The organism is Candidatus Marithrix sp. Canyon 246, assembly GCF_001723685.1.
Lineage (GTDB): Bacteria > Pseudomonadota > Gammaproteobacteria > Beggiatoales > Beggiatoaceae > Marithrix.
In genome coordinates this window covers 114391-172061 of record NZ_MCBX01000038.1, presented here as the reverse complement: position 1 = coordinate 172061, position 57671 = coordinate 114391, and the positions used below count along the sequence as shown (strand labels likewise).

52 protein-coding genes and 1 tRNA gene (2 of these 53 only partly in view) are annotated in these 57671 nt (G+C 32.9%); 29 read left to right on the top strand and 24 right to left on the bottom strand.

Features of this window, described 5'->3' with window-relative positions:
* The 6 genes from hflK to BHU68_RS13470 form a co-directional block, all read left to right on the top strand.
* A protein-coding gene (gene hflK, locus BHU68_RS13495) for an FtsH protease activity modulator HflK (protein ID WP_069472561.1) crosses the window boundary here: on the top strand, positions 1-881 show its 3' portion. The gene continues 226 nt to the left of window position 1, outside the view; 881 of the gene's 1107 nt are visible here — the last part of the coding sequence; its start codon lies beyond the left edge, outside the window; the stop codon is at positions 879-881.
* On the top strand, positions 881-1753 hold the full coding sequence (gene hflC / locus BHU68_RS13490; protein ID WP_069472560.1) for a protease modulator HflC: 873 nt from the start codon (positions 881-883) through the stop codon (positions 1751-1753). The genes hflK and hflC overlap by 1 nt, the downstream gene beginning before the upstream one ends.
* A 32-nt stretch (positions 1754-1785) precedes the next feature.
* Positions 1786-1971, top strand: a complete 186-nt coding sequence (locus BHU68_RS13485) for a DUF2065 domain-containing protein (protein WP_069472559.1) — start codon at positions 1786-1788, stop codon at positions 1969-1971.
* Positions 1972-1980: 9 nt separating this feature from the next.
* Positions 1981-3273: an adenylosuccinate synthase gene (locus BHU68_RS13480; protein ID WP_069472558.1), complete on the top strand. Its 1293-nt coding sequence runs from the start codon at positions 1981-1983 to the stop codon at positions 3271-3273.
* 64 nt (positions 3274-3337) lie between these two features.
* On the top strand, positions 3338-3637 hold the full coding sequence (locus BHU68_RS13475; protein ID WP_069472557.1) for a nucleotidyltransferase domain-containing protein: 300 nt from the start codon (positions 3338-3340) through the stop codon (positions 3635-3637).
* Positions 3634-4116 carry a hypothetical protein gene (locus BHU68_RS13470; RefSeq protein WP_216092598.1) on the top strand — a complete coding sequence of 161 codons (483 nt, stop codon included), beginning with the start codon at positions 3634-3636 and terminating at the stop codon, positions 4114-4116. Before BHU68_RS13475 ends, BHU68_RS13470 begins: the two co-directional genes overlap by 4 nt.
* Here BHU68_RS13470 and BHU68_RS17400 read toward each other — a convergent pair.
* From BHU68_RS17400 to BHU68_RS13455, 4 genes are read right to left on the bottom strand one after another with little or no spacing between them, the layout of a single operon-like run.
* Positions 4101-4253: a DUF5989 family protein gene (locus BHU68_RS17400; RefSeq protein WP_171899491.1), complete on the bottom strand. Its 153-nt coding sequence runs from the start codon at positions 4251-4253 to the stop codon at positions 4101-4103. The two genes, BHU68_RS13470 and BHU68_RS17400, sit on opposite strands and share 16 nt — an antisense overlap.
* Positions 4253-4654: an SxtJ family membrane protein gene (locus tag BHU68_RS13465; protein ID WP_069472588.1), complete on the bottom strand. Its 402-nt coding sequence runs from the start codon at positions 4652-4654 to the stop codon at positions 4253-4255. Before BHU68_RS13465 ends, BHU68_RS17400 begins: the two co-directional genes overlap by 1 nt.
* Positions 4655-4659: 5 nt before the next feature.
* Positions 4660-6498, bottom strand: coding sequence for a carbamoyltransferase family protein (locus BHU68_RS13460; protein WP_069472556.1), 1839 nt, complete (start codon positions 6496-6498; stop codon positions 4660-4662).
* A gap of 57 nt (positions 6499-6555) precedes the next feature.
* Positions 6556-6876 carry a hypothetical protein gene (locus BHU68_RS13455; protein ID WP_069472555.1) on the bottom strand — a complete coding sequence of 107 codons (321 nt, stop codon included), beginning with the start codon at positions 6874-6876 and terminating at the stop codon, positions 6556-6558.
* A gap of 51 nt (positions 6877-6927) precedes the next feature.
* Between BHU68_RS13455 and dnaN the strand changes: the two genes are divergently transcribed.
* Positions 6928-8043, top strand: coding sequence for a DNA polymerase III subunit beta (dnaN, locus tag BHU68_RS13450; RefSeq protein ID WP_069472554.1), 1116 nt, complete (start codon positions 6928-6930; stop codon positions 8041-8043).
* Positions 8044-8355: 312 nt separating this feature from the next.
* Here the strand turns inward: dnaN and BHU68_RS13445 are convergent, their stop codons facing one another.
* The 5 genes from BHU68_RS13445 to BHU68_RS13425 all read right to left on the bottom strand — a co-directional run bounded on the left by BHU68_RS13445 (position 8356) and on the right by BHU68_RS13425 (position 17589).
* A complete protein-coding gene (locus BHU68_RS13445) occupies positions 8356-9915 on the bottom strand; it encodes an ATP-binding protein (protein WP_069472553.1) in 1560 nt (519 codons plus the stop codon).
* 53 nt (positions 9916-9968) lie between these two features.
* Positions 9969-13229 (bottom strand): lamin tail domain-containing protein, encoded by a 3261-nt coding sequence (locus BHU68_RS13440; RefSeq protein ID WP_083235032.1) that lies wholly within the window; start codon positions 13227-13229, stop codon positions 9969-9971.
* 7 nt (positions 13230-13236) lie between these two features.
* Positions 13237-13899, bottom strand: a complete 663-nt coding sequence (locus tag BHU68_RS13435; RefSeq protein WP_069472551.1) for a hypothetical protein — start codon at positions 13897-13899, stop codon at positions 13237-13239.
* A gap of 424 nt (positions 13900-14323) precedes the next feature.
* Entirely contained in the window at positions 14324-16276 is a 1953-nt protein-coding gene (locus BHU68_RS13430; protein ID WP_069472550.1) for a two-partner secretion domain-containing protein, read from the bottom strand.
* Between the two features lie 143 nt (positions 16277-16419).
* A complete protein-coding gene (locus tag BHU68_RS13425; protein ID WP_069472549.1) occupies positions 16420-17589 on the bottom strand; it encodes a hypothetical protein in 1170 nt (389 codons plus the stop codon).
* Between the two features lie 130 nt (positions 17590-17719).
* Here BHU68_RS13425 and BHU68_RS13420 point away from each other — a divergent pair, with 130 nt between their 5' ends.
* Together BHU68_RS13420 and hisC are read left to right on the top strand one after the other, a co-directional pair.
* Complete coding sequence (locus BHU68_RS13420; protein WP_069472548.1) at positions 17720-19039, top strand: ATP-binding protein; 1320 nt, start codon at positions 17720-17722, stop codon at positions 19037-19039.
* The gene (hisC, locus tag BHU68_RS13415; RefSeq protein ID WP_069472547.1) at positions 19027-20079 is read left to right on the top strand and encodes a histidinol-phosphate transaminase; all 1053 of its coding nucleotides are present in this window, start codon (positions 19027-19029) and stop codon (positions 20077-20079) included. Before BHU68_RS13420 ends, hisC begins: the two co-directional genes overlap by 13 nt.
* Before the next feature lie 400 nt (positions 20080-20479).
* Here hisC and BHU68_RS13410 read toward each other — a convergent pair whose 3' ends face one another.
* Positions 20480-22027 (bottom strand): LysM peptidoglycan-binding domain-containing protein, encoded by a 1548-nt coding sequence (locus BHU68_RS13410; protein WP_069472546.1) that lies wholly within the window; start codon positions 22025-22027, stop codon positions 20480-20482.
* 10 nt (positions 22028-22037) lie between these two features.
* Here BHU68_RS13410 and BHU68_RS13405 point away from each other — a divergent pair, with 10 nt between their 5' ends.
* From BHU68_RS13405 to BHU68_RS13395, 3 genes are read left to right on the top strand one after another with little or no spacing between them, the layout of a single operon-like run.
* Complete coding sequence (locus tag BHU68_RS13405; RefSeq protein ID WP_069472545.1) at positions 22038-22550, top strand: shikimate kinase; 513 nt, start codon at positions 22038-22040, stop codon at positions 22548-22550.
* The gene (gene aroB, locus BHU68_RS13400; RefSeq protein WP_069472544.1) at positions 22550-23626 is read left to right on the top strand and encodes a 3-dehydroquinate synthase; all 1077 of its coding nucleotides are present in this window, start codon (positions 22550-22552) and stop codon (positions 23624-23626) included. The genes BHU68_RS13405 and aroB overlap by 1 nt, the downstream gene beginning before the upstream one ends.
* Positions 23619-24893 (top strand): AAA family ATPase, encoded by a 1275-nt coding sequence (locus BHU68_RS13395; RefSeq protein ID WP_069472543.1) that lies wholly within the window; start codon positions 23619-23621, stop codon positions 24891-24893. The genes aroB and BHU68_RS13395 overlap by 8 nt, the downstream gene beginning before the upstream one ends.
* A gap of 50 nt (positions 24894-24943) precedes the next feature.
* Here the strand turns inward: BHU68_RS13395 and ung are convergent, their stop codons facing one another.
* Positions 24944-25594: a uracil-DNA glycosylase gene (gene ung, locus BHU68_RS13390; protein ID WP_069472542.1), complete on the bottom strand. Its 651-nt coding sequence runs from the start codon at positions 25592-25594 to the stop codon at positions 24944-24946.
* A gap of 99 nt (positions 25595-25693) precedes the next feature.
* Here ung and BHU68_RS13385 point away from each other — a divergent pair, with 99 nt between their 5' ends.
* From BHU68_RS13385 to BHU68_RS13345, 9 genes are all read left to right on the top strand, one after another.
* Positions 25694-26530, top strand: coding sequence for a caspase family protein (locus tag BHU68_RS13385; protein ID WP_069472541.1), 837 nt, complete (start codon positions 25694-25696; stop codon positions 26528-26530).
* The gene (locus tag BHU68_RS13380) at positions 26502-28364 is read left to right on the top strand and encodes a caspase family protein (RefSeq protein ID WP_083234196.1); all 1863 of its coding nucleotides are present in this window, start codon (positions 26502-26504) and stop codon (positions 28362-28364) included. The genes BHU68_RS13385 and BHU68_RS13380 overlap by 29 nt, the downstream gene beginning before the upstream one ends.
* A 58-nt stretch (positions 28365-28422) precedes the next feature.
* Complete coding sequence (locus tag BHU68_RS13375; protein WP_069472539.1) at positions 28423-30585, top strand: TonB-dependent receptor plug domain-containing protein; 2163 nt, start codon at positions 28423-28425, stop codon at positions 30583-30585.
* Positions 30586-30638: 53 nt separating this feature from the next.
* Positions 30639-32828, top strand: a complete 2190-nt coding sequence (locus BHU68_RS13370) for a TonB-dependent receptor plug domain-containing protein (RefSeq protein ID WP_171899594.1) — start codon at positions 30639-30641, stop codon at positions 32826-32828.
* Between the two features lie 106 nt (positions 32829-32934).
* Positions 32935-34182: an AAA family ATPase gene (locus BHU68_RS13365; RefSeq protein ID WP_069472537.1), complete on the top strand. Its 1248-nt coding sequence runs from the start codon at positions 32935-32937 to the stop codon at positions 34180-34182.
* Positions 34176-34889: a DUF4276 family protein gene (locus BHU68_RS13360; protein WP_069472536.1), complete on the top strand. Its 714-nt coding sequence runs from the start codon at positions 34176-34178 to the stop codon at positions 34887-34889. Before BHU68_RS13365 ends, BHU68_RS13360 begins: the two co-directional genes overlap by 7 nt.
* A gap of 66 nt (positions 34890-34955) precedes the next feature.
* Positions 34956-36542, top strand: a complete 1587-nt coding sequence (locus BHU68_RS13355; RefSeq protein ID WP_171899546.1) for a caspase family protein — start codon at positions 34956-34958, stop codon at positions 36540-36542.
* Positions 36542-37426, top strand: coding sequence for an OmpA family protein (locus BHU68_RS13350; RefSeq protein ID WP_069472534.1), 885 nt, complete (start codon positions 36542-36544; stop codon positions 37424-37426). The genes BHU68_RS13355 and BHU68_RS13350 overlap by 1 nt, the downstream gene beginning before the upstream one ends.
* Positions 37423-38211 carry a caspase family protein gene (locus BHU68_RS13345; RefSeq protein ID WP_069472533.1) on the top strand — a complete coding sequence of 263 codons (789 nt, stop codon included), beginning with the start codon at positions 37423-37425 and terminating at the stop codon, positions 38209-38211. Before BHU68_RS13350 ends, BHU68_RS13345 begins: the two co-directional genes overlap by 4 nt.
* Positions 38212-38255: 44 nt before the next feature.
* On the opposite strand, the gene BHU68_RS13340 is transcribed toward BHU68_RS13345, so the two are convergent.
* The 3 genes from BHU68_RS13340 to apbC all read right to left on the bottom strand — a co-directional run bounded on the left by BHU68_RS13340 (position 38256) and on the right by apbC (position 40429).
* Positions 38256-38693 (bottom strand): OsmC family protein, encoded by a 438-nt coding sequence (locus tag BHU68_RS13340; RefSeq protein WP_069472532.1) that lies wholly within the window; start codon positions 38691-38693, stop codon positions 38256-38258.
* Positions 38694-38756: 63 nt separating this feature from the next.
* Complete coding sequence (gene dcd, locus BHU68_RS13335; protein ID WP_069472531.1) at positions 38757-39323, bottom strand: dCTP deaminase; 567 nt, start codon at positions 39321-39323, stop codon at positions 38757-38759.
* Positions 39324-39334: 11 nt separating this feature from the next.
* Complete coding sequence (apbC, locus tag BHU68_RS13330; RefSeq protein WP_069472530.1) at positions 39335-40429, bottom strand: iron-sulfur cluster carrier protein ApbC; 1095 nt, start codon at positions 40427-40429, stop codon at positions 39335-39337.
* Positions 40430-40567: 138 nt separating this feature from the next.
* Between apbC and BHU68_RS13325 the strand changes: the two genes are divergently transcribed.
* Positions 40568-41161 carry a DUF4760 domain-containing protein gene (locus tag BHU68_RS13325; protein ID WP_069472529.1) on the top strand — a complete coding sequence of 198 codons (594 nt, stop codon included), beginning with the start codon at positions 40568-40570 and terminating at the stop codon, positions 41159-41161.
* A gap of 26 nt (positions 41162-41187) precedes the next feature.
* On the opposite strand, the gene BHU68_RS13320 is transcribed toward BHU68_RS13325, so the two are convergent.
* The 3 genes from BHU68_RS13320 to BHU68_RS13310 all read right to left on the bottom strand — a co-directional run bounded on the left by BHU68_RS13320 (position 41188) and on the right by BHU68_RS13310 (position 43677).
* Entirely contained in the window at positions 41188-41997 is an 810-nt protein-coding gene (locus tag BHU68_RS13320; RefSeq protein WP_069472528.1) for an OmpA family protein, read from the bottom strand.
* A 119-nt stretch (positions 41998-42116) separates the two neighbouring features.
* Positions 42117-43130 carry a caspase family protein gene (locus BHU68_RS13315; protein WP_069472527.1) on the bottom strand — a complete coding sequence of 338 codons (1014 nt, stop codon included), beginning with the start codon at positions 43128-43130 and terminating at the stop codon, positions 42117-42119.
* A 1-nt stretch (position 43131) separates the two neighbouring features.
* Entirely contained in the window at positions 43132-43677 is a 546-nt protein-coding gene (locus BHU68_RS13310) for a hypothetical protein (RefSeq protein ID WP_069472526.1), read from the bottom strand.
* A gap of 67 nt (positions 43678-43744) precedes the next feature.
* Here BHU68_RS13310 and BHU68_RS13305 point away from each other — a divergent pair, with 67 nt between their 5' ends.
* The 6 genes from BHU68_RS13305 (at position 43745) to BHU68_RS13275 (ending at position 46934) form a co-directional block, all read left to right on the top strand.
* Entirely contained in the window at positions 43745-44191 is a 447-nt protein-coding gene (locus tag BHU68_RS13305; RefSeq protein WP_069472525.1) for a hypothetical protein, read from the top strand.
* 90 nt (positions 44192-44281) lie between these two features.
* Positions 44282-44354, top strand: a tRNA-Lys gene (locus tag BHU68_RS13300).
* A gap of 101 nt (positions 44355-44455) precedes the next feature.
* Positions 44456-44908 carry a response regulator gene (locus BHU68_RS13295; RefSeq protein WP_069472524.1) on the top strand — a complete coding sequence of 151 codons (453 nt, stop codon included), beginning with the start codon at positions 44456-44458 and terminating at the stop codon, positions 44906-44908.
* Between the two features lie 38 nt (positions 44909-44946).
* Positions 44947-45498, top strand: a complete 552-nt coding sequence (locus BHU68_RS13290) for a DUF484 family protein (protein WP_069472523.1) — start codon at positions 44947-44949, stop codon at positions 45496-45498.
* Between the two features lie 57 nt (positions 45499-45555).
* A complete protein-coding gene (locus tag BHU68_RS13285) occupies positions 45556-46224 on the top strand; it encodes a DUF4395 domain-containing protein (RefSeq protein ID WP_069472522.1) in 669 nt (222 codons plus the stop codon).
* A 332-nt stretch (positions 46225-46556) separates the two neighbouring features.
* Positions 46557-46934, top strand: coding sequence for a DUF29 domain-containing protein (locus BHU68_RS13275; RefSeq protein WP_083235034.1), 378 nt, complete (start codon positions 46557-46559; stop codon positions 46932-46934).
* Positions 46935-47242: 308 nt separating this feature from the next.
* Here the strand turns inward: BHU68_RS13275 and BHU68_RS13270 are convergent, their stop codons facing one another.
* From BHU68_RS13270 to BHU68_RS13240, 7 genes are read right to left on the bottom strand one after another with little or no spacing between them, the layout of a single operon-like run.
* Positions 47243-47608, bottom strand: a complete 366-nt coding sequence (locus BHU68_RS13270) for a TusE/DsrC/DsvC family sulfur relay protein (RefSeq protein WP_069472519.1) — start codon at positions 47606-47608, stop codon at positions 47243-47245.
* Between the two features lie 5 nt (positions 47609-47613).
* Complete coding sequence (gene narI / locus BHU68_RS13265; RefSeq protein WP_069472518.1) at positions 47614-48306, bottom strand: respiratory nitrate reductase subunit gamma; 693 nt, start codon at positions 48304-48306, stop codon at positions 47614-47616.
* 2 nt (positions 48307-48308) lie between these two features.
* The gene (gene narJ, locus BHU68_RS13260; RefSeq protein WP_069472517.1) at positions 48309-48836 is read right to left on the bottom strand and encodes a nitrate reductase molybdenum cofactor assembly chaperone; all 528 of its coding nucleotides are present in this window, start codon (positions 48834-48836) and stop codon (positions 48309-48311) included.
* On the bottom strand, positions 48833-50359 hold the full coding sequence (narH, locus tag BHU68_RS13255) for a nitrate reductase subunit beta (RefSeq protein ID WP_069472516.1): 1527 nt from the start codon (positions 50357-50359) through the stop codon (positions 48833-48835). Before narH ends, narJ begins: the two co-directional genes overlap by 4 nt.
* A 23-nt stretch (positions 50360-50382) precedes the next feature.
* Positions 50383-54123 carry a nitrate reductase subunit alpha gene (locus tag BHU68_RS13250; RefSeq protein ID WP_069472515.1) on the bottom strand — a complete coding sequence of 1247 codons (3741 nt, stop codon included), beginning with the start codon at positions 54121-54123 and terminating at the stop codon, positions 50383-50385.
* A gap of 9 nt (positions 54124-54132) precedes the next feature.
* A complete protein-coding gene (locus BHU68_RS13245) occupies positions 54133-55737 on the bottom strand; it encodes an MFS transporter (protein ID WP_069472514.1) in 1605 nt (534 codons plus the stop codon).
* Positions 55730-56989 carry an MFS transporter gene (locus tag BHU68_RS13240; RefSeq protein ID WP_069472513.1) on the bottom strand — a complete coding sequence of 420 codons (1260 nt, stop codon included), beginning with the start codon at positions 56987-56989 and terminating at the stop codon, positions 55730-55732. Before BHU68_RS13240 ends, BHU68_RS13245 begins: the two co-directional genes overlap by 8 nt.
* Positions 56990-57210: 221 nt before the next feature.
* Between BHU68_RS13240 and BHU68_RS13235 the strand changes: the two genes are divergently transcribed.
* On the top strand, positions 57211-57671 hold the 5' portion of the coding sequence (locus BHU68_RS13235; protein WP_069472512.1) for a histidine kinase. 1327 nt of this gene lie beyond the right edge of the window; the window shows 461 of its 1788 coding nt (coding positions 1-461); the start codon lies at positions 57211-57213; its stop codon lies off the right edge, out of view.

The following is a 57671-nucleotide window of genomic DNA, read 5'->3' as shown; positions in this document are numbered from 1 at the left end:
GAGTTGTAACTCAATTTGGACAATATAAAGAAACTACTGAACAAGGTTTAAATTGGCATTTACCTTACCCAATTGAAACCGTTCAAAAAGTTAATGTTGAACAAGTGCAAGCAATTAATCATCGCGCCTTAATGTTGACTAAAGATGAAAATATTGTTGTAATTGAACTAGTTGTACAATATCGGATTAAAAATGCTGAAAATTACCTATTTAAAGTAGATAATCCTGAAGACACACTTCATCAAGCCACTGAAAGTGCCTTACGTGAAATTGTTGGTTCTAGTAACATGGATGATGTTTTAACTAGTGAACGTACTCGTGTAGCTATGGAAACCAAACAAGTAATTCAAGATATTATTGATCCTTATAAAGTTGGTTTAACTGTTACTAGTGTAAATATGCAAAATGCTCAACCACCGGCAGCAGTTCAAGCCGCTTTTGCTGATGTAATTAAAGCGCGTGAAGATCAAGAACGGAGTAAAAATAAAGCTAATGCTTATTCTAACCAAGTTATAGAAAGAGCTAAAGGTACCGCTGATAGATTAACCGAAGAAGCTGAAGCTTATAAAGCCGAAGTAACTGCACAATCTCTTGGTGACACTCAACGTTTTTTAAGTGTTTTAACTGCATATGAAAAAGCTCCAGACATTACTCGCCAACGTTTATATATAGAAACTATGGAATCTGTGTTATCTAAAACCAGTAAAATCATGGTTGATATAAAAAGTGGTAATAATTTAATGGTTTTACCTTTGGATAAGTTGCTTGGTAGAGAAACTAGCATTGATACAAATCCACTACCAAGTGTAACAGAAGATGTAAGCCAAAACAGACCAGCAATTATTAGAACCGAAGATTTACGTAGTAGAGGAGCACGCTAATGGCAGCAAATAAAATGGTAGTAGCAATATTAGGTTTAATATTGTTATTAGTGGGATTAATGTGTGTCTTTACAGTTAAAGAAACTGAATTGGCTTTGATGTTACGTTTTGGTAAAGTGGTTCCTGCTAAGTTTGAACCGGGATTACATTTTAAAATTCCTATATATCATACAATTAAGAAGTTTAATAAGCGCATTCAAACACTTGATGCTCAACCTGAACATTTCTTAACTAATGAAAAGAAAAACTTAATTGTTGATTCTTTCGTTAAATGGCAAATTGTTGATGTAGTTAAATATTATACCAGTGTTGGTGGTCAAACTTTAAGAGCTAAACAACGTTTAGCTGAATTTATTGCAGATGGTCTGCGTAGTGAATTTGGTAAACGTACCATTAAAGAAGTAGTGTCTGATGACCGTACTAATATAATGAAAATTATCACCACCGAAGCCAAAAAACGTGCAATCCAATTTGGTATTAATATTGTTGATGTTCGCATCAAAAGAATTGAATTACCTAGAGAAGTAAGTACTTCAGTTTATCGACGTATGGAAGCGGAACGTGAACAAGATGCTAAACAATTACGTTCACAAGGTGAAGCAGAAGCAGTACGTATTCGCGCTAGAGCAGATCGTGAAAGTGTAGAAACAATTGCGGTAGCCAAACAAAAATCACAACAAATACGTGGTCAAGGTGACGCTACAGCAACTGATACTTATGCAGGAGCTTATACTAAAAATCCTGAATTTTACGCACTATATCGTAGTTTAGATGCATATAAAGAAACCTTTAAGAATCCAAGTGATGTATTATTAATACAACCAGATTCTGAATTCTTTAAGTATTTTAAACATAGTTCTGTTGAGAAATAAAAAAAATCCCCCGCTTAGGGGGAATTTAGGCTATGTGGAAAGAACTTTTTATTGCTTTTGCATTACTGCTAGTTATTGAAGGAATTCTGCCATTTATTAATCCAAATGTTTGGCGTAATTCTTTGTTAAAAGTAAGTGAATTGAATAATAATAAAGTGCGCTTAATTGGTTTTCTTAGTATGATGAGCGGCGTAATATTACTATATTTAATACAATGAGAAGACATCATGGGTAAAAACCTTGTAGTCATCGGCACACAGTGGGGCGATGAAGGTAAAGGAAAAATTGTTGATTTATTAACGGAACGCGCTGTTGCTGTTACTCGTTTTCAAGGTGGGCATAATGCTGGGCATACGCTTCTGATTGGAGATGAAAAAACTGTATTGCACATAATTCCTTCAGGAATTTTGCGTGAAGGCGTGGAATGCTTAATAGGTAATGGGGTAGTATTATCACCTAGTGCCTTATTAGAAGAAATGAAGATGTTGGAAGCTAAAGGGGTTCCAGTAGGGAAACGCTTGCGTATTAGTCATGCTTGCTCCTTATTACTGCCCTATCATGTAGCTCTTGATAATGCTCGCGAACTAGCTCGCGGTAAAGCTAAAATAGGAACTACAGGGCGTGGAATTGGTCCAGCTTATGAAGATAAAATTGCTCGACGTGGCTTACGTATGAGTGATTTATTGGATTGTGACAGCTTTGCGAAAAAATTACGTACTGTAATTGAATATCATAATTTTGCACTAGAGCATTATTATAAAACAGAAGCTATTGATTATCAAAATATATTAGATGAAACACTAAGTCATGCTGATACTTTGATACCAATGATTACAGATGTTCCAGAATTATTAGCAGAATTACGTAATGAAGGTAAAAACATACTATTTGAAGGCGCACAAGGCACATTATTAGATATTGATCAAGGCACATATCCTTTTGTAACATCATCCAATACTACAGCAGGAGGAGCAGCTACAGGTAGCGGCGTAGGACCTAAAGATTTAGATTATATATTAGGAATTACAAAAGCTTATACTACAAGAGTAGGAGCTGGTCCATTTGTCACCGAACTATTTGATGACATAGGAGAACGTTTATCAAAACAGGGGCATGAATATGGTGCAACAACTGGTAGATCAAGACGCTGTGGTTGGTTTGACGCTGTAGCTTTACGACGTGCGCGTATAGTGAATAGCCTGACAGGCATTTGCTTAACCAAATTAGATGTACTAGATGGTTTAGAAACAATTAAAATTTGTATAGCTTATAATTGCGACAACCAAGAACTAAAGACACCCCCAATAGAGTTAGAAGCATTAAATCGTTGCGAACCAATATATATTGAAATGCCCGGCTGGCAACAATCAACGGTAGGATTAAATGATTACCAACAACTACCAGCAAATGCGCGTGCCTATATAGAAAAACTAGAAAGCTTACTCGAAGTTCCGATAGATATTATATCTACAGGTGCTGAACGTAATGAAACTATTATTAAGCAGCATCCATTTGATTAATATCCTAAATTAAACCTGACAGGTTTTTAAAACCTGTCAGGTTTTTTATCCATACTACGATAAAATGAGATTATCAAATACATATCAAACAATTATAAAAGAAAAATTTTTGCAAATATTTGGCAACAAATCTAACATATATCTTTTTGGTAGCCGTGTAGATGATACTAAAAAAGGTGGTGATATTGATTTGTATATCATAACAGATAAAAAACTATCAAGTGAAATACGATTTGAGAAAAAAATAAAATTTATATCTCAATTACAGCTTAGCTTAGGCGAACAAAAATTTGATGTGATCATATCAAAAGATCCAACTAGACTGATAGAACAAGAAGCTATTAAAAATGGAATTAAATTATGAACTTGAAAAAACAAAGAATAGAAAAAATATTAAAAGAATGTGATAAACATATATTAAGAATAAGCGAAGCTGTCAGTGACATAGATAAGTTTATGCCTTTAAATACTAGCAAATATCAAAATTTAACAAAATATCAAGTTCAAGCACTTGATCAGTTTCTATTTAGATTTTCTAAATTACAAGACAGTATAGGAGAAAAGCTTTTTAAAGCATTATTAATTGTTTTAGATGAAGAAGTAGAAAACAAACCATTTATAGATATATTAAACCGATTAGAAAAATTAGAGATTTTAGAAAGCGTTGAAGTATGGAGAGATTTAAGAGATATTAGAAATGAATTAGCTCATAACTATGACGATAGCCCAGAAGAAATGGCAATTGCTATTAATAATATATATTATAAAAAAGATACCCTGCTTGCTATTTATACAGCTATCGTAAACAGTTACGATAGCTATATAAATCAAAACAATGTATAAATAAATGGTGCGACAGCAGAGCCTTGTGTTAATACGATTAAGCCACCTAGCAATAATAATACAATCATTATTGGTGCTAGCCAGAATTTTTTACGCACTCTCATAAATGCCCATAAATCTTTTATTAAATCTATCATTAAAATGGTTTCTCCATATGTTTAGGTGAACGAACTTCTGATATATTACGAAAAGTTTGTGATCTTTTCGGTTTCTTTTGCGAAAAGGTTTTTCCAGCAAATAACAACATTATTAAACGTATTGGTGTGATTATAATATAAAATACCAAAGCTAAAATAATACGAGTATTAATCCAGCCTAATATTAAGCCAATAAACATCCAAACTGTATAGATTGGTTTTAAGCTATTGGGTATTAATAAAGCTAATATCCATAACACCCCAGCTAGAATAAAAGGCCAAACTGGCATATCCAAATTCAATAACCACGGCAATAACAATCCAAATATAGCAACAAATAAGCCACCTGTTATTAATCCAAAATCACGTAAACCTTTTTTATCTGGAATTTCTATGTGCATAATCATTAATCCAATTCAAATTCTTGTTTCCAAGCTTCATCTTTTGCCCCTTGGGGTTGCTCGGATTTTGATATAATACAATTTTCTAATACTAAATAATCCATTTCTGTACGCATAAAACACTGATAAGCGTCTTCAGGCGTGCAGACTAATGGCTCTCCGCGTACATTAAAAGAAGTATTTACTAAAATCGGGCAAGCTGTTAATTTATCAAACTCTTTTAGTAAATTATAATAACGCGGATTGGTTTCTGGATGTACTGTTTGAATACGCGCTGAATAATCTAAATGAGTAATTGCAGGTAACTTAGAACGCACAATATTCAATTTTTCGATTCCAAATAATTTTTCCTGCTCATCAGTAAGCGGCAACCTAAATTCAGAATTGACAAAATCTACTAGCAACATATACGGGCTTGCTTGATCAATACCAAAATAATCCGCCACTCGTTCATGCAATATTGATGGTGCAAATGGACGGAATGACTCCCGGTATTTAATTTTTAGATTCATTATAGATTGCATTTTCGGACTACGAGGATCACCTATAATTGAACGACCGCCTAATGCACGGGGTCCAAATTCCATCCGCCCTTGAAACCAACCAACTACATTTTCTTGTGCTAGAATTTCAGCAACTTTTGGTAATAATTTTTCATCTGGCAAGTATTCATATGGTGCTTCTATCGAATCCAGATAAGTTTTGATTTCATCATTGGTGGATTTAGTACCTAAATAAGCTCCTTCCATAGAATCACTAATATTATCCGCTTCCCTAGGATTATTTAAATATTCATGCCAAACACTATAAGCAGCACCAAGTGCCCCACCAGCATCACCAGAAGCTGGTTGTATCCAAACATCCTTAAAGATTTTTTCTCTTAAAAGTCGCCCATTCGATACACAATTAAGTGCTACGCCTCCGGCTAAACATAAATAATCGACATCTAGCTCTTTTTTCACAGTACGGGCTATACGTAAAACTATTTCTTCTGTAACTACTTGAATAGAAGCAGCAATATCCATTTCGCGTTGCGTTAAAATACCTTCTGCTGCGCGTCTAGGTCCACCAAATAGTTTCGCAAACTTATTATTTGTCATAGTTAAGCCGACAGGATAGTTGAAATATTTCATATTCAACTGAAAAGTACCATCAGGCTTTAAATCAATTAGATTGTCTAAAATAGTTTGCGCATATTTAGGCTTACCATAAGGTGCTAAACCCATGAGTTTATATTCACCAGAATTTACTTTAAAACCAGTAAAATAAGTAAAAGCAGAATATAACAAACCTAAAGAATGTGGAAAATCAAGTTGCCATTGTGGAGTTAATTTATTCCCATCACCTAGCCAAACTGAACTAGTTGCCCATTCACCAACTCCATCAAGACATAATACTGCCGCTTTTTTATAGGGGCTAGGAAAAAAAGCCGAAGCAGCATGAGCTTGATGATGTTCAGTAAATAACAAAGGCGGTAATTTAGATTTGCTTATACCTAAGCTAATAAACTCATTTTTAAGTACAGTTTTAAGATATAATTTTTCTTTCAGCCATATCGGCATGGCTTGTATAAAGGAACGAATTCCTATAGGAGCATGAGCTAAATATGTTTCTAACAGACGCTCAAATTTAAGTAAAGGTTTATCATAAAAGACTATATAATCTATATCAGATAAACTCATATTACCAACATCAAGACAAGAACCTATCGCGTTTACAGGAAAGCGAGCATCATGCTTTTTACGCGAAAAACGTTCTTCCTGTGCCGCTGCTATAATTTTACCTGACTGCAATATAGCGGCAGCACTATCGTGGTAATATGCTGAAATACCAAGAATATTCATTTCTAACTCATTATTATTTTTTAGTTAAATTGAATTAATGCAAAATAACAACCACATTTATATTAACCAAATTCCTAAACCCAGCCATCCTAAAAATCCCAAGATTCGATCAAAGTCACTAGGATTTTTATTGGTAAGAGTTATAGATAAGATACCAACACCATAATAAGATAAAAATAATTCAATTCCAGCTTGTTTATTAGAGAATAAAAAATTTTTAACTCTATATAACATTTCATCATAGTATAAACCATAGGGTTTTTCTATGATTTCCCAATCTAAATTCTGAGTTAAGGCATCGACAGCCTCACTCAAACAATTTCTATCTATAAAAAATAGATATAAAAAGCGGCTGTTTTGAGATTTTATTTTGTTCATCTTAGATTATGGTAAAATATAGCATTTATTATTGTTAGGATACTACAATCAATGTATTTTGAAATTGCCAAAAAAGACTTATTAACCCCATTAAAAATGATAACAAGCGTCGTCGAACAACGACAAACCTTACCTATCCTAGCCAATACACTAGTAACAGTAACCAACAATAGCTTACAATTAACTGCCACTGATGCAGAAGTAGAAATCTCTTGTAGTTTACCACTAACTAATGGGGATTTAATGGCTGACAATGATGGCGAAACCACAATACCAGCACGTAAATTTTTTGAGATTTGCAAATCTTTACCAGATGTAAATATTCAGATTACTGTCGAAGAAAACCAAGCAATTCTAAAAGCCGGTAAAAGCAAATTCAAACTACAAACCTTACCTGCTGATGAATTCCCATCTAGCCCTGAATTAACAGATACAAAAGAATTTATTATAGCACCACAAGACTTGAAAGAGTTAATTTACAAAACATCATTTTGCATAGCAAGTAATGATGTACGTTATTACCTAACAGGCTTACTATTAGAAATAGCAAACAAAAAAATCTCACTGGTTGGCACAGATGGTCATAGAATGGCAGTCGCACAAATTGACTTAGATCATGGCAAAGAATTATCACACAAAGTTATAATTCCACGTAAAGCAGTAATAGAATTATCAAAATTATTAAAAGATGGAGAATCTGATGTACAAATATTGATGGATGACAACCATATTAGTTTTAAACTAAATGAAAACCTAATAATGACATCAAAACTAATAGACGGTAGCTTTCCAGAATGGCAAAACGTACTGCCAAGTGACACAGACAAAATAGTGATTGCAGACACCAAACTATTAAAACAATCATTATCTCGCGCCTCAATTCTGTCTAACGAAAAATTCAAAGGCATCCGTTTAAATTTAAGTAACAACCTACTAACCCTATCAGCAAAAAACACATCACAAGAAGAAGCAGAAGAAATAATAGAAGTAGAATACAGCGGAGAAGAGCTAGAAATAGGCTTTAATGGAACCTACTTACTTGACACACTAAATGTAATATCAACCAACATGACAAAACTAGGATTTGGAGACACTAACAGCTCATGCTTAATAACAGAAGAAGATAATGAAGATTATAAATTTATTGTAATGCCAATGCGTCTTTGATTTAAAATAGGTTGGGCAGCGTATCCTATCGTCAGCCCAACCCAGCAAAATTACTTTTCAATTCTATAAGCAATATCCACCGCCATCATATAAAATAAAGAACAATATGCTCAATTATTGTCATATTTAGCGGCAATATCATCTAAATATGATACGCAAAATATTTATACCTACCGATATTTCTAGATAAGTGTTTCACCATTTTCGGGTTTACTGACTGAATTTTTGAATGGAATTGTTAGAATTTCCAGACGCTGTTTGTTAATTATTTGTTGTGGGTGTTTTGATACAATTAAACCTGTCAGGTTTGGCTTAAAATTCAATTTTATAACCAATTTCTTTCCCCAAAACTCCCACACCTAGATAAACACGCTTACGTAAATCATTTAAAAAGCGTTCGCCATAATTTTTGTCTTTGATTTGCGTAATCGCTTTATTAGTCAAGCTATCCATCTTAGTTCCTTTTTCAGCGTATTTAAATTCGATCAAATAAATTCTGTTATCAAATTCCAATACGCCATCAATACGCCCCTTATCGGTTAATATTTCTAAATCAATCTCAACACCCATCAATACCGCCACCATATAAAATAAAGAATGATAATAAGCTTCTTTTTTTATATGTAAGTTGTATGGAATTTTGGCAAACAAAGCACGTATTATATTTATAAATATTTCAATATCATCATTTTCTAAACAATCACGCAAATCTTCTGCCGCTGGTTGAATATCTCCTAAATCATTTTTAGTAAAACTACTAAATAGAAAAGTCATAAAAGCTTGTTTTACTTCAAAATTAGGATAATTTAATATATATTGAATTGTTCTGGATTTTTGATTGATTTCACTTATGGTCAAATAACCAGTTTGAAATAAAAGTACAAATATATTTAGGTTTTCAAGATTGTAACTATCAAAGAGAATTTCAGAAACTTTTTTGTTTTCAAATTCGGTGGTATCAAGTTCTGTGTTTTTGATTAACTTCATCAAAAACGTTGGAGTGCCAGTTGCAAACCAATAATTACTAAAGCGTTGATCCATAAATAAATTAAGAATTGAGAACGGATTATACATTTTATCTTTAGCATTCCATGAATAGCCATTATACCAAGTCTTAATTTTAGTTAGTAAAACTGGTTTTTTGATTTCTAAAACAGTGCCAAGATTTTGAATATAAGACTCAAAATTAGTTTCTAATTCTGTTTGTGTATATCCACACAGTGTCGCAAATTGTCTTGAAAATGTAATATCCCTTACATTATTTAATTCAGAAAAAATGGAAACACGAGAAAATTTAGAGACACCAGTAAGGAATACAAAACGTAAAAATGGATCAGAAGATTTCAAAATACCAAAAAAATCTCGCATGATTTCACGATTTTTTGTTGCTTTTTCTATATCGTCAATATGCTCAACAATTGGTTTATCATATTCATCTATTAAAACCACAACTTTTTTCTGAGTCTTTTTTGAAATCTTTTTAATTAACTCTGCAAATTTATCTTTAATGAAAGTTTTTGATAGAATAATTTCATATTCAGCGGCAATATCATCTAAATATGACAATAATGATATTTTAAATAGCTCATCATTAGTATTAGATATTAGATTGAAATCAATAATAATAATTGGATAGGATTGCCAGTCAATCTGATCATAGATATATAAGCCCTTAAAAAGTTGTTGATTGCCAGAAAATATTTCTGCTAATGTTGAAATTAGTAAAGATTTTCCGAATCTTCTAGGGCGAGAGAGAAAAAAATATTCTCCTGATTCAATTAATTCAGCAATCTGTTGAGTTTTATCAACATATAGATAGTTGCCTTTTATAATCTTAGAAAATGTTTGAATGCCTATGGGTAATTTTTTCATATTTTCAATTTGGTTTTCTCGAAAATATATATTTTATAGTTAATCTCACATTTTTACAAGGTTTTTCTAATTATAGATTGCTTTGCTCCATTAGGATATGTTATTAAAAAATTATTATTATCAATCATTTCTTCAACTTTTAATGCCTTATTTTCTGGCACTGTTCCTTGTTTTACTAAATAATCTAACTTGCCTTCATAACTAATAGTTTCTAATTTAAAGCTTAAGATTCCTTCTGTTGTTAAATCCACTTCTTGAGCAATTTTAACTAAAGTTGCTAAATCATCTGGTGCTGGATAAAAATGTTGTTCACGTTTTTTACCATCTTTATCAATAAATACTAAGGCAAATACATTATTTTCTTTGACAGATAATCCAGTTGTAGTATCATTTTCTACTTCTATTGAAAATAAATTGGCTCTGGCACTGAACCATTGTTGTTTTTGATCTTTAGCTGTTACTTGAATATTACCAATATCATCAATGTCAATTTTAAATTCTTTTAAAGCCATTTGTAATGTTTCAGGTGCTTGTATAGCCGGTGGCGCAAAGACATCAATTTCTGTATCAGTCTTAAAACGAATATTTTGCCCAATTTCTACCAACAAATTAGGAGAATCAGATAGGTGTTTCACCATTTTCGGGTTTACTGCATAACGTTTATCTTCTATATCAAGATATAAATATCCTTGTTTGCTTTGTTTAATTGTTAAATTAGACGCTGTAAATTCAGGCAAACGATTAATAGCCGCTAAAATTCCTTTACCACCTACAATCACATCAATAGATAAATCCACACCAGAGTTCAATTTGGGTAATATTGAAGTTAAGTCTAAACCTTCAGGTATATTTTCTTTACTAGTAAAACGCACACCTAATCCTAAATTCACTTGTTTAGGAAGATCTACGCCATCAGCAATAATCACATCAGTTAAATGACTATGTTGTTCAATAATAAGATGTTGCAATACCGCTGGTGATTGTTTATCACCTCTAATTCTGCCTGTTAGTTTACCTCCAGTGATAGTTGTATTTGCACCTAAAGATACATTTTTGATAAGCGTTGCTGAACTTGTTACTCTAATATCGCCACTTAAATGATTACCATTAATTGAAGCACCCCGTAATTCAACGTTATGTAAGGATACATTAGCAGCTAATTTTACGTCTGGTGTCAGAATCACATTTTTCAGTAAAGCAGGAGCTTTTTTATCAGTAGTAATTTTGCCTGCAAGTTTACCCCCAGTGATAGTTGTATTTGCAGCTAAAGATACATTTTTGATAACCGTTTCTGAACTTGTTACTCTAATATTGCCGCTTAAATGATTACCAGTTATTGAAGCACCTCGTAATTCGACGTTATGTAAGGATACATCAGCAGCTAATTTTACATCTTGTGTCAGAATCACATTTGTCAGTAAAGCGGGAGCTTTTTTATTAATTATCACACCTTCACTCTTAATATTACCGCTTACTATTCCTCCAATAATAACCCCTCCTGTTGTTATTGTAATATCAGAGACTTGACCATTATTATTGAGAGTATGGTCTAAAATTCCATTAGATAGATGATCGTTTTTCTCTACTTTAATTTCAGTAATTACTGTTCCAGCTTTATTTATTGTAATAGGATTGTTTTTAGGTGGGAGCGGTGGTGGTTTGGGGATTGATATTGGAGGTGGTTTTAGACAATTTATTGAAGCAGCAGTATTTTTTTTGCCCGGAGTAATGCAACGTAAACCAAAATCTTGGTTATTATTATTGGTATCAATACCATTCCAACGAGATAATCCAATAGATTTTGTCTTATTATTATCTCCTATTTCCGTTCCAATTGTTTCTGTATAAGGTGCTTTAATATTTCCTTCATAACTTATGGTATCTACTAAATATGCTTGGTACAGCAAGTTAGCATCTATTGTTTCTTGTTGTTTATAAATTAAAGCGATTGCATTTGGTACCCCATCTTTAATAAAATCTATTTCTGTGATTTCTTGATCACAATTATCAACTTTAGCCGCGCTACTACAAATTACATAATAATCACCAGCATTTAAATTTTTTTTTGGTAAAAATATATTTTTGTAGGGGCGTGCATGATTATTTTGTTCCTCAATTAGCTGTATTTCATATGGTTCTAAATTAATAGAATCATTACTAATATTTTTTATTTCTATAAATTCAGAATTATCTATCGCAGCTTGATCATAATCAATTTCATTAATTATAAGCCCAGTTAATGGCTTTATTGCTTCATTATTTATTATCCAAGTATAACTAGCTGGAGTAGGATCAATATTTCCTGCTTTATCAATAGCTCGTACTTTAAATGTATGTGAACCTGCATTTAAAGATTTTATATATATTGGGCTAATACATTTCTCAAAATTGCCACTATCAAGTTGACATTCATAATTTAGAATCTCATTACCAGAAAATATAAAATGAACAGGATTTTTTTTAGAGGAGGGATTTAAGGGTTTGCTATATATTATTGTATTTGGTGGAGTTTTATCAATTTTATAAATTTGCCCATCTGTGAAACTTGCTTTTAAAAGTAAATTATTGGTAGATTTAATGGTAAAATTATTAATTAAATCTAATCTTATTGTTCCATCTCCAGTGCCAGTATTAACTGATACAATGTAAGTATCATTTTTACCTGAAAGATTTATTATTGACGCGCCGTTTATTTTATCTGTAGTGCTGAGTGCGAAATCCATCAAATCAATTGCTGTCACATTATGGCTAAATTTTACGCGAAAATTAATTTCATTCAATCGAGTAGGAGAAGATTTGGTGCGTGTAATTGCTGTAACAATTGGGCAATTTGCGCCACCTTGTTTAGCACCAGATAGAATGGCAACAGTTGGACAATCTTCATAAGCATATTCAAATATTTGCCAACCTTGATTTGTTAGCTCAACTTTCAGCCAACCATAATATATGCCATTGTTTAAAATTCTTTTAAAACCTAGATATTTAGCACCATTATTCCACCAACCATAAGTTTGTCCATTATCAGTAAGATAACCACATAAAATACCTTTATTGCCCAGTTGACATGACATAATTTCCAAACTTGGAGAGCCAAAAACTTTAGCCATTTTTATTATGAAATGTTCTCCATCAAAAATGGCTACATTATCAACAATACTTAATGTTAAGTCAGTAATTCCATCACCATCAATATCCAATTGTTGTATATTTTTGGGAAATCCATTGGAAACTGGTTTCCAATGGATTTCAGCTTGTATGATATTTGAGCAACATAAAAATAAACACAATATTCCGATATTTCTAATGATGCTCATATCTAATTTATGGAGTTGGGCAAGTTATTTTGACTTTTTTATTTATTTTCAATACTCCAGCTTGTGTTGTTGCTGTATCCAAAGACATTTTATAGCAATCTGATGGGAGTCGTTTATTAATACCACCGGGTAAAACAGCCCATTTTTCTAATAGAACACTAGGAAGACAAAGTGTTTCTTGTTGTTCTGAATAAGCTGGTATATAAGTATCCCTACTCAGACCAGTGGTTAAACTAGTTCCTATTTGCCCGGCAACACATACTGGAACACTTAATTGAGTTTGACATCTTGAACAATCATTATCTTGTGGAACAATTGTAACTACATCAACAGTGTTTGTATGACCTAAAGCATCAAAAGATTGAGGCGAAATACGAACATCACGAAAGCCCGGAAGTACATCAAAAGTAAAATTACCGGATTTATAACCCGGTTGAGGGGAAAATTCATGGTTATGTGGTGCATGATACACTGCATATTCACCAGTAGAATCATCTGTTAATGGATCGTAAATCTCGATCATGATTTTGTCAAAATCAATCTCTGCTGACTTAGCAAGATTACCTGTGATTGTTGTATAAATAGCTGATGATGACCAAGCATTTGATCCTATACCAGCAATAGCAAAAAGACTAGCAGACATTGCTATTGATTTTAATTTATTGTTCATTAGTAAATTCCTTATAGTGAATGTTAAGAACATTAATTGTTTTAATTTAATCACTAAGTATCTGGCATACTATAGCGATATATGCATATTATGCAAAAAAAAAAAATACTTGTAAAGTCAAATATTTTTATAGAAATCATGAATAATACAAATAGATTTGATTTTCTGAGATGGATAAACAAATTATTTAAATTAAACTTTATTAGTTTATCCACGTAATTCGCTGTACTTAATATTATGTAAATATATTAAAATTTCATATTTTCAATTTGGTTTTCTCGAAAATATATATTTTATCGTTAATCTCATATTTTTACAATCATTTACAATATAATAATTACTATTTATAGTAATTAATTAGGCTGTTTAAAGTATGAATCAAGATATAAGATGGATACAACGTTTTTCTAATTATAAAAAAGCATTAGTTGGGTTGGTGATAGCAAGGCTTATAAGGCTTTACAGGCAATTCGGTAGTTGATGTTGCAAGCAATTCTTTAGGAATATAAAAGCCCAAAGTATAAGGTGATTCAGGTAAAATTTGCAAACCAAGAATTGCCAATCTTGCAACATCAGGGTTTTTAGAACGCCTTGAACAAGCTTTTTTTGTATATTCAACAGCAGAAGTCAAAAAATTAACTGGTAACAAGCTGAAATTATTTTTAAGTTCATACTCCTGCGCGTTAATTTCAATTTGACCATCAATAGCCATCTCTGATGAAGCAGTTATAATACTATTGTTAGAACTAATAAAATTTTCAGCAAAAATCCTAATATTACCGCCATCATCTTCAAAAGCATTAGCACGCAATTGACTATTATTAAGAATTACAAATTCAGGTTTACCGCTAATAGTTATATTTCCACCATCACCTTGAGCTTCAGCGGTGATACGGCTATTATCAGATAAATATAAACGATCTGTCACGGTGAATTCGATATTTCCTCCACTGGTATTGAATGATTGAGTTGTGATGCCGCTTTTATTAGAAAATGAGGCAGTTTTTGTAGTAATATTAATTGAACCAGCATCTGCATTTCCTTCAGAAGAGGCACTTATTTTTCCTTGATTTTCTAAAATTAATTGTTGAGTATTTAATGTAATATTACCAGCTTTACCATTTTTTTCTGTAGAAGAATCAATATAACTATTATTATATAATTTTAAATTATCAACCCTGAAATCAATATTTCCAGCTCTACCATTTTCTTTTGTCGCAGTTTGCATAAAACCGGGTTGCATTTCTACGCTAGACGCATTAATAATAATTTCTCCTCCATTACCCATACCAAAAGTATTACTAGCAATAGTACTCAAGCTATTGATATAATCTTCCTGATTTTCAATCGAATTTCTTTGACAAGATTCATTGCAGATATTTGAATTTATACCACTAAGCGTTAAATTATTTGCTTGAATTTTAATATTCCCTCCTTGCCCTGTTCCTCCATTATCGGTTGTAATCCTAGCTCCATTAATTAAATTAATATTGCCATCAATCAATATATCAATACCTAATCCATCTTGATTTCCATAAGTATCAGCAAATATCCAAGCTTTATCAGATATAAATTTACCAGCGCGAATAAAGATTTGCCCTGCTCCAGCTTCTTGAGAAAAAATATCACTAACATCAAGATTGGCAATAAGACGTTCTTCATTTGGAATTGGGCGAGATTCTGATAAGTGTATTTGTCCCATTTTTTCAAATGAATCTACTATTAAATCAGATGGTTTTAGAACAACTTCACCTGAACTTGCTACTGATGCTAAATTAATTTTTCCACTCTCCGCAAACAAAAAACTATCTTTAATGAATAAATCGCCGCCTATTACAGATATAGTTTGTTGTTGAGGAACCATCATAGCACTACCTTCAATTGTGATTGAACTAGGAGCGGTTAAAAAACCAAAAGCCTCTGGAGATGCCACTGTTAAGATAGATTCTTGTGGATGACTAGCTGAAAATTTTCCAGTATTTCCTAGTCGTAAGTAATCAGCAGTGCTAGCATGAAATGAACCGTTAATGGATAAACGAGCATTTTCACCAAATACAATTCCATTAGGATTTAATAGATATAAATTAGCGTCAGAAATAATTCGCCCATCAATCCAAGAGGATTGATTGCCAGTAACTCGCGCTAGAATATTTGTTACGGAAGAAGAACTACTAAAAGTAGCAGTTTGTCCAGTTTCGATATTAAAGATTTGAAAACTATGAAATAAATTATTGCCAACTTGTAAACCTAATTGTTCATTAATAATAAAATTAGGACCTATTAAATGGTTTCTTTGCCCAATTGTACCGTCGGTTATAATCTCTGCATAGAGTTTAGGATTTAATATTAATATGATTAAAAAGAAATATTTTTTCATATTAATATTATTATCAATCTAAGTTAATTAGTCAATTAACAAGATACTATGAGTACAGCGAATTACGGGGATAAACGAATGGAATGTAATTGGTTTTATTCGTTTATCCTCGTAATTCGCTGTACTATTATTTATGTAGTATATTACCATCTAACAAAAAAGGTACGACGCATTATTATGGAACAACAACGGCGAATATTATCTTTTTCAACTACAATTTTAGATCTATTAAAATTTGGTGTAGCTGTTGGTGTATTTAAAGAAGAAACAATCCTAATTTCATCAATAGTCTCACCATTTACCTTAAAAGTAGTCGTTTTAAGTGGAATCTTAACAACTTTCTCAATATGTACAGCGTCAGTATCATTTTCCAAATCAGGTACTTTATCATCATTAATCACCGACACTGATTTCACATTACTACTAGGTGTATAAGTACTTAAAAAATTTTGATAATCACTGCCACTAACCCATGTCTGATATGAAGAATATGTTCTAAACATGTTATTAACACCACTATAATCACATAGTTCTCCTGAACAAGTTATTGCATTTGAATCTAAAACTTCCACCAGCGGCTGTGCTAACATCAATGCCCCTTGCATAACCTCATCAAAATTATTGCTAATGCTTCTTAAAGCTCTAGTATCTGAAGAAGATTTCAGTTCAGCTTTAATTTCTCTAATAAATGGCTTGATCAATTCTAATGAATTATTAACATGTTGTTGTATAGTCAAATACTTCCTAAAAGACTCCAGTTCCATGCCATTAATTTTTTCATCATTGCGGAATCCACAGGATACTTTAGGAAATCCTTTTGAATCTTTAGTTTTCAAAATTGAAAACTGTGCTATTACTGATAAACCAAAAGCCTTTATTTCAACCGTAAATCTCGAATCCTCCTTTTTTTGAAAAATGCTACCCGTCATTCTGATGCGTTCATACTTAACAGTATCTAAAACACCTTGAGGAAGTAATTGACCATTTTGTGCATAAATTACTCCTAAAACTGCGGTTACAAAAGCTAATATCAGTGGCTCTTTTTTGACGCTTGTAGAATTTACAATCGGATTGATTTTAGAAATACATTCAACACCTACTGTAGTTGGCAAAATATCTTTCTTTAAAATAACCGTATCAGAAGAATGTTGTTCTGAATACAACAACCCAGTAAATTGTGGGGCTTCTTTATCAAATTTTACTATACCATCCAATCCCAGCGGCTTTAAATTCCAATCCTCATTCTCATGAGCCACTACAACTGAACTACTTAACAAGCTAATACCTAAAATACTGCCAATGACTTTTTTCATACTCATCCTCCAAAAATTATTTTTTTATACGCCTTAAATATAATAGACGGACATCAGACTCAATTTTGCCAAAAAAATTTTTCAAAACTTCATTATAATAACCCACGTTATCACAACAGAGGTTATTATAATGAAGTTCTACAATAGAGAAAATGAGATCAAAATATTAAAAAATGCTGATTCTCACAAAGCTAAAAGAGCAATTTTTACTATGATTATTGGTAGAAGAAGAGTTGGAAAAACTGCTTTATCCTTACAAGCTACCAAAAATATCAAAACTCTTTATTTTTTTGTAGCTAAAAAAAATGAAGCACTGCTTTGTGAAGAATTTGTTTTAGAAATTCAATCAAAACTAAATATTCCTATCTTTGGAAATATTAATAAGTTTGAACAACTTTTTGCATATCTTTTAGACATTTCAAAAACTACCCCCTTTACACTTATTATTGATGAATTTCAAGAGTTTTTAAAAATCAATCCATCTATCTATTCCTCAATACAAAAATTATGGGATATAAACAAAGATAATGCAAAACTGCATTTAATAGCTTGTGGTTCTATCTATTCACTTATGAAAAAGATATTTGAAGATCAAAATGAACCACTATTTGGTAGGCTTGATTTTAAGATAGATTTAAAACCATTTAAAGTTAATGTTTTAACAGAAATTTTAGCAGATTATAATAGTTATTCAAATCAAAATTTACTTGATTTTTATATTTTTACAGGTGGTATTGCAAAATATATCGAACTACTTGTACTTTATCAAGCATTTGATTTTGATAAAATCATTGATACTATCTTCTCATCTAATTCACTATTTTTAAATGAGGGTAAAAATAGACTGATTGAAGAATTTGGTAAAGAATATGGGATATATTTCTCTATTCTTTCTCTAATTGCTTCATCAAAAACATCAAAAAAAGAGATCGAATCAGTATTACAAAAAAATATATCAGGGCATTTATATAGATTAGAAAATGATTACAATATTATAAAAAGTATAAAACCAATAGTTGCAAAACCAAATTCAAAAGTGCAAAAATATGAAATTGTCGATAATTTTTTACTATTTTGGTTTAGATTTATCTATAAATATCAATCTTTAGTTGAGTTAGAAAATTTTGAAAAGTTAAAAATTATTGCGTATAGAGATTTTTCTACATTTAGTGGTAAGCTTTTGGAAAAGTTACATATAGAAATATTAAAATCCACAAACAAATATACCGAAATTGGTTCATATTGGGAAAGAGGTAATTTAAATGAAATTGATATTGTAGCTATTGACAGTATAAATAAAGAACTGCTTATATGTGAAGTTAAAATTAATCCTAAAAAATTAAATAAACAAAAACTTATATTAAAATCTGTTAATTTAATTAAAAACTATAATGATTATGAGATAGAATATAGGCTTTTGAGTCTTGATAATTTAAAATGCTACCACTAGTCAAACCACATATTGCCGCTATGTCGGCATACTCACCACCTTGGAGCAATTTAGATAGAAAACAATATTTACGTTTAGACTTAAACGAAAATACTCAAGCTCCACCTGAATGTGTCAATATCGCGCTGAAAAATTTGATTGATGATCAACATTTACAAATGTACCCAGATTACAGTAGCTTTTTACCTAAACTGTGTCAATATGTTGGTGTAGAAGCAAAGCAATTAATTATTACTAATGGTTCTGATCAAGCTATTGAAATTATTTTAAGAGCATATTTAGCAGCAGGCGACGCTATGCTGATTGCTCAACCGGAATTTCCTATATTTACTCAGGTTGCTAAAGTTATTGGTGCCGATGTACAAACTGTAGCTTATAATTCAGATATGAGTTTTCCTTTTGAGCAGTTTTTGCAATCGGTACAAACAAATACTAAATTAATTATTCTAATTAACCCTAATAATCCCACAGGTACTGCCTTAAAACTAGATCAAATAGAAACCATTTTGGCAGAAAATCCTAATTTGCCGGTAGTGGTGGATGAAGCATATTTTGAATTTACTGGCGTAACCTGCAAAGCTTTATTAGAACAATATAATAACCTAATTATTATTAGGACATTTTCAAAAGCTTTTGCAATGGCGGGTTTACGACTTGGATATATGTTTGCTCACGCTGATATTATTTCTCAATTTTATAAGATTCGTGCGCCATTTGATGTAAATAGTTGCGCACTAGCGGCAGCAGAAGCCCAATTAGAAAATCCTGCTGGATGGAAACAATATGTAAATGAAGTAATGACTGAATCAAAACCATTACTAGAGAAATTTTTGAAACCACATAAAATAGACTACCATACCGGTGCCGCTAATTTTATGCTAGTGAAGCCAAAAAATAGAGATGAAAGCGTCAATTATTTGAAACAACAAGGTATCTTAGTACGTCCAATGATCGCCCAAGGTATTGAAGATACATTTAGAGTAAGCATTGGAACCATAAAAGATACTGAGCGTTTTATAAGCGTATTTAAGAATTTGTAGAATTTGTAGGGTGGGTAGAGCGGAAGCGAAACCCACCATTTTAGCTTTGGTGGGTTTCGCTTTGGTGGGTTTCGCTTCCGCTCTACCCACCCTACATTTAACTTATTTGCGTAACATAGCTTTGGTGGGTTTCGCTTCCGCTCTACCCACCCTACATTTAACTACATTTAACTTATTTGCGTAACATAGCTTTGGTGGGTTTCGCTTCCGCTCTACCCACCCTACATTTAACTACATTTAACTTATTTGCGTAACATAGCTTTGGTGGGTTTCGCTTCCGCTCTACCCACCCTACATTTAACTACATTTAACTTATTTGCGTAACATAGCTTTGGTGGGTTTCGCTTCCGCTCTACCCACCCTACATTTAACTACATTTAACTTATTTGCGTAACATAGCTTAATTAACTGATTCACGCAATCTATCAAGATTAGCCAATACCCGATTTGTATTGTGATGATTAGTTCTGCCTACTGTTATATGAATCACAGCAAATAATCTTGGTAAATTTTTGGTATTTACAAGATTTGTTTGATTTTTATATTTATCAATAAATGTCTGAATTTTATTCAATGCTTGATCAACATATTTGCCTGTTGGATGATATTTTAGGTAAGTTACTGTCGCTTGATTTAGCCAATCTAAGCTACATTCAAAATCGCAATTACCAATATTTAAATTTTCAGCCGCTTGCCAGTCTATTTTGTCTGAGATTGGAAGTGGATAATATTTGTCATGTAATTTCCAAAAAGCTTGTGAATGAACTAGCCATTTACCATTGCTATATTCAAGCAATTGTTTATCAGCTCGCTTATTTAACCATGTGCGAAATCTCATTTGTTGATTTTGAGTATTAATTGTATTACATAGTTTTTGCAAATTGATTAAATGTGATAATTCTAATTCAGCGGCAGCTTCAATTTCTACAGGCTGCTTTGAGCGTTCTATAGATTCTATTAATTCAATTTGTTTTAAAATAGTAGTTGATTTTTTAGGCAAGCGTAATTTTTGCCCTATTTCTAAAATATATGTAGATAAATTATTTAGATGAGTAAGATCATCAATTTTTATGTGATATTGTCTAGAAATACTATATAAAGTATCTCCAGCAACTACTGTGTGATATTCATATTTTTCTTCAGTCTTAGGTTTAGGTTTAGGTTTAGGTTTAGGTTTGTAATTTGTAGTAGAAAAACTTATCGTGCTAGTCTTTTTAATTTGATCTTGCATTAAAAGAGCGCGATTTAACGGCATTCTTAATGTTGCAGGAATGGGCAAGTAAAAACCTAATTGCGCATTTTTAGATTCACAAACATGAGCCATGGGCTGTAAATGTAAACGAATTGCTACTTGTGTTGCTGTTACATGATGAAATGCAAATTGACTTAAAAAATCTATTGGAAGCGTATAAGTACAATCTTTAATCACAATTTCAGACCATTCTAAAACGTTAAATAATTCTGTTAGACTTGTTGGCGTTTTACCTTTTAGACTTAATTGAATTATTTTGTCATTCAATAATGCTGCTAGAATATCTGATTCTAAAAATAAATCAGTTAATTTAACTGTTTGAGCAGACTTTGCTAAATCAATTACTCTAAAGTTGTGATCTACACTTGGATGCACCATTGTTTTACAACTGGTATATTCTCTATCAGAAATTGTAATTATGCTACCAACAACTGATAATAGGGCAAAACTGCGTTGATATTCACATGGATTATTTTTATATAATGATTTATCCATTAAAAAATCAGCTTCAAAAGTTTTTTGAGCTAATTGTGTAGTTGAAAATATTTGTCTGCCAAAAGGTGTTGTGGCGGTAATTTCGCTTTTTGTCCAACGAATATTGAAACCAGCACTTTCACCTTCCCAAATAACCGCCTGCGCTATATTAGTGATTAAATACAAGTAACTTAATGATATTAAAACTATTTTTTTGAACATATAAACTCCTATGAATTATAATATTTTTTTAATTGGACCAATGGGTGTAGGTAAATCGACGATTGGTCGTCATTTAGCTGATATTTTACATCAAGATTTTCTTGATAGTGATAATGAAATTGAAATCCGTACCGGTGCAACAATTCCTTTAATTTTTGAATATGAAGGCGAAATCGGTTTTCGCAAGCGCGAACAAGAGATAATTATAGATGTAACTAATCTAAAAAATATTATTTTATCTACAGGAGGCGGGGTTGTATTAAACCCTGTTAATCGTCGCTTATTAAAAAATCGTGGTTATGTTATTTATTTACATGCTGATGTCGATGATTTATTAGAACGCACGGCTAATAATGATAATCGCCCCTTATTGAAAACTGGTAATCCGCGTACTAAATTAGAAGCATTGTTAAAACAAAGACATCATTTATATACTGAAGTTGCAGATGTTACTATAAATACTGGAAAAAAAAATATACTAGAAGTAGTTGAAGCAGTATTAAACCATATAGGAGAATTATAATGAAAACTTTAAATGTTAATTTAGGATCACGCAGTTATCCGATTTATATCGGTCAAAATTTATTAGGCTTGGCTGAATTGATTAAAGCTTCAAGTCAACAAGTTTTAATCGTTACTAATGAGACTATCGCGCCATTATATTTAGAAAAAACACTTAGAGCTTTTAAGGATTATAATAAAGTTGCATCGGTAATTTTACCAGATGGTGAACAATATAAAAATTTAACAGTATTAAATCAAATTTTTGATCAGTTATTAACTGATAAGTTTAATCGTCAAGTTACTTTAGTAGCTTTGGGTGGTGGTGTTGTTGGTGATATGACGGGTTTTGCTGCCGCTTGTTATCAGCGCGGTGTGGCTTTTATTCAAATAGCAACTACTTTATTAGCTCAAGTTGATTCATCAGTTGGTGGCAAAACTGGCGTTAATCATAGTTTAGGTAAGAATATGATTGGCGCATTTCATCAACCTCAATGTGTAATAATAGATACTGATACCTTAGATACTTTAGATAATCGACAATTGAGCGCGGGTTTGGCTGAAATTATTAAATATGGATTAATTAATGATTTAGAATTTTTTGAGTGGCTAGAAAATAATGTATCTGATTTATTGGCTCGTGATTCGCAAGCTTTAAGTTTTGCTATTGCACGCTCTTGTCAAAATAAAGCACAAATTGTTGCTGAAGATGAGCGTGAAAGTGGGCGACGAGCATTACTCAATTTGGGGCATACTTTTGGTCATGCTATTGAAACTGGAATGGGTTATGGTAAATGTCTGCATGGTGAAGGAGTTGCTATTGGTATATGTTTAGCAACAGAATTTTCAGCCCAATTAGGATGGTTAGCCGATGATGATGTCAGCCGTATTAAGAGACTGATTAAAAAAATGGCTTTACCTACGACTATTCCAGAAGCTTTAACAGTTGAACAAATATTGCAATTAATGCAAGTTGATAAAAAAGTTCATGATGGTAAAATTCGTTTAATTTTATTAAAAAATATTGGTCAAGCCATTATTACTGATCAATATGATTCACAATTATTAAAGAACACTCTCCAGAAAAATTATGCCTGAAGATTATCGTTTTAATAATCCATTTGGTAATACATCACATCGCTATTATTTAACCTCTGAGTTAAGTCAGCGAATTAATTTAATTCGTCATTTAATAGAAAATAGTGAACAATTATTATTAGTATTAGCTGAAAAACATGGCGGTAAAACTGCTTTATTGAACCAATTAAGGAGAATCGCCGAAAAAGAATGTCAACATTGGTGGATATATACTCCTGATACTAGCCCAGCTTTATCTTCTGAAGTATTATTATCATCAATTTTGAATACATTTCATGTGCGTCATGATGGTAAACCTTTTGCGATTTTACAAGATACTTTACGTAATCATATCGCAGCGACTCGTTATAATGGGCAAATACCGGTATTATTTGTAGATGATGCTCACCAATTACCCTTAGCTACTTTAAAATTTTTAATTGAATTAAATATGCAGGGTAAACCACCGACTAGAATGAGGGTGGTATTATTTTGTGAGCCGCAAATTACTAGTATTTTAGCGGCACCAGAATTTAAAATGGTACAAAATACTTTAATTCATACTTTGGATGTGCCAGTATTTTCTGATACTCAGGTACGAGATTATTTACAATTTCGTTTACATGACACTAGATATAATAATATTCATCCATTTCATAGTGAAGTTATAAAAAAAATTTATGAAAGATCAGAAGGTTTAGCAGGCAAGATAAATATCTATGCTCAACAAATTTTACAACAATTTGCTGAGCAGAGGCATGATATTCATTTACCTCATACATTCGCTCCTCAATCTAAATCGATATGGGGTGTGGCTATTGCTTTGGTTGTAGTGGGTTTAAGTTTATTGTTTTATTGGAAATCTATAGAAGAAAAGCAAACTAGTGTACCAATTTTTCAACCAATAGCTACAGTTCCTTATATTGTTCCAACGGAAGTAAAAGTAGAAGCAGAAAAGAAAGAAACAGAAAAGCCGAAAGAGATACCAGAGAAAAGAGTTAAAGAGGCAGATTGGTTATCAGTTCAAAATCCAAATAATTATACATTACAAATTTTAGGCACTCATGAATTAAGGAACTTACAAAAGTTTACCAAACGATATTCAGATATAACGGAATTCGCGATGTTTAAAACTACATATCGGAATAAAGATTGGTATGTATTAGTTTATGGAATTTATTCGAGTAGAACCGAAGCCCAAGCAGCTTTGCAAAACATGCCGGCAGAATTAAGAAATACTAAGCCTTGGATTCGTGGTATTGCTAGCGTGCAAGGGTTGATTGAATAAGCTATTAAGATTTTTAGACCTGACAGGTTTTAAAAACCTGTCAGGTCTTTTCAAGACCAATCAATAGTCTCTTTACCAACTTGTTGAAGATATTGATTAGTTTTACTGAAATGTTTATTACCAAAAAAATAACGAACTGATAAAGGCGATGGATGAGCTGCTGTTAAAATGCAATGTTTCGTAGAATCAAGCATTTTAGCTTTTTGTTGAGCATATTTGCCCCATAGTAAAAACACTACTTGTTGTTTATGTTCAGAAATTAACTTAATAACAGCATCTGTAAATATTTCCCAACCTTGATTTCTATGTGAAGCTGCTTGATTAGCTTTCACTGTTAATATCGAGTTTAGCAATAATACTCCTTGTTTAGCCCAAGATTCTAAATTGCCTGTTTTAGGCTTTTCAATTCCCAAATCATTGTGAATTTCTTTAAAAATGTTGTTTAAGGAGGGAGGAACTTTGATTCCATCATTTACAGAAAAACACAAACCATTAGCCTGCCCTGAGCCATGATAGGGATCTTGTCCAATAATTACGACTTTTAAATCATCAAAACTGCATTTTTCAAAGGCGTTAAAAATTAAATCTTCTGCTGGATAAATTGTTTCAGTTTCCTGATTCAGGAATGAAACTAATTTTTTAAAATATTCTTTTTCAAATTCAGCGGCTAATTTGTTTTGCCAAATTGTTGGTATTTGCATATTGTGATCCTCATTATTGTTTAAATATTAAAATTATGATATATTTTATCATAAGTGTATTATTATAAAATAATATTATCTATATCAAAAGGAAAAACTATGCAAAAAATCTATCCACTTTTAATTATAAGCTTGTTTATCAGTGCTTGTAATTCTACCAAGCCTGAATCTTATCTGGCGCGAAATAATCAGATTGAATTATTAGGTGACTCCAAAAGTCCAAAAAGAGCCTTGGTAATAGGCAATAGTCAATATACTCATCAAAGATTAAATAATTCTACTAATGACGCTATAGATATGAGTAATAGTTTAGTAGAAATGGGTTTTTATGTAACTCGCGCAATTGATTTAAATCAACACAAAATGAAGACAGTTATTTATGATTTTCATAATTCTGTTAGAAAAATACCACAATCTGCTGATCAAAAAGTAGCATTATTTTATTTTTCTGGGCATGGTGCTAGATCAAATAAAGATGAAAATTATATTATCCCTACTAATAACGAAAGAATTAAGCGTGAACATGATTTAAGACATCAAGCCTTTAATATAAGAACCGAAGTTAAAGACCAAATGGAAAAAGTTAATTCTGATGGTGTCAATATTATTATTGCTGATGCTTGTCGTGATAATCCATATGAAGGTAGTGGAAAAAGTCTAAAACGTGGTTTAAAACGTATGGAAACATCTTCTAAAGGTGGTGGAGCTGTTATTGCTTTTGCCGCTGATGAAGGTGAAACTGCTGATGATGGCGATGGTTCTAATGGTTTATACACAACATATTTGCTTAAGAAGATGCGTGAAAATAAAAATAAACCAATAGATGAAGTATTTATGGATGTATATGAACCAGTAGTTAAGGAAAGTCAAAATCAACAACATCCTTGGTACGTTTCTACATTAGAAGATGAATATTGTCTTGATGGCTGTTTCTAGGAAATATTTATTTCTGTTATTATTGTTTTTATTTGATACAGTTTATGCTAATTGTGCCTTATTGATTGGTAATAGTCAATATGAAAATGGCAGGCTGACACAGCCTGTCAATGATGCCACTGATTTAGCTAAAGCTCTTAAAAAGTTGGGATTTCAAGTCATCCTGAAAACCAACCTTTCTAATCCACAAATCAATCAAGCAAGCATTGAATTTACAGCCTGTCTGAAAAAATCAGGTGGTGTTGGATTATTTTATTTCAGTGGGCATGGTACACAAGTAAAGTCTTATTGGAAAAGAGAAAATTATCTTATACCTATCAATAATAACAATATTTTAGACCAAGTAGATGTAAAACGAAATGCTTTTTATGTTAGTAAATTATTAGCGCGACTAAAAAGAGTTAGGAATGAAGGTAATATAATTATATTAGATGCTAGTCGTAAAAAACCTTATCCGGGTGGTAGGGGTGGCTTGACTAGTATTAGAAATACTGGTTATTCATTAATAGCTTATAGTGCTTATAAAAATAAAACTATAAGAAAAACAAGCAACTATAAACGCAATAGTTTATATGTAAAATTGTTGCTAAAAGAACTTAAAACAACTAAACGCAAACGAATTAAAACCATATTTGATAATGTCAATAAGGCAGTAAGAGCTTATGGTTATCAATGGCCCTATCGTCAAATTTCTTTAAGAAAACCATTGTATTTGCCGCTGAAGAAAATTAAAGCAAGGATTACTGAAACAACAGATAAACATGAATTACCAAAAATTGCAAAAATACAAATAGATAAAACACATATCACCAAACTAAGTTCAGTAGCTTTTTCACCCAATGGACGCTATTTGTTATCGGGCGGAAAAGATAGAAAACTTTGGTTATGGAATCTGAAAAGTGGCAGGCTTGTTAGAACTTTTGTTGGTCATTCGGATATTATCAGTTCAGTAGCTTTTTCTTCTGATAGTCGATATGCTATCTCTGGCAGTCGAGATCGAACTGTGAGAATTTGGAATGTCAATAATGGCAGATTATTAGATACTTATAGAGGTCATAATGGCTTTGTTAGTTCTGTGAATTTTTCTTCTGATGGTCGTTATGTGTTATCTGGTAGTTATGATAAAACTTTGCAATTTTGGGATAGACGCAATGCCAGATTGATACGTAGATTTAAGAGAGGCAATTGGGTATTATCAATGGATATTTCACGACGTTTTGCCTTATCTGGTCATAGGGATAGAACCATGCGTTTATGGAATTTAGATACTGGTAGATTGCGACGTAGCTATAGAACTTCTTCCTATTTTATGTCAGTAGCATTTTTTCCTAATGCTAATCGTATTGTTTCTGGACATACTGATAATACTTTACGAGTTTGGAATATGAACGGTAGAATGTTACGCCGCTTTTGGGGGCATAGTGGTTCAGTGTTTTCTGTAGATGTATCTTCAGATGGTAGAAAAATTGTATCAGGTAGTCGCGACAATACAGTAAAGCTGTGGAATGCTTCTAATGGCAGACTAATACATACTTTTAAACATGAAAATGATGTTTATTCAGTAAAATTTACTTCCAATTCAAATCGAATTATTTCTGCTGGAAATGATGGAATATTTTTATGGGATCTAAAAACTAAGAAAAATATAGCCCGCTTAGTAGTTTTTAAGGATCAACAATGGCTGACAGTTGTTCCAGAAACAGGTGCATTTGTAGCTTCTCGTAGAGGTGGGGACAAATTATCTATTTGGCTACGTGGACGTGGGTATAAATTAAACAATAACAAGGGTTATAATCGTGCAGATTTAGTTAAAACTAAACTCTCAGAAAAGTAAAATCTATCAGACCTGTCAGGTTTTAAAAACCTGACAGGTCTTTTTATATAAAATAATAATGCAAAAACAAATACTTAAAATAATTTATCTTAGCCTACTAACAATCTATTCATCCAATAGCTTTGCAGGTTCCTGTGGCTCTGTTTATGATGAAGAACTAGGCTGGTTACAAGAAGTTGAAGTAGCATCTGGCCAAGCTGAACCATTAAGTGAAGTACCAGCACCCGTAACTGTGATTAACAGTGATATGATGAGAAGCATTGGTGCTAGAACACTTAAAGATGTACTAATTACCTATGTGCCTGGAATGACTAATGTGCAAAATCAAGGTGATATTAATGTTGCTTCACATGGAGTATATAGTGCTTCTCAACAAAAAATCTTGATTATGTTAAATGGTCATCGTTTGAATTCAGCTTCTTATTTAAGCGCAAATCCAGATTTTAGTATCAATTTAGATAAACTGGAATGTATAGAAGTATTACGTGCGCCCGGCTCATCTTTATATGGTAATGCCGCTTTAACGGCTGTTATTAACCTTATAACAAAAAAAGGTACTGATGTAAATGGTACTGAAATTACTGTAGGTATTGGTAATTATGGGCAAAGAAAAGTCAGTTTTCTTTTTGGTAATGAATTTGATAATGGAAAAAGTGATCTTTTATTATGGGGTAGTTATTATACAAGTGAAGGCGAAATTGCGAGTGTGCCTGTTAATGAAGATTATTCCAGAGACCCAAAAGATTCTTATGCTATTTTAGATGGAGTTAAAGATCCCGGTTCCTATGATATTGGACTCACTTATGAATTTGGTGATTTCACACTATTGGCTAGCCAAAGACGTGCTAGATATATAACCCCTTTTTCTCAAGTATCCAATTCTCAGATCTTATCTTTAGGTGGTGGAGAATCTTATAACTATTCTGATTATCGACAATTACATGGAGTGGGTCCGGGTCAAGCTGCTACATTTTCACATTTAGGTATGGATTATGTTAAAGAATTTGAAAATAATTTTAAATTACAATTTCAAGTTTATTATGATGAAACTGAAAGTAATAGGCTTATAATTAATAAAGAAGCTATTAAAAATGCTGGATTTTTATCATTCTATGACAGAGGATATGGAGTGATTGCCCAATTAAGCAAACCTTATAATTTTTTTGGTACTGGTAGATGGATGATAGGCACTCAAATCAATACAATGGAACTATATGATAGTAACTTAATATTTGGTGAAAATGGTGAATGGGTAAAATTCATGGATAATAGAGAAAATAATGTCTTTGATACAGGAACAGAAACAATAACTTCCCTATTTACTCAAATAAAACATAATTTTACTGATACTTTATTGGGTAATTTTGGTGTGCGCTTTGATAAAAAGGATCGTCATGAAGGAGAAAATATTAGTGAAATATCACCTAGGTTAGCATTAGTATGGAAACCATATGATAAATTTAATTTAAAATTTTCTTATTCAAAAGCTTTTGTTGATGCACCTTATGTCTTTCAGTACTATAATGATCCCCAGAATCCCAACAATCAGCTAACACTAAAACCAGAAACTATGGAATCCTATCAAGTTACACCCACTTTCAAATTGGCACAAGGGAAAATTACTAGTAGTTTTAACATTTTTTATAATAAATTTTCTAATGTTATTATGAGACATAATCATGCACATCAGGGGCAAAGCGCAATTCAGAATCATGGTTTTTTTAACCAATGGGGAATAGAAAATGAAACTAGTTATAATCAAAATGCTTACAATCTAGCATTTAACCTAACTTACCAAGCAGCAGCAAATAGTGAAGATAATGAGGGTATATCAGATGAAAAAGTTTGGAATGTGCCAAATTTTACAGCAAATTTGATTTTAAATGTAAATCCTTTTGAATTATTCAATTTTAACAATGAAACTGTCTCTCAAGATTTATGGTTAAATCTAACAGCCAAATATATTGGTGAACAATTATCACCAATAGACATTGAATATCCTAATGGCACCAGCTTTCATGAACCAAATAACGAAGTGGATGATGTAGTATTATTTAACACTGGTTTTCGTTGGGATAAGTTATGGAAAGATTTCTTCCTAGATGCACGAGTGTATAATTTACTTGATGAAGACTATTATCAAGGTGGAAGTGTTACTCATCCATATCCGCAGGCGGGGAGATGGTTTATGCTTACTGTTGGGTATAAGGGTAATTGGTAGGTCTTTTATACGCTGAAAGACCTGACAGGTCTAAAAAAATGAATTTAACCACTATGAATAAACATAACGATACATTAAATGTACTATTGGAACAAATAAAAACAATTTATACAATTTTAATTACACTATTAACAATCTATTCATCTCATGCCTTTGCAGGTTCTTGTGGCTCTGTTTATGATGAAGAACTAGGCTGGTTACAAGAAGTTGAAGTTGCATCTGGCCAATCTGAACCATTAAGTGAAGTACCAGCACCCGTAACTGTGATTAATAGCGATATGATGAAAAACATTGGTGCTAGAACACTTAAAGATGTACTAATTACCTATGTTCCCGGAATGACTAATGTGCAAAGTCATAGTGATATGAATGTTGCACAACGGGGCATTTATGGCAGTTCTCAACAAAAAATATTAATTTTATTAAATGGTCATCGTCTAAATTCACATTCTTATTCAAATGCTAATCCTGATTTTAGTATTAGTTTGGATAAACTTGCATGTATAGAAGTATTACGTGCGCCCGGCTCATCTTTGTATGGCAATGTAGCTTTAACAGCAGTAATTAACCTGATAACCAAAAAAGGCACAGATATAAATGGTACAGAAGTGAGTGTAAGTATGGGTAACTATGGACAAAGAAAATTAAGTTTTCTTTTTGGTAATGAATTTGATAATGGAAAAAGTGATCTTTTATTATGGGGTAGTTATTATACAAGTGAAGGCGAAATTGCGAGTGTGCCTACTAATGAAGATTATTCCAGAGAACCAAAAGATTCTTATGCAATCTTGGATGGAGTCAAAGATCCCGGTTCTTATGATGTAGGACTAAGTTATGAATTTGGTGATTTCACACTATTGGCTAGTCAAAGACGTGCTAGATATATAAGTCCTTTTTCTCTTATGTCCGACTCTGCCTCATTAGCAGGAGGTGGAGAATCTTATAACTATTCTGATTATCGGCAATTACATGGAGTGGGTCCGGGTCAAGCTGCTACATTTTCACATTTAGGTATGGATTATGTTAAAGAATTTGAAAATAATTTAAAATTACAATTTCAAGTTTATTATGATGAATATGAATATAATGAGATGTATGTTGGTAATCAAGTTGAAAAAAATGCTATTTTCATAACAGCCTATGATAGAGGCTATGGATTAATTGCCCAATTAAGCAAACCTTATAATTTTTTTGGTGCTGGTAGATGGATGATAGGCACTCAAATTAATACAATGGAACTGTATGATAGTAATTCCATATATGGTCAAGCTGGTGAATGGTTACAGTTTGTGGATAATAAACAATATAATATATTCGATACAGGAACAGAAACAATAACTTCCCTATTTACTCAAATAAAACATAATATTACTGATACTTTATTGGGTAATTTTGGGGTGCGTTTTGATAAAAAGGATCGTCATAAAGGAGAAAGTATTGATGAAATGTCACCTAGATTAGCATTAATATGGAAACCGTATGATCAGTTTAACTTAAAAATATCTTATGCAAAATCTTTTGTCGATGCACCTTATGTATATCAATACTACAATTATTATCCTAATTTGAACAATCCGTTTGCACTAAAACCAGAATATATGGAATCTTATCAAGTTACACCTACCTTCAAATTGGCACAAGGAAAAATTACTAGTAGTTTTAATATTTTTTATAATAAATTTTCTAATGTGATTGTAAGAAATAATAACTCAGAGAATGGGGAAAGCCCAATTCAGAATTATGGTTTTTTAAAGCAATGGGGAATTGAAAATGAAACTACTTATAATCAAAATGCCTACAATCTTGCATTTAATCTAACTTATCAAGCAGCAGATGGCGCAGAAAACTATGGCGTATCAGATGATCAAATTTGGAATGTGCCAAATTGGACTGCTAATTTAATTTTAAATGTAAATCCTTTTGAATTATTCAATTTTAACAATCAAACTGTCTCTCAAGATTTATGGTTGAATCTAACAGCCAGATATATTGGTGAACAATTATCACCAATAAACATTGAATTTCCTAACATTAAATTTCATGAACCAAATAACGAGGTGGATGATGTAGTATTATTTAATACTGGTTTTCGTTGGGATAAGTTGTGGAAAGACTTTTTCTTAGATGCACGAGTGTATAATTTACTTGATGAAGACTATTATCAAGGTGGAAGTGTCACTCATCCATATCCACAGGCGGGGAGATGGTTTATGCTTACTGTTGGGTATAAGGGTAATTGGTAAGTCTTTTATACGCTGAAAGACCTGACAGGTTTTAAAAACCTGTCAGGTCTAAAAAAATTAATTTAACCACTATGAACAAACATAACGATACATTAAATGTACTAACATGTCATATCCATCTATTCAAAAAATAATTCTGCAAAATTATAAAAATTTACTTATTAAAGAAACACTTGATCTAAATAAGTTGAATGTTTTCATTGGTCCTAATTGTTGTGGCAAAAGTAATCTAATTGGAATATTAAATTTTTTAAAAAATTGTGTGACAGCTAGAATTGAAACAGATATTGGATTAACAGGTTTAGAAGTCGCAATTGATAAATTAGGGACTTCTAAAATATTAAATAGTAAAATAAATCGTCCAGCTCGTGTGCAATTTCAATTTGAATTTACTATGACTAATGTTATGCCTAATGGAGCTATATTTGAATTAGAATTAGATATATCTGGTGATGGTAGGCGGGTGACAATACATAAAGAATTATTGCGTACAACTACAGATCAGCTTTATTATCAATGCCATAATACAAAAAGTAGTGAAGGCATAGTTATGTGTGAATCTGAAAAGGGTTTTGAACCTTTACATGATGTACCTATCAATGACTTAGCATTAATCAGCATTAGCAAGTTACTTGAAAATAGCAAAATTTCCCCAGAAACTGCGCCTATATATAAAGTACGACGACATTTAATAGAAACCATAGCTCAGTGGCGTTTTTATAATGCAAATAATATGAACTTACATGATATTCGCAATTATGAACCTAAAATTGGTGGGCAAGAAATTTTCCTATCAGCATCAGGGGAAAATTTATCATTGGTTCTATTTAATCAAATCAATCAAAATATTGATTTTGATGAAATTATTAATAATGCAATGAAAACTATTTTGCCTACCACACGTAGAGTAAGAGCTATTCCATCAGGACGTTTAGGATTAACAATAGAATGGTATTTTGAAAATATTGAAGAACCATTTTATTTAAATGAAATGTCAGATGGTGCGGTGCGTATGCTGTGTTGGGCGGCAATTTTACATTCTCCGGTTTTACCAAAATTATTAGTTATTGATGAGCCTGAATTAGGATTGCATGTATCTTGGATGAATATATTAGCGGCATGGATAAAAAAAGCCGCTAAAAAAACACAAGTTATAATTGCGACACATAGCCCAGATTTGCTGGATCATTTTACTGATAACTTAGAAGATGTAATATGTTTCTGTAAAGAAAAAGATAATTTTGTTCCAAAACATTTATCAAGAAAACGCTTATTAAAACCACTTCAAGAAGGCTGGCAAATAGGTGATCTTTATCGCGTTGGTGATCCAGATATTGGAGGCTGGCCTTGGTAATATGGTTATTTGCAGGAGGTGGTGAATCTGAAGTTCATGGTTTAGTTCCTAACTTTCTGGAAAAACATTTTCCAGATTGTCAATTTGATAGAAAAACACCTATTTATCAAAAACCTGCTGGCAAACGAAAAGCTGGTGTATCTTATGGATATGGTAAAACTAGCAAAAGTTTAGCAAAACAAATCAAAGAACGTTTGAAAACTGCCTTAGACAATGAAGAAAGTTGTGATTTAATTTTAGTGATAGATGATTTAGATTGTCGTGATCAAAATAAACAAATAGAAATGTTTTTGCAAGCAATTGATACAGTTAAAGCAGCAAAAGATATAGAACGTATAATTGGATTTGCTGCACCTGAAATAGAATCGTGGCTGATCGCAGATTGGAATAACACGATTGCCAAACATGTAGATTTTCGTAACAACCACCAAGCAATGCGTTGGTGGCTAAGTCAAAACAAAAACATTGCCTTTGATGCCCCAGAATCCTTTAGTGCATATGATCCTGATAGAGATTGTTGCAAAGAAAAATTGTCTGAAACATTGATTGAATCGACTGAACAATATAATTGCAAAGAAATTTTTAGCAAAGGAGTACATACGCCTTTGTTATTAAAAGAAATTAAAATTGAAACACTCAGGAATAAATGTTCAATTTTTCGAGAATGGTATGATGATTTATCTTTAAGAATTTATTCAAAAAAATAATTTGACATCGAAAGACCTGACAGGTTTTAAAAACCTGTCAGGTCTAAAAAAATGAATTTAACCACTATGAACAAACATAACCACATATTATATATAGCATTATTATTAATATCTTTTCTATTTCAAGCTTGTAAACCAAATCCTCCTCCACCAATAGAGCGATCATCAAAGATCATAAAAAAATTACCATCTCAGCACGCATTAGTAATCGGTATTAATAAATTTCCAAAATTAGGAGCTAATTGGCGATTAGAAGGTGCTGTTAATGATGCTAAGATATTACACAAAGCTTTTAAGCAAGCTAATGTAAATACTCGTGTTTTGTTGGATGAGCAGGCTACTCGTGCTGGTTTTGATCGTGCTTGGAGAAGTATGTTAAACAAAGCTAAGAAGGGTGATATAGTTATTTTGACCTTTTCTGGGCATGGTATTCAACTAAACTCAGATACTTTGCCTTTAGATGAATTAGATGGGCAAGATGAGGCTCTTATTTTTCATGATTTTAATGGTAAACAAGGTTTTATTACTGATGATGAACTCTATAGTTTATTTGAGGAAGCTAGTGATTATAAGATTGTTGTTGTTATAGATGCTTGTCATTCCAGAGGAATGGTGCGTGGTGCAAAACGACAAACCTTGGGAAAAATGCGTACTGCTGGTAATTGGACAATTAAAGCCAATATTCCTCAACCTATGCAAGGTGATGAACGTCAAACTTTGCAACATGTCACTCATATTATGGGAGTTGATGAAGAAATATTAAAAATCAGCGAAGTTACTTTTGAAGGTAAACAATATGGTGCATTAAGTTGGTATTTTTCTCAAGCTTTAATGGGATATGCAGATTATAATTTTGATAATTATTTAAGCCGTAGTGAGCTTCATAATTTTTTAAGAAAAAAGGTAAGTCAAAAAACCAATAATCTACAAAAACCCAAATTATTACCACGTGCAGATGATACTCTTGTGCTTGCATCAGCACCTGAACCTTTACCACCATCTCCAACTAATGTAATAATTAATATTACAACAGAAAAGACTCAAATACCTAGTAATTTAAGTCATTTTCGTTCAGTTAATACTAGTTCAGAATTTGATTTATTGTTTCAAATAAATAATAATAAAATAACAGCGTTTAATTATACAGGTGATCAAATCACTGAGTTTTCAAATCAGCACAAAAATTGGCAACGCTTAATAGATAAAGCGCGTTTGCTAAAATTTTTAGAATTATGGTTTAATAAAAAATATAAACCAATTGATATTCGTTTGCGTGAGGGAGATGAATTGCATCAACAAGGAGAAATATTACATTTTACTATTGCCCCGGGTGATATTAGGGAAGGTTTAAATGCACTAACTATCTTTAATCTTACTGGAAATGGTGAATTGCAATTAATGTATCCATTAGCTAATTATAATGATCCATTATTAATTAATGATTTTCCTTATCATATGCCAGCTATGCAAATTTCTCCACCTTTTGGTGGCGATAATTTAGTTGCGATATTATGCAAACAAGCGGTTACTAATTTGCATCAATTATTAATTAAAGTTCAGCCGAATCTGCCCACTCCCAAACAAATAAGCAAATCTTTACGTGGTAATACTTGCCAAGTTGGGCAATATGCGTTTTTTAGTGGTAATAAATAATGAAAAATATACTTATAATAATACTGGTTCTTACTAGTAGTTGTACAACAATAAAAAAAGAAAAACTAACACGTTCTGTTAAAATATCTAGCAGTTGCCTTGACTACCAATCTTCAGTAGAACAAGCAATTAAGCAATCTGACTTTGAAAGTTTAGAAAAATTCTTATATATATTAAATAGACAAGCTGATTGTTCAGTTTCTTATGTAGATAATGTCAAACGCAGTATGGCGCAAATTGCCGCTGCACGAGCTGATAAATTAATTCAACAACAACGAATAAAAACAGCTAAAACATGGTTAAAACGCGCCCCTATAACAACTTGGGGAACTCAAGCAATCTACGGGGATATTGCAGTTTATCGTCATCAGTGGCAATTAGCGGCTAGATTCTATAATCAGGCTATTGATTTAATGAGAGATAAGCAAGCAACACCCCAAGCACCAGAACCAGCTTCTATTAGACAATTATTAAAACTAGCTTATCAAACACAAATTTTAACCACAGGCAGTCAAAGTATTTTTGGAAAAATACGTGGTGTGGCACCAGAAAATATACCAATACAGTTTAGCTTTGCGACAACAAAACTGGATAGTCAAACTAAAAAATTTCTTCAACAATTAGCGAATTATATAAAACAACAAAATATAACCAAACTTACCTTGATTGGACATACCGATACTAAGGGAAATCATGCTATTAATGATAAAATTTCAAAACAACGCGCTTTGGCAGTAAAAAAATATTTAGAAAAAGTAGGCGTAACAGCAAATATCAATATAAAATGTAAAGGAAAAAGACAACCGTTGCAATTAGTACATGCTATAATATATACACCTGAACAAATTAACGCCTTAAATAGGAGAGTAGAATTAATTTTATGAAAAAATATTTATTAGTATTAATATTAGTATTTCTAAGCAACAATATCAGCGCATCAGCATTGAATTGTTGGAAAAATCATACTAAAAAACCTACATCTTTTGTATTAGCAATGGGAGCCAATACTAAAGGCTTGAAAATGAGCAATTTTGATGCAGTATCCTTTGCTAAAGGCATACAAAAGCGTTTTCGTATTCCATCTTCTAATATTTGTGTGCTTAAAAACGTTAAACGATGGGAATTTGAATATGTTTTACAAAGATTAGCCAAATTAGTACATCAACAAGATCAAGTATTTATATACTTTTCTGGGCATGGTACTAAGTTAGTTGACCATAGCGGCGACGAAAAAGACTGTTATGACGAAGCTTTTGTGACAGTTCATTATTCAGGCAAAGGAATGGAATTTTTAAGTGATGATGCTTTTGTTTATTTAGTAAATAAGATAAAAACCAATAAAATTCTAACTGTGATTGATACTTGTTTTGCTAGCGGCTTATTAAGAGGAGCTTGCCAACATACAAAGTCTAAATTTTGGAGTAATAAACAAAAACATAAAAAATGCAGAACCAGAAGGACATTTCAGCCTACTCTAAAAGGGATTTTATATCCAGCGGCTAAAGAAGATCAAGCAGCTTGGGAATTACGTGATGGTGGCTTATTTACATCTATATTTATTAAAAATATGAAAAAATACCCATCTTTTAGTTTAAAAAATATTTATCGAATGACAAAGAAAGAAGTAACAGCATTTATTTATAAATATCGCTGTAAAAATACATTTTAAATTTTGTTGGGCTTTCTTTCGTAAGCCCAAACTAATGATAAAAATTATTGATCTAATTCAAGTGTAACAGAGGTGGCTTGTTGAAGATTTTCTGAAACTGGACAACGAAGATCAATTTCTTCTAAAAATGCTTTCTTTTCTTCTATAGACATATCAGCATCAATTTTAGTTAAAACTTTAAAACTGGTAAAACCAGAGCGAAGTTCTTTATTTTTTCCCATATATACATCAGGATCTAGTTCACTGATCACAGTCGCTTCAAAATTTCTCAACTCGATTCTTTTTTGTTTCGCAATAATCTGCCCAATACTTAGTACACAAGCAGCAAGTGAGAAGCAATTATATTCAAGAGGACTCGGGCCCTCATTATTTCCACCAGCTAACTTTGGTTGATCAACAATTAAATGATGATCGCGTATTTGAGCTTCGATTTTAAAGTTTTCAACTAACTTCGCGCTGATTTTAAATTGTTTTGTAGCCATATTATTTCCTTAATGATTTAAGTCATTTAATATATTATTGAATTTTAATAAATCAAGTGATAATCAAGCCTTCGGCAATGTAACCCCGGTTTGCCCTTGATATTTACCATTCCTATCTTTATAGGAAGTTTCACAGACTTCATCTGCTCCTAAAAATAATACTTGAGCAACGCCTTCATTAGCATAAATTTTAGCTGGCAATGGAGTTGTGTTAGAAAATTCTAACGTAATATGCCCTTCCCATTCTGGTTCTATTACAGTATTGCTAACTACAATTCCCATTCTTGCATAGGTACTTTTACCCGATACAATTCCTAAAATATCACGAGGAATTCTAAAATATTCAACTGTACGCGCTAAAGCAAAGGAATTAGGAGGAATAATACATTCATCCGCTATAATATCAACAAAGCTTTGTTTATCAAAGTTTTTTGGATCTACAATACTAGCATTTATATTGGTAAATATCTTAAACTCATTAGCACAACGTACATCATAACCATAGCTAGATGTACCATAAGAAATTAATTTTCCCTTTGCATTTTGTTTTACTTGTTGCGCTTCAAAGGGTTCTATCATGCGGTAAGAATCCGCTAAGCGGCGGATCCATTTATCAGATTTAATACTCACTATTCTACTGATTAATTATTTACAACCTTAATTGTTGGGAACTTGGTACTGTAATCTTTTGCTTGTAAAGATAACTTGGCTGATACACGGCGAGCAATTTCATGATATATTTGTGCAATACGTCCATCTGGATCAGCAACCACAGTAGGATTACCATCATCAGCATTTTTACGAATACTAATATCTAAAGGCAATGAACCTAGAAAATCTACCTTAGTTTCTTCAGCCATGCGTAATCCACCACCTTGTCCAAATATTGGTTCCTCATGACCACATTTACTACAGATATGAATACTCATGTTTTCAACTACGCCAAGTACTGGCACATTTACTTTCTCAAACATTTTCAAACCTTTGCGTGCATCCAATAAGGCAATATCTTGAGGAGTAGTAATAATAACAGCACCACTGACAGGTATTTTTTGAGCTAAAGTTAATTGAGTATCACCAGTGCCGGGTGGTAAATCAATAACTAAATAATCAATTTCGCGCCACAGAGTATCCTTTAATAACTGCTCCAAAGCCTGTGTGACCATAGGACCACGCCAAATCATTGGGTTATCTTCTTCTACAAGATAACCAATAGACATAGACTGAATATCATAATTAACAACAGGCTCAAGACTAGTTCCATCACTGGATTCAGGCTGTTGTTTACTAAGACCAAGCATACGTGGTTGACTTGGACCATAAATATCAGCGTCTAAAATACCAACAGTCGCGCCTTCAGCAGAAAGAGCCAAAGCTAGATTAACCGCAGTGGTAGATTTACCAACTCCACCTTTTCCAGATGCAATAGCGATGATATTTTTAACGCCTTTAATTGGACTAACACCCTTTTGAGCGGCATGAGAAACAATTTGATTGTCAATCTGAATAGTGACATCTTTGACACCATCTAAGGCAGCAATTTTGAGGTTTAATTGTTTGCTGATAGCCTCATTGTAACCTTTAGTAGGAAAACCAAATTTTAAATTTACTGTGACATTACCACCATCAATTTGAATATCCTTAACTACATTAGCTGATACTAAATCTTTTTGTAAATATGGATCTATGTATTCTGAAAGTGCTGTTTCAACCTGTGGTTTTGAAAGTTCAGTCATTAAATAATATCCTAGTTATGTAATTCTTATGAATGGCTAAAGTTGGGTATTGCAGTTGCATAATTCAATATTTATTGCATATTATAATAATATATTTTATAATGTTATTTTATAATTTTTAATAAAGAGGTTAAAGATATGGAATTAAATTTTATTTTTGTTATTGAATTGTTATTACAAATATCTGTAGTTGTAATATTAGGTTTAGGCTTGTGGCTTATTAATCAACAAATTAAAATTTCTAATGAGCATTTCAAAAGTCTTAAAGCTTTAGATGGTCAAGTAGATGAATTACAAAAAACCGTAAAAGAACAATGTCTTTGGAATAAGCGTTCAGGAGCATTAGCATATTCTTTATTTAAAAGTGATACTTTGCGTAAAGCGAAGATTAGATTGGATCACGCATTTGGAAATCTAAAGGATCAAGGAAAGTTGCCTCTAAAAACTATTCAGGAGAAGGTTAAAAAAGAATCAGATATTGAAACTGATATTCAAACTGTTCTAGGGCATTGGGAAAATATGGCATTAGCCATTGATAATAGTGTAGCTGATGAAGATGTAGCATTTTCTATGGTAGCTAATCAAGTTAAATTATATCATAATGCTTTTAAAGAATTCATTGATGAAATTAGAGAAATATATCCCCAAAGATATGCTCATTTAACAGAATTACATAAAAGATGGCAAAAGAGGCTTGGAGGTATAGAATCCTCAAATCAAAATAGTGCATAAAAAATCCCCCCCGGGGGGATTATTTATTAAACAATACATTTCCGAGAAAGTATTTCAATTTCTACCCGTCGATTTTTATCAAAATCATTTATTTTAGAATCTTTTGCCGGTATGCTATAACCATAACCAGCTATGCCTATACAAGTTCTTGGAACTTTTAATCCGACTAAAATATCACTAACAGCAAAAGCGCGATCAACTGATAATTTCCAATTTTTTCTATCATTTGGATATTGTTGACTATCAGTATGCCCTTTAATTAAGATCATATGTTTTGGATTATATTTATTCCATACAGCAGCTAATGTTCGTAACGATTGAATTGCTTGCTTATTTTTGAAGGTTGATTTTCCTGTTTTAAAATTAATATTACGGAAAATAATCTCTGGTTTCGTTTCACTAACAATAATAGTTGATTTGGTATTTCCTAAACAACGTTTAAGCATTGTATCTATGGCTTTCATGCGTTCAGCATTTAATAGCAAACTCAAACTTTCTTCATTAAATTGATTTTGATCATCAATAGTTTTATAACGATCCTCGTGATACAATTCTTTCACTTTCTCAACTTTACAGGCATGTAAATAAGCTTCAAAACTAAGTGGAAGCTGCTTTTGTTTATAGTAAACATCACCAACACCTAACCAAACAGTTGAATTTTCAGGTTCAATATCAAGAGCTTTTTTGTAATATTTTAAAGCTTCAGAATACTTTCCTGCTTCTTCTAGCATAACTGCTTTATTGTTATACTCAATCACTTGTGAATCTGTGGTATTCTCATTACAAGAAATTACAAATACCATTATTAAGCTATATAATATTATTTTAATATACATAAGATAAGATCCTTATTAGCTGATGTTACGCCCCATTTTGTTATTAGCCAGCACCGCCTTGGAATTTATTCCTAGGCGGTGTTTGGTAATGACAAAATGTTAGTGCGTAACATGAATTATTAATATTTAGAAACAACTTTTTTAATAGCCATATCAAGAAGTTCTTTAGACTTTAATGATGAACCAACACTTTTTATAAAGTCATTATACACATCTTGACTTGGTAAATGCCACTGTTTTTGCCAAGGAAATTTCCAATAATTAATGCTATTGCCATTTTTAGAAATATTAATAATCTTTATAGCTTGACGTGGTGGAAATATCCTTTTTGATCTCTGATATTTTTTAACAGTAAATTCAATTGGCTTGTCATTTAAATAAATCTTCCGATTTAATAATGATAAATATTGAGGTTCTTGATAATCATTAGTGTGCCTTTTCACGCCCTTACGCACCTCTAAAAAAACATCTGTAATTGACACTTTTGGTTTAGTGATTTCTTTAATCAGATGTTTAGCATAAGGGCTATGATCTTCTACGCCACCATCTAAAGCAAATTTTCCAGGAGCAGCGGCATAGGCAATAATTGACCCTGAAGGTGGATCTAAATGATCTAAGCCATTATTATGTATGAGCTTACCTCTTGTAGGATTATTACGACAGGCATCTATAATAATGATGTTAGCATCATTTTTAGCATTTTCCATGACTTTTAGCATTTTTTCAGCAGAAACAATATTGTGTTGTAAAAAATCTTCTTCCTTGCTATCTAAAGCATCGCTTCCATCTACGGGAATTAAATAATTTTTTCCCTCAAACTGTACACCATGCCCTGAGTAATAAAATAAACCTATGCCTCCAGCTTGTTTTAAACAACTTCCAAATTTTTGAATTACAGTTTCCATTTTTGCCTTTGTCAAATCATATTCTTCAAAGACATAAAAACCTAATGTTTTTAATGTTTGCGCTAAACCACTAGCATCATTTTTCGGATTTTTTAAAATTGCCATTTCATCTTGGTAATTAGAATTACCAATCACTAAAGCAATACGCTTTTTCTCTGTCTCACATGCTTGAACAAGGTTTATGTTTAATAACAATATCCATGCTATTAGTATTTGTTTTTTCATCATATCATTTTCTATATATAGTTAATGAGTCAGTCGTCCAAAAATTCACACGCTTTTTTAATGATTCTATCAATTCCACATTTTTATTAGATAAAATTGTTTGCCAATTAATAGGATCAGGAGTCATAATCACTTGAAAAAAATTTTTACCAGCGGCTAAATCGACATTCCAAGCCAGATCAAATTTATCATTTGATGAACTCTTAATATCGTAATTCTTGGTTTGTATAATAATAACATCAGATGATACATTTATCTTAAATAAGGATAAATAAGCCTTATCAGCTAATTCAATTTTAGGTACAATTTTAACTTTATGATCAATTTTAATGTGATTTAATGTTACTTTCCAAGGTGCTGCTGGTTCAGAATTTTCTAATTCTGCTAATTGCGTAGAAATAGTTGGATCATTAAAAAAACAATACCATTTTTGTTGATCAGAATCGCATAATGGTTGCATATAAAGTTCAGAAACCAGATAGCAGCATAAAGAAAACAAGCCACCTAATAACGCGCTTATTTTTATATTTTTTTTCAAAAATTCAATCATTTTTTCTCCTAGAATTTAAATGAAATTTATATTATAATAAATATAAAGTTTCTAAAAGGTATCTCATATGCGATTATTAATTATATTTATAGTAAATATATCATTACTAACTAGTTGTGGAGTCGATAAACCTAAACATTTTATCAAAACGCAGGAACAAGGTGTCTGGCGTTCGGTTAATCTACATAATAATTATGGTTTATTTCGACCCAAAAATCCAGAAGTTTGGCGTAGAGTTGTAGATGTTCTATCTGAAAAGTATGATATCCTAATGTCAGATATAGCGAGTGGTTATATGCGTACTGATTGGAGAAAAATGGCAGTAACAGATAAGCAGTATCAAACACGAATTATTGTCAAAATGCAAGGGCGTATTTGGCATACCGCCAAATTAAAAATAGAAGCGCGTTGGCGTGAAGATCATGATGAAGCTTGGATTATCGGTTATGATAAGACTGTTTTGAATGAAATATATAGAGATATTCAAGGTAGATTAGGTACTTCTGTACGATAGTTTATAATATATATAAAAAATCATAATAATTTTTTTAAAGAAAACGCTTGCTTTTTTAATTCAACTTCATTATAATTCTCTCTGTTTTCAGGGTCGTTAGCTCAGCTGGTAGAGCACCGGACTTTTAATCCGATGGTCGTGCGTTCAAATCGCACACGACCCAAATCCTTTCCTTATTTTATTAAATTCCCCCAAAAAAAATAGTTTCTTGAGCCTGATTTTTGCATGAAATTGCATTTAATCACATTTTCATGCGGAACTATTATGTTAAGCTCTAAACAACAATCCCCTTTAATACTTATCGTCGATGACGATCCTTTAGTACAAAATCTTTTACAAAATCTCTTAAAAAAAGAAGGTTATCGCGTCACTTTAGCAACAGAAGGCATGGCAGCTATTGAAGAATTTCAACGTTGTCAACCTGATTTAGTATTGATGGATGCTGCTATGCCAATTATGGATGGATTTACAGCGTGTAGTAAATTAAAGGAATTGCAAGTAGATACTGATATACCTATTATTATGATAACATCATTAGATGATGAAAAATCAGTTAATCAAGCATTTGAAGTGGGTGCAATTGAATACATTACTAAACCAATACATTGGGCGGTATTACGTCATCGCATTAATGTTATTATAAACGCCCAAGCTACAAAAACAGCTTTACAAAATATAAAAAATATTTTAAACAAACCACATAGATGGCAAACATGATTTTAATTATATAAAAAACATAAAAATATTTAATATCTATGAATAAATTATCATCACAAGAAGTAGCAGTTTTACGTCAAGACAATGAAAAGTTAAAGAGTCAATTAAATGAATTGATCACAATTGCTCAAGAAAATGAAGAATTAAATCAGCGTATTCAACGCCTAATTACAGCTTTAACTAATACAGAAAGTTTAGATGAATTTTTTAATATATTATATAGCACCTTAAATAATGAACTTAATACTGATGCAGTAGTGATTCGTTGGTTTGATGTTTTAGGCTCAAACTTCAAACACAAAGAATTTGTCGAATATGATGCCCAAATTTTTAGTTTATTTGATGAAATTTTAGAAAATAAACAGGCTATTTGCGGACAATTAAAACCAGAACAACTGGCTTATTTGTTTCCAAAGATTAAAGTTGCTTCAGCGGTTTTAATACCTTTAGGTGTTGATAAACCGTTGGGTTTATTAGCAATGGCTAGTCATGATAGAAAACGTTTTCATTCTGAAATGAGTACGGATTTTCTAATATATTTAGGTAATATTATTAGTAATTTACTTAGAATGTGGACTAGGAATAGATAAACTATTTCCATGTTTTTAATATGAAAAAATTATTGATAACTAATAAATGAGAACTATATGAACAAACACATCTATTTTGGTGAAGTCGTAGAAGGTTATGAAACACGAGTTTTGAATGAGAGAGAAGCAAGAGCAGGGGCTGGTATTCTTTTTTTGTTTGCTCTTATTTCTTTTATGTATTCCTATATATTTCATGATTTCCGTTATACACAGATTTTTATCACATTCTTTATGGTCGATTTCTTTTTACGTATATATATCAATCCTAAATATGCTCCCAGTTTAATTCTTGGACGTTTTTTTGTTTCACATCAGAAGCCTGAATATGTGGGTGCTTCTCAAAAAAGATTTGCGTGGCACATTGGTTTTACTTTGGCTGTCATCATGTTCCTGTTGGTTGTAGTCTTTGAGCTTATGACTCCGATTAAAATTGTTATTTGTATTCTTTGTTTAATTCTGTTGTTTTTTGAAGCCGTATTTGGTATATGTCTAGGTTGCGTTTTATATAATAAGTTTAGTAAAAATAAGGTTCAATATTGCCCAGGAGAAGTTTGTGAGTCAAGGCAAAAAGAAGAAATACAGAAAATTAATTTGTTGCAGATGACTATTGCCTTGTCAGCATTTATGATAGCAGGTGTTTTAACTTATCATACTATTATAACGCCTTTTAATCAATCTAAAACTCATCATCATATGAGTACAACAAATTCGGAACACAAGGAATAATATTCCTATGTTTATTTAATTGTTTTTAGACCTGTCAGGTCTTTTGACCTTATTAATGTTCGCCTACGAATTGAACCGGGAAATCCAAAAAAAACTACAGGGATTGCCAATCAAGTTACTTTCATCCTTGCTTATATGCAATCTCTGTAGTTATCTAATAGCTAATGGCTCAATTAATAAAGATAGTATATTATTTTTTGATGAACCTGAAGTCAATTTAAATCCAAAAATGATAAGGCATGTAACTAGTTTACTGTTGCAATTAGCAGAACAGGGTAAAAATATTTTTAGACCTGACAGGTCTAAAATCTAAGATGAAATTAAATATAGATATGAATTTGCAAGAAACTGATTTTTATCGTTGGTCAATGGAAACTGCTGATGCTCTGCGAATGGGGCATTATGCTGATGTTGATATGCAAGCTGTAGCTTTGGAGTTAGAAAATATGGGAGCAAGTGAACGAAGGGAGTTAATTAATCGTTTGGCAGTATTATTAATGCACTTATTAAAGTGGCAATATCAACCCGGTATTCGTTCACGTCGTTGGGAATTAACTCTAATAGAACAGCGTCGAGAAATTCAAGATTTGCTCGAAGATAATCTTAGTTTGAAACATCAGTTAGAAACCAACTTGCCACAAAAGACTTTTCCAAAAGAATGTCCTTGCAATATTGAAGAAATTATGTTGGAAAGTTTTTATCCTAAATGAATTGGATGATTTATCTGCTGCCGATTTGGTAGGTAGGCATTTGATTGCTCAGTCAGTTTCATGCTTGGTATTATAAATATGATTTTCATTATATAAAAAACAAATAAAAAACATTTAAATATTTAATATCTATTAATATATTCTTTTAACAAGAAGTAGCAATTTTATATTGTTATCAAGACAATAAAAAATTAAAAAGTTATAACCGACCCTACAAGGTTTGTAATTAACATTCGTAGGTTGGGCTGACGAAAGGAAGCCCAACACTTCAACACAAGTTGGGCTTCCTTTCGTCAGCCCAACCTACATCAATGTTCGCCCTTAGTACGACGAATCCCTGCTAAACGATTCCCTTGTTTTTGGGGTCCACCTTTTGGAAACAGGTCATGCAAATAGTGGTTATTACCGCGTTCTTTGCCCCAGCTTTTGCTGAAAAACTTGATCATGTCACGAACTTGTGCTTGCACTTGGTGTTCTTCATAGTATTTTTTAATAAAATGAATCACTTCCCAATGATCTTCTGTTAGTTCCAGTTCTTCTTTTTTAGCTAGAGTATTTACAAATGCTTCTGACCAATCTTCCATGTTTTGAATGTAGCCTTCCTGATCTGTTGCTATTTGTTGACCTTCAACATCCATGTAAATAATTTCTGTAGCATAAGGATTTGTTTGCATAATTTTTAATTCATACGTATATGTTTAGTCCTAACAATTTGGTAAGGGCGTGTTATATAAGTTAAAGGTATGCTCCAAACATGCACTAAGCGAGTAAATGGAAACACCAAAAACACTGTCATACCAAAAAATATATGGATTTTAAATATTAATGATACATCTTGTATCAGGCTAGAATCAACACTTAAAGTTGCTACACTTTTCACCCATTCGGTAAGAGCAATCATGCTTGATACATCTCCATGAGCTGCATGTCCTGATGACACAAAAATTGTACTCAAGCCTAAACTCACTGTAACCAATAACCAGCCAATAATAAAAGTATCACGTGTACGACTAACTGCTTTTACCCTAGGATTACTGATCCTACGCCAAAATAACATTATAGCTCCAATCAAACACATTATACCAAATACGCCACCTGCATATATTGCAATCCATTGATGCTGCACATCTGTGGCGATCATTTGCCACCAGCTATGTGGTACCAACATACCAAACATATGTCCAAAAAAGATGCCTAAAATTCCGACATGAAATAAATTACTTGCCATCCTCATATTTTTATTACTAAGCAGTTGGCTAGAATCAGCCTTCCAAGTATATTGTTCTCGATCAAAACGAATCCAACTACCTAAAATAAAAATAGTTCCTGCTAAATAAGGATAAGCTCCAAAAATAAAATTATGTAAAGTCATAGTTATTCTCCTTCAGCTGCTTTGGCTAAATAGCCGCGATTTTCCACAATACGAATCAGTAACGCATATGGACTTTTAGCTTTTTCTAAGTTTTCTGCCAATACTTTCAATATTTTCATGACATCACCCAAAAATATCCTAACTTCTATATCACTCAAACTCGAAAGATATTCCAACATCAGAGGCAAATAATCAGGAAGTTCTCCCTTCTTCACCTCTAGTCCTGCCTGTTTATAATGTTCAGACAGATCTATTAATGCTGGACCTCGATCTCTATTATCATCTCCAAATAAATGATGAGTTAGATGTAAGTCATTTTCTGGTGTGATGTCAAATGTATTAACATAAATTTCTTGCATCGCAATAGTTTTATGTTCATCCATCCAAGAAATAAATTCTTGAATAGAAGCGGTCTCTTGTTCAGAAATATCAGGTAATTTATTTACTTGTTCTGTAATCTCACCCAAATGTTTCATTAACTCCTCATCTGGGTAATCGAGAAGTTTTGCTAAGAGATTAAATAATTTCATTTTTTGGGTGGAACTATACTAATAGGAATAACTGTTTTCTTGCGAGAAGACGGAAATAAAGTAAAGCCACTGCTGCCACCAGCATCATAGCCATTTTGTCCCTGAAAAGCATAAGGATCTTCATGGCGCAATTCTTCATGAGAAGTTGGAATTACAAATCTATCTTCATAATTTGCTATACCTAACATTTGGTACATTTCTTCTGCTTGTTCTTCAGTTAGCCCAACTTGATCCAGTACTTCTTTATTTGTGTGACCCTCAAGAGCTATTGTGCGTTGATTAGAACGCATCGCCAACATCCTATTTAAAGCACTGACAATTGGTGCTTCAGCTCCAGCAGTAAGTAAATTTGCCAAATATTCCACTGGGAAGCGTAAAGCTTCTGATTTTGGAATTACTCCATCAGCTTCTGTTGGCAAATTACCTTGATCTATTTGACTTTGTACTGGTGACAATGGTGGCACATACCACATCATAGGTAATGTACGAAATTCTGGATGAATTGGAAAAGCTATTTTCCATTCTATTGCCATCTTATAGACTGGTGATTTCTGTGCTGCATCAATCCAGCTTTGTGGAACTTCATCAGCTAATGCTTGCTTGATTACTTCTGGGTCATTTGGATCAAGAAAAATATCCATTTGACTCTGATAAAGATCTTGTTCATCATCAGGGCTAGCAGCATCACTGATACGATCAGCATCATATAATATTACTCCAACATAGCGGATACGACCAACACAAGATTCTGCACAAGCCATTGGCATACCAGATTCTATGCGGGGGTAACACATGATACATTTTTCTGATTTACCGGATTCCCAATTGTAGTAAATCTTTTTATAAGGGCAGGCACTTACACACATGCGCCAACCTCGACATTTGTCTTGATCAATTAATACTGCACCATCTTCTTCTCTTTTGTACATAGCTCCAGAAGGACAACTAGCTACACAAGAAGGATTTAAGCAGTGATTACAAAGACGAGGTAAATACATTTGAAAGGTATTTTCAAACTCCTTATACATCTGTTTTTCAATACCTTCAAAGTTTTTATCTTTAGCGCGAGCTTCAAATTCACCGGCTAAATCATCTTCCCAATTTGGACCCCAATGAATCTTTTCCATCGGCTTACCAGTAATCTGGGAAACTGGTCGCGCGGTGGGACAAGCTTCAGATAAACTCTTGTTCTGTAACTTAGGATAATCAAAATCGAATGGCTCATAGTAGTCATCAATTTCTGGCATGTCAGGATTGGCAAACAGATTTAGCAGTTTGCTAGTACGTCCACCAGCTTTTAGTTCCAACTTGCCATTCTTTTTTTCCCAACCGCCATTCCATTTATCTTGATCTTCCCATTGTTTAGGATAACCTATGCCGGGCTTAGTTTCTACATTATTAAACCAAGCATATTCAACACCTTTGCGATTACTCCAGATATTTTTACAAGTTACTGAACAAGTATGACAACCTATACATTTGTCCAAATTCAGTACCATTGCAATTTGCGCACGAACTTTCATGTTTATTATTCTCCAGTAGTATCCTAATTATTTATGCCTGAAGGATTTTTCTTGCCTTCACGTTCTGGTGTCAATGGACGTTCTAACCAATCAATATCCTTATCCTCAATTTTGTGAACAATTACATGTTCATCACGATTAGATCCGACAGTACCGTAATAATTAAACGCATAAGATAATTGTGCATAACCACCAATCATATGAGTTGGTTTTATGACTGTACGGGTCACACTATTGAGAATACCGCCACGTTTTCCAGTTGTATTGGAGCCGGGAACATTAACATTTTTCTCTTGTGCATGATACATAATTGCCATTCCATTGGGAACCCGTTGTGATACCACAACTCGCGCTACGGTTGCACCATTATCATTTACTGCTTCAGCCCAATCATTATCTTTAAGTCCGATTGATTTGGCATCTTCTTCTGATACCCAGAAGTAAGGACCACCACGGAATAGGGTCAACATTCTGTTGCTGTCCTGATAAGTGGAATGAATTCCCCATTTAGAATGCGGTGTAATCCAGTTTAAGACCAAATATGGTTTATCTTTAATGTTAGCTGGAACATTCTTGTGTGTTTGTAAATCAACTGGTGGTTTGAAAGCACATAACCCCTCACCAAAATCAAGCATCCATTCGTGATCAAGATAGAACTGGGCACGTCCAGTCAATGTACGTAACGGGATATGCTCATGGACATTGGTATAACATGCGTTATAACTAACTGTCTCAGATTCAATACCAGACCAAGTAGGTGCTGTAATAATCTTGCGTGGTTGAGCAACAATATCATGATAAGTAATTTTCTCATCTTGACGACCCTTATAGAGATGACTATGGTCAATCCCGGTTTTTTTGCTTTGAGCTGACCATGATTTATGAGCAACTTCACCATTGGTCTCAGGTGCCATTCTCATAACTGCATCACAAACATGAATATCTTCAGCAAGTGAAGGTCTTCCTTTACTTATTCCTTCTTTAATAACACCATTCAGTGATGCTAGTTCCTCAATCTCATGATCCGTATTCCAATCTAGCCCCTTGATATTATTACCCAGTTTATTCATCAATGGTCCTAATGCAATATACTTCGCATAGGTATTTGGATAATCTCTTTCTACCACTTTAAAGATTGGTGCTGTCTTTCCGGGTATAAGATCACAATCACCTTTTTTCCAATCTTTAACTTCACCAAAAGGTTGAGCTAAAGCCATTGGTGTATCATGCTGCATTGGTAATGAAACTACATCCTTCTGAGTTCCTAAATGCTTTTCAGACAATTCGGAGAATTTTTTGGCTATAGTTTGGAATATTTGCCAATCTGAACGGGATTCCCATGCTGGATCTACTGCCTTAGACAATGGATGAATGAATGGGTGCATATCTGTAGTATTAAGATCAGCTTTTTCATACCATGTGGCTGTTGGCAATACAATATCAGAATAAGCACCGGTAGAATTTAAACGGAAGTTAATATCTACCATTAAATCTAACTTGCCAATAGGTGATTTTTCATGCCATTTAACTTCTTTACATTCTGCACCTTCAACACCTTCACTCATGACACCATTTTGCGCACCAAGCAGATGTTTAAGGAAATATTCATGCCCCTTAGCTGAACTACCAATCAGATTAGCACGCCAGACAAAAAGGTTACGAGGATGATTTTCTTCTGCATCAATATCTTCATAGGCAAAGTTAATATCACCACTTTTCAGCTTCTCAACCAAATATTTTGAAACGCCTGCTTCATCAGTCGCACCTGCTTTTTCCGCTTCTTTGACAATTTCTATTGGGTTTTTATCAAAGTGGGGCATGGATGGAGTCCAACCCATACGCTGTGCTGCTACATTATAATCAGCTAACTGATAACCTTTGTAACGGGCTTTTGCAGTGGATCCCAACAGACTATCAGCATCAACTCTTTCATAACGCCATTGATCAGTATGGAAATACCAGTAAGTTGTAGATGCCATATGGCGAGGTGGACGATGCCAATCTAAACCAAATGCAATTGGTGCCCAGCCAGCTTGTGGACGCAGTTTCTCTTGTCCAACATAGTGTGCCCAACCACCACCAGATTGACCCACACAACCACAAATATGTAGCAAGTTCATGATACCACGATAGTTCATATCGTTATGATACCAATGGTTAATTGCCGCACCCAAAATCACCATAGATTTACCTTTGGTTTTCGAGGCGTTATCTGCGAATTCACGACCAGTACGTTCAATATCTGCTGTTGGCACACCAGTTACTTTGGCTGCCCATGCTGGAGTATAAGGAACACTCTCATCATCATAAGAAGTTGCTAAGTTATCACCTAAACCACGATCAATCCCATATTGAGCAACTTGTAAATCAAAAACTGAAGTAACATAAACAGTATCTCCAGAAGCAAGTGTGAGTTTACGAACTGGAATCTTACGAACTAAGGTATCACTCTCTTCAGGAGTAAAATGCGGGAAACTTACATCAACAACTTCATCTTTGTCATCAATACAGCTCAGTTCTGCTTCAATATCATTAGAGTTAGCCTTTTCAAGAAGATTCCATTTACCTTCTTCTCCCCAACGGAAACCAACTGAACCATTTGGTACTACAAATGCTTTAGTCTTTGAATCATAAACAACCGTCTTCCATTCTGGATTGTTAGATTCACCCATATTGTTATCAAAATCAGACGCTCTTAGAAAACGACCGCTAACCAGCTTATCATCTAGTTGATTTAAGATAACTTGCATTGGAAAATCAGTGTACTTGCGGGCATATTCGGTAAAATATGGATCCTGTTTTTGTACATGGAATTCTTTCAGCGCGACATGTCCCATTCCCATAAATGCAGCCGCATCTGTTCCCTGTTTAACAGGCATCCAGAGATCAGCAAACTTGACATATTCTGCATAATCAGGTGCCATAGAGACAACTTTGGTGCCATTATAACGTGACTCAATAGCAAAGTGAGCATCCGGTGTACGGGTCATCGGTAGATTAGCACCACAGACAATGATGTATTTTGAATTATACCAATCGGCTGATTCAGGCACATCAGTCTGTTCACCCCAAACTTGAGGAGATGCAGGTGGTAAATCACAATACCAGTCATAGAAGGAACCAACAGCACCACCTATCAATGATAAGTATCTGGAACCAGCGGCGTATGAAATCATTGACATTGCTGGAATCGGTGAGAAACCATAAATACGATCTGGACCCCACTTTTTGATGGTATAGATGTTAGCTGCCGCTATCATTTCAACTACTTCATCCCATGTGCTACGCACAAAACCACCCAAGCCACGAACACCAACGTAACTTTCACGTTTTTTGGAATCTGCTTGAATCGCTGCCCAAGCTTCTACAGGATCCTTACCATTTTTACGCTCGGTACGATATAAATCTAACAAACGACCACGTATCAAAGGATACTTAACACGATGTGGGCTGTACAAATACCATGAGAATGATGCACCACGTTGACAACCTCTAGGCTCATGATTAGGCAAATCATCTCTGGTACGAGGGTAATCGGTTTGTTGCATTTCATAAGCAACCAAACCGTTTTTAACAAAAATTTTCCATGAACAACCACCCGTACAGTTTACACCGTGAGTAGAACGCACAACTTTATCATGGCGCCAGCGGTTACGATATGTATCTTCCCACTGCCTATCTTCATCGGTCACAATTCCGTGACCTTTGGAAAAGGTAGATTTAATACGATTAAAATATTTGAGTCTATCAAGAAAATGACTCATAAGATTCTCCTATGGGTTATTAAATTCTGCTTTAGGGCCTAAGTAATACCACCAATTCAATAACAAACAAATTGTGTAGAAAAGAGCAAAACCATAAAGAGCATATTCAGGAGTTGCTAATTTGATTTGTTCACCAAATACTTGAGGGATAACAAAAGCACCATATGCTGCTACCGCAGAAGTCCAGCCTAATGCAGGTCCAGCTTGCTCTTTAGGAAATATCATAGCAATAGTACGGAAAGTCGAACCATTACCAATTCCAGTTGCTGCAAATAATATTAAAAATAACAAAAAGAAATGAATAAAAAATTCTTCTGGAGTTGCTGAAACATAAGCTTGTTTTAGATAATAAGCCACACCTAGGGCAGAAGCAATCATTACAATAGAAACATACTGAGTAACTTTGGCTCCGCCCATTTTATCAGCCATCCAACCACCTATAGGACGAATAAGTGCGCCAATAAATGGTCCCATCCACGCATACATTAAAGCTGATGGTCCATTCGCATTAATTGTCTCATGAGTCATCACTCCATCTACCATAATATGCTGATAACCAAATACTACTTTGATTGCCAAAGCAAAACCTGCGGAATAACCAATAAAACTACCAAAAGTCATGGTATAAATAACACTCATAATCCATGTATGTTTATTGTCAAAGATTTTAAACTGACGCTGTAAATTTGGCTTAATATTACCCGGTATCATTTTCATTAACATCACGGTTAAGAATAATATTCCGAGAATAACGAACCATTTTGCCCAGCTAGGTGCTCCTAAACCGGTTGGGGCTGGCAATATAATATAAAGACCAATTGCTGCGGTAAAAAAACCTATTAACAACATACCGGTAATTTTTGAAATAGCCCCAATAGGTGAACCTATATCTGGAGAAACCTCTTGACTACGAAGATTATTCATACCGAACCAACTGATAACAGCTAAAGGAATTAAAAGTAGCAACCAAACAAAACCAGCATTATGAATATAAGTTTCTGAACCAGCAGGAATTTTACCAATGAGAGTTCCAGAAGTATTTTGCAGTATCATTGGATCACCACCAAAAACACCAAAAGTCATAACTAATGGCACCAGAATCTGCATTGTGGTAACACCAGCATTACCTAAACCAGCATTAAGACCAAGTGCTAAACCTTGCATACGTTTAGGAAAGAAAAAACTGATATTAGACATGGAAGAAGCAAAGTTACCGCCACCAAAACCAGATAGAAATGCTAAGATTTGAAAAACCCACAATGGAGTATTTTGATCCTGCAAAGCGAAACCGGTACCAATAGCCGGTAACATTAACAGAGCAGTAGTAAAGAAAATAGTATTACGACCACCAGCAATCCGTATAAAAAAACTTGAAGGAATACGTAGTGTTGCACCGGTTAAACCAGCAATTGCAGCCAGACTAAATAATTCTGCTTTTTCAAATGGAAATCCCAAATTCAGCATCTGAACTGTAATAATTCCCCAATACAACCAGACAGCAAATCCGCACAGCAAGCTGGGTATCGATATCCATAAATTACGATTTGCTATTTTTTTGCCTTGCGATTCCCAAAAATGGTTATCTTCAGGATTCCAAGTTTTTATATCAGACATTTTTTTCTCCTATAAAATTTTTCATATCATCACGCTGCTTATCTTTACCAAAAGTATAATGCATCCATATTAAAGAAACAGAGGTTGCGCCATAAAGCAACATAAATATAACAGAGTTTATTTGAGTAAAATCAATCAATGCGCCAAACATAATAGGCAAGAAAAATCCGCCCATACCGCCTGCTAAACCAACAATTCCAGAAGCAACACCTATATTGTTTGGAAATTCATTAGAAAGGAATTTAAATACAGAAGCTTTACCAAAACCCCAAGCTATACCAACAACAAATAATAAACTGGTAAACACCCAAACATTAAGTCCAATATTTATTGTTGTTTCTCCGGTAATTGTCTTGATAGTAAAAACTGTTTGTGGATAAGACATAATGAACAAACAAACCCAAGAAATCCACATAACCCACCATGTAACTTTATAAGGGCCAAAACGATCAGAAACCCAACCACCTAAAGCACGAATTACACCTGAAGGAAGAATAAAAATAGAAGCCAGCAAAGCTGCTGTAGTAAGATCAAAGCCATATTCAGAAATATAATATTTGGTCATCCATAATGAAAGCCCAACAAAACCGCCAAATACCAAAGAATAATATTGCATGTATTTCCAGATACGCGGATCTTTTAACAAGGCTAATTGATCTTTTAATTTGACATGTGAACCAACTTTGTGTTCTGGATTTTCATAAGTAAACATCCAATACAAAACCACAACCACAAACATGGCAACGGCATAAATTTGCGGTACTGATTGCCAGCCATATGCCACAACCAAGGAAGGGGCAATAAACTTAGTTAAAGCGGCACCAGCATTACCAGCACCAAAAATGCCCATAGCAAAACCTTGTTTTTCTGTAGAAAACCAGCGGGCTGTATAAGCTATACCAACCGCAAATGAAGCACCAGCGACACCAACAAAAAGTCCTAAAACTAAAAATTGCCAATATTGAGTAGCTTCACCGATTAAATAAAGCGGCAATATAGTAGCAATCATCAATACAAAATAAACTATACGCCCACCATATACATCAGTTAAGATGCCGACTGGCAAACGCATTAGCGAACCAGTTAAGATAGGAGTAGCAACCAAGATTCCAAATTGGGTTTCACTTAGTGCTAATAATTCCTTTATTGGAATTCCTATGATAGAAAACATCACCCAAACAGCAAAACATGCAGTAAAAGCAAATGTATTCATTACCAATACAGATACCTGTTTGGTTTGTTCAGTAGCCATTCATTTACCTTTTTTTTAAAAAGTTAAATTATAATTTAACTTTTTAAATTCAAACTTGCAACCATGATATGTATAGTGTTATTAGCTTTAATACCACTAAAGTGGTAGTTTGCATACCACCATTTAAGAAATTGTTTTATAATAATATTTATTGTATTATGCTAGATAAGAAACTACTATAAATTTTATTTTTAAGAAAAAAGGAGTACCTCTAAAAAGCTATGTTTAAATATATCCGTGATTCATTATTGCTACGAGCCGGTTTGGCTATGGGGCTTGTTACATTTTTAGCAGTTATTGGTATGGTTAGTGCCATATATATTGCACATTCTACTCATGGAGAAGCTGGAACAGTTAATTTAGCAGGTAGTTTGCGTATGCAGTCTTATCGAATTACTACTGCACTTGAACTTAATGCTGGAACAAAAATAAATAGCTTAATCAAGGAATTTGAGCAACGCTTACATAATCCTATATTAAGTAAAGCTGTAGAACATTCTAATCGTCAATCTTTGCAACAAGCTTATGTTGCAATTAAGGATAAATGGCATTCTTCAATAGTCAAAATAATTGACAATTATACTAAAGATTTTATCAAAAGTTCTGTCTTTCATGCTCAGATTAATGATTTTGTTGCAGATATAGATCATATGGTTCGACTATTGGAACAAGATGCGGAATC

What these genes read in the sequence shown, in the direction of transcription:
- hflC (WP_069472560.1), top strand. Translation starts at nt 881, where the DNA reads ATGGCAGCAAATAAAATGGTAGTAGCAATATTAGGTTTAATATTGTTA.
- BHU68_RS13485 (WP_069472559.1), top strand. Translation starts at nt 1,786, where the DNA reads ATGTGGAAAGAACTTTTTATTGCTTTTGCATTACTGCTAGTTATTGAA.
- BHU68_RS13480 (WP_069472558.1), top strand. Translation starts at nt 1,981, where the DNA reads ATGGGTAAAAACCTTGTAGTCATCGGCACACAGTGGGGCGATGAAGGT.
- BHU68_RS13475 (WP_069472557.1), top strand. Translation starts at nt 3,338, where the DNA reads ATGAGATTATCAAATACATATCAAACAATTATAAAAGAAAAATTTTTG.
- BHU68_RS13470 (WP_216092598.1), top strand. Translation starts at nt 3,634, where the DNA reads ATGAACTTGAAAAAACAAAGAATAGAAAAAATATTAAAAGAATGTGAT.
- BHU68_RS17400 (WP_171899491.1), bottom strand. Translation starts at nt 4,253, where the DNA reads ATGATAGATTTAATAAAAGATTTATGGGCATTTATGAGAGTGCGTAAA.
- BHU68_RS13465 (WP_069472588.1), bottom strand. Translation starts at nt 4,654, where the DNA reads ATGCACATAGAAATTCCAGATAAAAAAGGTTTACGTGATTTTGGATTA.
- BHU68_RS13460 (WP_069472556.1), bottom strand. Translation starts at nt 6,498, where the DNA reads ATGAATATTCTTGGTATTTCAGCATATTACCACGATAGTGCTGCCGCT.
- BHU68_RS13455 (WP_069472555.1), bottom strand. Translation starts at nt 6,876, where the DNA reads ATGAACAAAATAAAATCTCAAAACAGCCGCTTTTTATATCTATTTTTT.
- dnaN (WP_069472554.1), top strand. Translation starts at nt 6,928, where the DNA reads ATGTATTTTGAAATTGCCAAAAAAGACTTATTAACCCCATTAAAAATG.
- BHU68_RS13445 (WP_069472553.1), bottom strand. Translation starts at nt 9,915, where the DNA reads ATGAAAAAATTACCCATAGGCATTCAAACATTTTCTAAGATTATAAAA.
- BHU68_RS13440 (WP_083235032.1), bottom strand. Translation starts at nt 13,229, where the DNA reads ATGAGCATCATTAGAAATATCGGAATATTGTGTTTATTTTTATGTTGC.
- BHU68_RS13435 (WP_069472551.1), bottom strand. Translation starts at nt 13,899, where the DNA reads ATGAACAATAAATTAAAATCAATAGCAATGTCTGCTAGTCTTTTTGCT.
- BHU68_RS13430 (WP_069472550.1), bottom strand. Translation starts at nt 16,276, where the DNA reads ATGAAAAAATATTTCTTTTTAATCATATTAATATTAAATCCTAAACTC.
- BHU68_RS13425 (WP_069472549.1), bottom strand. Translation starts at nt 17,589, where the DNA reads ATGAAAAAAGTCATTGGCAGTATTTTAGGTATTAGCTTGTTAAGTAGT.
- BHU68_RS13420 (WP_069472548.1), top strand. Translation starts at nt 17,720, where the DNA reads ATGAAGTTCTACAATAGAGAAAATGAGATCAAAATATTAAAAAATGCT.
- hisC (WP_069472547.1), top strand. Translation starts at nt 19,027, where the DNA reads ATGCTACCACTAGTCAAACCACATATTGCCGCTATGTCGGCATACTCA.
- BHU68_RS13410 (WP_069472546.1), bottom strand. Translation starts at nt 22,027, where the DNA reads ATGTTCAAAAAAATAGTTTTAATATCATTAAGTTACTTGTATTTAATC.
- BHU68_RS13405 (WP_069472545.1), top strand. Translation starts at nt 22,038, where the DNA reads ATGAATTATAATATTTTTTTAATTGGACCAATGGGTGTAGGTAAATCG.
- aroB (WP_069472544.1), top strand. Translation starts at nt 22,550, where the DNA reads ATGAAAACTTTAAATGTTAATTTAGGATCACGCAGTTATCCGATTTAT.
- BHU68_RS13395 (WP_069472543.1), top strand. Translation starts at nt 23,619, where the DNA reads ATGCCTGAAGATTATCGTTTTAATAATCCATTTGGTAATACATCACAT.
- ung (WP_069472542.1), bottom strand. Translation starts at nt 25,594, where the DNA reads ATGCAAATACCAACAATTTGGCAAAACAAATTAGCCGCTGAATTTGAA.
- BHU68_RS13385 (WP_069472541.1), top strand. Translation starts at nt 25,694, where the DNA reads ATGCAAAAAATCTATCCACTTTTAATTATAAGCTTGTTTATCAGTGCT.
- BHU68_RS13380 (WP_083234196.1), top strand. Translation starts at nt 26,502, where the DNA reads ATGAATATTGTCTTGATGGCTGTTTCTAGGAAATATTTATTTCTGTTA.
- BHU68_RS13375 (WP_069472539.1), top strand. Translation starts at nt 28,423, where the DNA reads ATGCAAAAACAAATACTTAAAATAATTTATCTTAGCCTACTAACAATC.
- BHU68_RS13370 (WP_171899594.1), top strand. Translation starts at nt 30,639, where the DNA reads ATGAATAAACATAACGATACATTAAATGTACTATTGGAACAAATAAAA.
- BHU68_RS13365 (WP_069472537.1), top strand. Translation starts at nt 32,935, where the DNA reads ATGTCATATCCATCTATTCAAAAAATAATTCTGCAAAATTATAAAAAT.
- BHU68_RS13355 (WP_171899546.1), top strand. Translation starts at nt 34,956, where the DNA reads ATGAACAAACATAACCACATATTATATATAGCATTATTATTAATATCT.
- BHU68_RS13350 (WP_069472534.1), top strand. Translation starts at nt 36,542, where the DNA reads ATGAAAAATATACTTATAATAATACTGGTTCTTACTAGTAGTTGTACA.
- BHU68_RS13345 (WP_069472533.1), top strand. Translation starts at nt 37,423, where the DNA reads ATGAAAAAATATTTATTAGTATTAATATTAGTATTTCTAAGCAACAAT.
- BHU68_RS13340 (WP_069472532.1), bottom strand. Translation starts at nt 38,693, where the DNA reads ATGGCTACAAAACAATTTAAAATCAGCGCGAAGTTAGTTGAAAACTTT.
- apbC (WP_069472530.1), bottom strand. Translation starts at nt 40,429, where the DNA reads ATGACTGAACTTTCAAAACCACAGGTTGAAACAGCACTTTCAGAATAC.
- BHU68_RS13325 (WP_069472529.1), top strand. Translation starts at nt 40,568, where the DNA reads ATGGAATTAAATTTTATTTTTGTTATTGAATTGTTATTACAAATATCT.
- BHU68_RS13320 (WP_069472528.1), bottom strand. Translation starts at nt 41,997, where the DNA reads ATGTATATTAAAATAATATTATATAGCTTAATAATGGTATTTGTAATT.
- BHU68_RS13315 (WP_069472527.1), bottom strand. Translation starts at nt 43,130, where the DNA reads ATGATGAAAAAACAAATACTAATAGCATGGATATTGTTATTAAACATA.
- BHU68_RS13310 (WP_069472526.1), bottom strand. Translation starts at nt 43,677, where the DNA reads ATGATTGAATTTTTGAAAAAAAATATAAAAATAAGCGCGTTATTAGGT.
- BHU68_RS13305 (WP_069472525.1), top strand. Translation starts at nt 43,745, where the DNA reads ATGCGATTATTAATTATATTTATAGTAAATATATCATTACTAACTAGT.
- BHU68_RS13295 (WP_069472524.1), top strand. Translation starts at nt 44,456, where the DNA reads ATGTTAAGCTCTAAACAACAATCCCCTTTAATACTTATCGTCGATGAC.
- BHU68_RS13290 (WP_069472523.1), top strand. Translation starts at nt 44,947, where the DNA reads ATGAATAAATTATCATCACAAGAAGTAGCAGTTTTACGTCAAGACAAT.
- BHU68_RS13285 (WP_069472522.1), top strand. Translation starts at nt 45,556, where the DNA reads ATGAACAAACACATCTATTTTGGTGAAGTCGTAGAAGGTTATGAAACA.
- BHU68_RS13275 (WP_083235034.1), top strand. Translation starts at nt 46,557, where the DNA reads ATGAATTTGCAAGAAACTGATTTTTATCGTTGGTCAATGGAAACTGCT.
- BHU68_RS13270 (WP_069472519.1), bottom strand. Translation starts at nt 47,608, where the DNA reads ATGCAAACAAATCCTTATGCTACAGAAATTATTTACATGGATGTTGAA.
- narI (WP_069472518.1), bottom strand. Translation starts at nt 48,306, where the DNA reads ATGACTTTACATAATTTTATTTTTGGAGCTTATCCTTATTTAGCAGGA.
- narJ (WP_069472517.1), bottom strand. Translation starts at nt 48,836, where the DNA reads ATGAAATTATTTAATCTCTTAGCAAAACTTCTCGATTACCCAGATGAG.
- narH (WP_069472516.1), bottom strand. Translation starts at nt 50,359, where the DNA reads ATGAAAGTTCGTGCGCAAATTGCAATGGTACTGAATTTGGACAAATGT.
- BHU68_RS13250 (WP_069472515.1), bottom strand. Translation starts at nt 54,123, where the DNA reads ATGAGTCATTTTCTTGATAGACTCAAATATTTTAATCGTATTAAATCT.
- BHU68_RS13245 (WP_069472514.1), bottom strand. Translation starts at nt 55,737, where the DNA reads ATGTCTGATATAAAAACTTGGAATCCTGAAGATAACCATTTTTGGGAA.
- BHU68_RS13240 (WP_069472513.1), bottom strand. Translation starts at nt 56,989, where the DNA reads ATGGCTACTGAACAAACCAAACAGGTATCTGTATTGGTAATGAATACA.